This window comes from Nocardioides sp. zg-DK7169 (genome assembly GCF_013155365.1).
Classification (GTDB): domain Bacteria; phylum Actinomycetota; class Actinomycetes; order Propionibacteriales; family Nocardioidaceae; genus Nocardioides.
The window spans coordinates 55,968-112,437 of record NZ_JABJRA010000011.1 but is presented as its reverse complement, the minus strand read 5'-3'; the positions used below and the strand labels follow the sequence as shown (position 1 = coordinate 112,437).

At 74.0% G+C, this 56,470-nt stretch carries 51 protein-coding genes (1 of these 51 running past the window's edge); 31 read left to right on the top strand and 20 right to left on the bottom strand.

Going from position 1 to position 56,470, the window contains the following annotated elements; genetic code table 11:
• Together HOQ23_RS16610 and HOQ23_RS16605 are read left to right on the top strand one after the other, a co-directional pair.
• Positions 1-876: the 3' portion of an acyl-CoA synthetase gene (locus HOQ23_RS16610; RefSeq protein WP_172215847.1), read on the top strand. The gene continues 789 nt to the left of window position 1, outside the view; 876 of the gene's 1,665 nt are visible here — the last part of the coding sequence; the start codon falls outside the window, past its left edge; it ends in the stop codon at positions 874-876.
• 86 nt (positions 877-962) lie between these two features.
• Positions 963-1,493 (top strand): Dps family protein, encoded by a 531-nt coding sequence (locus HOQ23_RS16605; RefSeq protein WP_367650547.1) that lies wholly within the window; start codon positions 963-965, stop codon positions 1,491-1,493.
• Positions 1,494-1,721: 228 nt separating this feature from the next.
• On the opposite strand, the gene HOQ23_RS16600 is transcribed toward HOQ23_RS16605, so the two are convergent.
• Positions 1,722-2,351 (bottom strand): acetoacetate decarboxylase family protein, encoded by a 630-nt coding sequence (locus HOQ23_RS16600; protein ID WP_172215845.1) that lies wholly within the window; start codon positions 2,349-2,351, stop codon positions 1,722-1,724.
• On the bottom strand, positions 2,348-3,811 hold the full coding sequence (locus tag HOQ23_RS16595) for an NAD(P)/FAD-dependent oxidoreductase (protein WP_172215842.1): 1,464 nt from the start codon (positions 3,809-3,811) through the stop codon (positions 2,348-2,350). The genes HOQ23_RS16600 and HOQ23_RS16595 overlap by 4 nt, the downstream gene beginning before the upstream one ends.
• Before the next feature lie 70 nt (positions 3,812-3,881).
• Here HOQ23_RS16595 and HOQ23_RS16590 point away from each other — a divergent pair, with 70 nt between their 5' ends.
• Positions 3,882-4,928: an AraC family transcriptional regulator gene (locus HOQ23_RS16590; protein ID WP_172215840.1), complete on the top strand. Its 1,047-nt coding sequence runs from the start codon at positions 3,882-3,884 to the stop codon at positions 4,926-4,928.
• 6 nt (positions 4,929-4,934) lie between these two features.
• Here the strand turns inward: HOQ23_RS16590 and HOQ23_RS16585 are convergent, their stop codons facing one another.
• Positions 4,935-6,023 carry an NAD(P)-dependent oxidoreductase gene (locus tag HOQ23_RS16585; protein ID WP_172215838.1) on the bottom strand — a complete coding sequence of 363 codons (1,089 nt, stop codon included), beginning with the start codon at positions 6,021-6,023 and terminating at the stop codon, positions 4,935-4,937.
• A 263-nt stretch (positions 6,024-6,286) separates the two neighbouring features.
• On the opposite strand from HOQ23_RS16585, the gene leuS reads away from it, so the two are divergent.
• The 5 genes from leuS to holA all read left to right on the top strand — a co-directional run bounded on the left by leuS (position 6,287) and on the right by holA (position 14,490).
• On the top strand, positions 6,287-8,815 hold the full coding sequence (gene leuS, locus HOQ23_RS16580) for a leucine--tRNA ligase (protein WP_172215836.1): 2,529 nt from the start codon (positions 6,287-6,289) through the stop codon (positions 8,813-8,815).
• Positions 8,816-8,851: 36 nt separating this feature from the next.
• Positions 8,852-9,715 (top strand): DegV family protein, encoded by an 864-nt coding sequence (locus HOQ23_RS16575; RefSeq protein ID WP_172215834.1) that lies wholly within the window; start codon positions 8,852-8,854, stop codon positions 9,713-9,715.
• A gap of 177 nt (positions 9,716-9,892) precedes the next feature.
• Positions 9,893-10,921: a ComEA family DNA-binding protein gene (locus HOQ23_RS16570; RefSeq protein ID WP_172215832.1), complete on the top strand. Its 1,029-nt coding sequence runs from the start codon at positions 9,893-9,895 to the stop codon at positions 10,919-10,921.
• Positions 10,922-10,961: 40 nt separating this feature from the next.
• Complete coding sequence (locus HOQ23_RS16565; RefSeq protein ID WP_367650546.1) at positions 10,962-13,301, top strand: ComEC/Rec2 family competence protein; 2,340 nt, start codon at positions 10,962-10,964, stop codon at positions 13,299-13,301.
• A gap of 250 nt (positions 13,302-13,551) precedes the next feature.
• On the top strand, positions 13,552-14,490 hold the full coding sequence (gene holA / locus HOQ23_RS16560) for a DNA polymerase III subunit delta (protein WP_367650545.1): 939 nt from the start codon (positions 13,552-13,554) through the stop codon (positions 14,488-14,490).
• Positions 14,491-14,595: 105 nt separating this feature from the next.
• Here holA and rpsT read toward each other — a convergent pair whose 3' ends face one another.
• From rpsT to HOQ23_RS16545, 3 genes are all read right to left on the bottom strand, one after another.
• Positions 14,596-14,856: a 30S ribosomal protein S20 gene (gene rpsT, locus HOQ23_RS16555; RefSeq protein ID WP_172215828.1), complete on the bottom strand. Its 261-nt coding sequence runs from the start codon at positions 14,854-14,856 to the stop codon at positions 14,596-14,598.
• Between the two features lie 162 nt (positions 14,857-15,018).
• The gene (locus tag HOQ23_RS16550; RefSeq protein ID WP_172215826.1) at positions 15,019-15,249 is read right to left on the bottom strand and encodes a hypothetical protein; all 231 of its coding nucleotides are present in this window, start codon (positions 15,247-15,249) and stop codon (positions 15,019-15,021) included.
• A gap of 108 nt (positions 15,250-15,357) precedes the next feature.
• Entirely contained in the window at positions 15,358-16,311 is a 954-nt protein-coding gene (locus HOQ23_RS16545; protein WP_367650544.1) for a hypothetical protein, read from the bottom strand.
• 152 nt (positions 16,312-16,463) lie between these two features.
• On the opposite strand from HOQ23_RS16545, the gene lepA reads away from it, so the two are divergent.
• From lepA to HOQ23_RS16500, 9 genes are all read left to right on the top strand, one after another.
• Entirely contained in the window at positions 16,464-18,338 is a 1,875-nt protein-coding gene (gene lepA / locus HOQ23_RS16540) for a translation elongation factor 4 (protein WP_172215822.1), read from the top strand.
• 7 nt (positions 18,339-18,345) lie between these two features.
• Positions 18,346-19,263, top strand: coding sequence for an aminoglycoside phosphotransferase family protein (locus HOQ23_RS16535; protein ID WP_172215820.1), 918 nt, complete (start codon positions 18,346-18,348; stop codon positions 19,261-19,263).
• Between the two features lie 51 nt (positions 19,264-19,314).
• A complete protein-coding gene (locus HOQ23_RS16530; protein ID WP_367650543.1) occupies positions 19,315-19,968 on the top strand; it encodes an MOSC domain-containing protein in 654 nt (217 codons plus the stop codon).
• A gap of 174 nt (positions 19,969-20,142) precedes the next feature.
• Positions 20,143-21,966, top strand: a complete 1,824-nt coding sequence (locus tag HOQ23_RS16525) for a long-chain fatty acid--CoA ligase (RefSeq protein WP_172215817.1) — start codon at positions 20,143-20,145, stop codon at positions 21,964-21,966.
• A gap of 245 nt (positions 21,967-22,211) precedes the next feature.
• Positions 22,212-22,889, top strand: coding sequence for a hypothetical protein (locus tag HOQ23_RS16520; protein ID WP_367650542.1), 678 nt, complete (start codon positions 22,212-22,214; stop codon positions 22,887-22,889).
• The gene (locus HOQ23_RS16515; RefSeq protein WP_172215816.1) at positions 22,889-24,454 is read left to right on the top strand and encodes a DNA polymerase Y family protein; all 1,566 of its coding nucleotides are present in this window, start codon (positions 22,889-22,891) and stop codon (positions 24,452-24,454) included. Before HOQ23_RS16520 ends, HOQ23_RS16515 begins: the two co-directional genes overlap by 1 nt.
• A 27-nt stretch (positions 24,455-24,481) precedes the next feature.
• Entirely contained in the window at positions 24,482-27,934 is a 3,453-nt protein-coding gene (locus HOQ23_RS16510; RefSeq protein WP_172215815.1) for an error-prone DNA polymerase, read from the top strand.
• A 101-nt stretch (positions 27,935-28,035) separates the two neighbouring features.
• On the top strand, positions 28,036-29,274 hold the full coding sequence (gene hemW / locus HOQ23_RS16505; RefSeq protein WP_172215814.1) for a radical SAM family heme chaperone HemW: 1,239 nt from the start codon (positions 28,036-28,038) through the stop codon (positions 29,272-29,274).
• Positions 29,275-29,368: 94 nt separating this feature from the next.
• Entirely contained in the window at positions 29,369-29,767 is a 399-nt protein-coding gene (locus HOQ23_RS16500) for an NINE protein (protein WP_172215813.1), read from the top strand.
• A 16-nt stretch (positions 29,768-29,783) separates the two neighbouring features.
• Here HOQ23_RS16500 and HOQ23_RS16495 read toward each other — a convergent pair whose 3' ends face one another.
• The 4 genes from HOQ23_RS16495 to HOQ23_RS16480 form a co-directional block, all read right to left on the bottom strand.
• Positions 29,784-30,629 carry a DUF3097 domain-containing protein gene (locus HOQ23_RS16495; protein WP_172215812.1) on the bottom strand — a complete coding sequence of 282 codons (846 nt, stop codon included), beginning with the start codon at positions 30,627-30,629 and terminating at the stop codon, positions 29,784-29,786.
• A gap of 73 nt (positions 30,630-30,702) precedes the next feature.
• Positions 30,703-30,990 (bottom strand): hypothetical protein, encoded by a 288-nt coding sequence (locus HOQ23_RS16490; protein WP_172215811.1) that lies wholly within the window; start codon positions 30,988-30,990, stop codon positions 30,703-30,705.
• A gap of 16 nt (positions 30,991-31,006) precedes the next feature.
• Positions 31,007-31,855, bottom strand: a complete 849-nt coding sequence (locus HOQ23_RS16485; RefSeq protein ID WP_172215810.1) for an MBL fold metallo-hydrolase — start codon at positions 31,853-31,855, stop codon at positions 31,007-31,009.
• Positions 31,856-31,879: 24 nt separating this feature from the next.
• On the bottom strand, positions 31,880-32,605 hold the full coding sequence (locus HOQ23_RS16480; protein ID WP_172215808.1) for a hypothetical protein: 726 nt from the start codon (positions 32,603-32,605) through the stop codon (positions 31,880-31,882).
• 170 nt (positions 32,606-32,775) lie between these two features.
• On the opposite strand from HOQ23_RS16480, the gene hrcA reads away from it, so the two are divergent.
• From hrcA to HOQ23_RS16465, 3 genes are all read left to right on the top strand, one after another.
• A complete protein-coding gene (hrcA, locus tag HOQ23_RS16475) occupies positions 32,776-33,798 on the top strand; it encodes a heat-inducible transcriptional repressor HrcA (RefSeq protein WP_172215806.1) in 1,023 nt (340 codons plus the stop codon).
• 87 nt (positions 33,799-33,885) lie between these two features.
• Entirely contained in the window at positions 33,886-35,052 is a 1,167-nt protein-coding gene (gene dnaJ / locus HOQ23_RS16470; protein ID WP_172215804.1) for a molecular chaperone DnaJ, read from the top strand.
• 4 nt (positions 35,053-35,056) lie between these two features.
• Complete coding sequence (locus HOQ23_RS16465) at positions 35,057-35,815, top strand: 16S rRNA (uracil(1498)-N(3))-methyltransferase (RefSeq protein ID WP_172215802.1); 759 nt, start codon at positions 35,057-35,059, stop codon at positions 35,813-35,815.
• 134 nt (positions 35,816-35,949) lie between these two features.
• Here the strand turns inward: HOQ23_RS16465 and HOQ23_RS16460 are convergent, their stop codons facing one another.
• Positions 35,950-37,860 (bottom strand): thioester domain-containing protein, encoded by a 1,911-nt coding sequence (locus HOQ23_RS16460; RefSeq protein ID WP_172215800.1) that lies wholly within the window; start codon positions 37,858-37,860, stop codon positions 35,950-35,952.
• A 92-nt stretch (positions 37,861-37,952) separates the two neighbouring features.
• Complete coding sequence (locus HOQ23_RS16455; protein WP_172215798.1) at positions 37,953-38,888, bottom strand: Gmad2 immunoglobulin-like domain-containing protein; 936 nt, start codon at positions 38,886-38,888, stop codon at positions 37,953-37,955.
• Positions 38,889-39,043: 155 nt separating this feature from the next.
• Here HOQ23_RS16455 and HOQ23_RS16450 point away from each other — a divergent pair, with 155 nt between their 5' ends.
• The gene (locus HOQ23_RS16450; RefSeq protein WP_172215797.1) at positions 39,044-39,391 is read left to right on the top strand and encodes an HIT domain-containing protein; all 348 of its coding nucleotides are present in this window, start codon (positions 39,044-39,046) and stop codon (positions 39,389-39,391) included.
• Between the two features lie 9 nt (positions 39,392-39,400).
• Here the strand turns inward: HOQ23_RS16450 and HOQ23_RS16445 are convergent, their stop codons facing one another.
• Positions 39,401-39,775: a hypothetical protein gene (locus HOQ23_RS16445; protein WP_172215796.1), complete on the bottom strand. Its 375-nt coding sequence runs from the start codon at positions 39,773-39,775 to the stop codon at positions 39,401-39,403.
• 230 nt (positions 39,776-40,005) lie between these two features.
• Here HOQ23_RS16445 and HOQ23_RS16440 point away from each other — a divergent pair, with 230 nt between their 5' ends.
• The 4 genes from HOQ23_RS16440 to HOQ23_RS16425 are packed head-to-tail and all read left to right on the top strand — an operon-like array spanning position 40,006 to position 43,120.
• Entirely contained in the window at positions 40,006-40,965 is a 960-nt protein-coding gene (locus HOQ23_RS16440) for a PhoH family protein (protein ID WP_253945625.1), read from the top strand.
• Positions 40,962-41,411 carry an rRNA maturation RNase YbeY gene (gene ybeY, locus HOQ23_RS16435; protein ID WP_172215794.1) on the top strand — a complete coding sequence of 150 codons (450 nt, stop codon included), beginning with the start codon at positions 40,962-40,964 and terminating at the stop codon, positions 41,409-41,411. Before HOQ23_RS16440 ends, ybeY begins: the two co-directional genes overlap by 4 nt.
• Before the next feature lie 7 nt (positions 41,412-41,418).
• The gene (locus tag HOQ23_RS16430; RefSeq protein ID WP_172215793.1) at positions 41,419-42,783 is read left to right on the top strand and encodes a hemolysin family protein; all 1,365 of its coding nucleotides are present in this window, start codon (positions 41,419-41,421) and stop codon (positions 42,781-42,783) included.
• A complete protein-coding gene (locus HOQ23_RS16425) occupies positions 42,776-43,120 on the top strand; it encodes a cytidine deaminase (protein ID WP_172215792.1) in 345 nt (114 codons plus the stop codon). The genes HOQ23_RS16430 and HOQ23_RS16425 overlap by 8 nt, the downstream gene beginning before the upstream one ends.
• Before the next feature lie 24 nt (positions 43,121-43,144).
• On the opposite strand, the gene HOQ23_RS16420 is transcribed toward HOQ23_RS16425, so the two are convergent.
• Positions 43,145-44,266, bottom strand: coding sequence for a hypothetical protein (locus HOQ23_RS16420; RefSeq protein WP_172215791.1), 1,122 nt, complete (start codon positions 44,264-44,266; stop codon positions 43,145-43,147).
• A gap of 118 nt (positions 44,267-44,384) precedes the next feature.
• On the opposite strand from HOQ23_RS16420, the gene HOQ23_RS16415 reads away from it, so the two are divergent.
• Genes HOQ23_RS16415 through era form a run of 4 tightly spaced genes read left to right on the top strand, consistent with a single transcriptional unit; the run spans position 44,385 to position 48,844 of the window.
• Positions 44,385-45,740: an FAD-binding oxidoreductase gene (locus tag HOQ23_RS16415; protein ID WP_367650541.1), complete on the top strand. Its 1,356-nt coding sequence runs from the start codon at positions 44,385-44,387 to the stop codon at positions 45,738-45,740.
• The gene (locus tag HOQ23_RS16410) at positions 45,737-47,023 is read left to right on the top strand and encodes a cyclopropane-fatty-acyl-phospholipid synthase family protein (protein WP_172215788.1); all 1,287 of its coding nucleotides are present in this window, start codon (positions 45,737-45,739) and stop codon (positions 47,021-47,023) included. Before HOQ23_RS16415 ends, HOQ23_RS16410 begins: the two co-directional genes overlap by 4 nt.
• 25 nt (positions 47,024-47,048) lie before the next feature.
• On the top strand, positions 47,049-47,888 hold the full coding sequence (locus HOQ23_RS16405; protein WP_172215786.1) for a siderophore-interacting protein: 840 nt from the start codon (positions 47,049-47,051) through the stop codon (positions 47,886-47,888).
• Complete coding sequence (era, locus tag HOQ23_RS16400; protein WP_172215784.1) at positions 47,885-48,844, top strand: GTPase Era; 960 nt, start codon at positions 47,885-47,887, stop codon at positions 48,842-48,844. The genes HOQ23_RS16405 and era overlap by 4 nt, the downstream gene beginning before the upstream one ends.
• Positions 48,845-48,851: 7 nt before the next feature.
• On the opposite strand, the gene HOQ23_RS16395 is transcribed toward era, so the two are convergent.
• From HOQ23_RS16395 to HOQ23_RS16380, 4 genes are all read right to left on the bottom strand, one after another.
• On the bottom strand, positions 48,852-49,715 hold the full coding sequence (locus HOQ23_RS16395; RefSeq protein ID WP_367650540.1) for a septum formation family protein: 864 nt from the start codon (positions 49,713-49,715) through the stop codon (positions 48,852-48,854).
• The gene (locus tag HOQ23_RS16390) at positions 49,691-50,515 is read right to left on the bottom strand and encodes a septum formation family protein (protein ID WP_253945613.1); all 825 of its coding nucleotides are present in this window, start codon (positions 50,513-50,515) and stop codon (positions 49,691-49,693) included. The genes HOQ23_RS16395 and HOQ23_RS16390 overlap by 25 nt, the downstream gene beginning before the upstream one ends.
• 108 nt (positions 50,516-50,623) lie before the next feature.
• Positions 50,624-51,325, bottom strand: a complete 702-nt coding sequence (locus HOQ23_RS16385) for a GAF and ANTAR domain-containing protein (RefSeq protein ID WP_172215782.1) — start codon at positions 51,323-51,325, stop codon at positions 50,624-50,626.
• A 10-nt stretch (positions 51,326-51,335) separates the two neighbouring features.
• Entirely contained in the window at positions 51,336-52,199 is an 864-nt protein-coding gene (locus tag HOQ23_RS16380) for a sigma-70 family RNA polymerase sigma factor (RefSeq protein ID WP_172215780.1), read from the bottom strand.
• Positions 52,200-52,581: 382 nt separating this feature from the next.
• Between HOQ23_RS16380 and HOQ23_RS16375 the strand changes: the two genes are divergently transcribed.
• Together HOQ23_RS16375 and HOQ23_RS16370 are read left to right on the top strand one after the other, a co-directional pair.
• Positions 52,582-54,549 carry a SpoIIE family protein phosphatase gene (locus HOQ23_RS16375; protein WP_172215778.1) on the top strand — a complete coding sequence of 656 codons (1,968 nt, stop codon included), beginning with the start codon at positions 52,582-52,584 and terminating at the stop codon, positions 54,547-54,549.
• 106 nt (positions 54,550-54,655) lie between these two features.
• Positions 54,656-55,003: an STAS domain-containing protein gene (locus HOQ23_RS16370; protein ID WP_253945612.1), complete on the top strand. Its 348-nt coding sequence runs from the start codon at positions 54,656-54,658 to the stop codon at positions 55,001-55,003.
• Between the two features lie 40 nt (positions 55,004-55,043).
• Here the strand turns inward: HOQ23_RS16370 and HOQ23_RS16365 are convergent, their stop codons facing one another.
• Both HOQ23_RS16365 and HOQ23_RS16360 read right to left on the bottom strand, forming a co-directional pair.
• Positions 55,044-55,529: a flavodoxin family protein gene (locus tag HOQ23_RS16365; protein ID WP_172215774.1), complete on the bottom strand. Its 486-nt coding sequence runs from the start codon at positions 55,527-55,529 to the stop codon at positions 55,044-55,046.
• Between the two features lie 113 nt (positions 55,530-55,642).
• A complete protein-coding gene (locus HOQ23_RS16360) occupies positions 55,643-56,443 on the bottom strand; it encodes a sigma-70 family RNA polymerase sigma factor (RefSeq protein ID WP_172215772.1) in 801 nt (266 codons plus the stop codon).
• Between the last annotated feature and the right edge of the window lie 27 nt (positions 56,444-56,470).

The following is a 56,470-nucleotide window of genomic DNA, read 5'->3' as shown; positions in this document are numbered from 1 at the left end:
CTGCTCGACGACGTGCGCAGCTTCGACCCCGCCAACGCCCTGGAGCTCGCGGCCCGCGAGCGGGTGGCCTCGATCCCGGTCGTCGGCGACGCGATCGCGCGCCCGCTGGTGGAGCAGATGGAGCGCGAGACCTACGACCTGTCCGGGCTCTTCGTGCTCGGCAACGGGGGCGCGCCGCTGACCCCGACCGTGCGCGAGCGGCTCTTCGCGGTGGCGCCGCACGTGATGGTGCTCGACACCGCCGGCGCCTCCGAGAGCGGCATCCAGATGAGCGCGACCGCGGTCAAGGACAACGACGCGGAGGCGATGGTCTTCACCCCGCAGCCGGACTCCGGGGTGGTCGACGACCTGCTCTCGCGCCGGCTCGGACCGGGGGAGGGCGAGGGCTGGCTGGCGCGCAGCGGCTACGTGCCGCTGGGCTACCTCGGTGACGCCGAGAAGAGCGCGCGCACCTTCCCCGTCATCGACGGCGTGCGCTGGTCGGTGCCCGGCGACCGGGCCCGGGTCCTCGAGGACGGGCGGATCCAGCTGCTCGGACGCGAGAGCGTGACCATCAACTCCGGCGGCGAGAAGGTGTTCGCCGAGGAGGTCGAGCGCGCGATGGCGGCGCACAGCGCGGTGCGCGACGTCGTGGTCGCGGGCCGGCCCTCCGAGCGGTGGGGCAGCGAGGTGGTCGCGATCGTCGAGCTCGTCGAGGGGGTCGAGGTCGACGACGCGGACCTGCTCGCCGAGGCCGAGCGGCACGTCGCGCGCTACAAGCTGCCCAAGGCGGTCGTGCGGGTGGAGCGGGTGCTGCGCTCGCCCTCCGGCAAGGCCGACTACCGCTGGGCGAAGGTGCAGGCGCAGACGGGTACCGGGGTCGCGGAGCCGGCGTGAAGGGTAGCCTCACCTTTCTGGAATGACTCCAGAAAAGGTGCTTGGATAGCGGAATCCGCAGCCGCAGACCAGGAAGGACCTTCGTCGTGTCCGACGTTCTCCACGCCAGTGCCCCCACCCACGTGGCCCGTCCGGCGTTCACCGCCTCCGAGCAGCTCGCCGGTCACCTCCAGCAGATGCTCGTCGACCTCACCGACCTCCACCTCCAGGGCAAGCAGGCCCACTGGAACGTCGTCGGCCTCAACTTCCGCGACCTCCACCTGGCCCTCGACGAGGTCGTCGACGCCGCCCGCGAGTTCTCCGACACCATCGCGGAGCGCATGCGCGCCATCTACGTCACGCCCGACGCCCGTGCGGCGACGGTCGCCGAGCAGACCAGCCTCCCGCCCTTCCCGGCGACCGAGGTCAACACCGCCGAGACCGTCGACCTGATCGGGACCGCGCTGTACGCCGTGGCCGGCACCGCGCGCCGCATCCACGACGAGGTCGACGCCGAGGACCCCACGACCGCCGACATCCTGCACACCGTGCTCGAGCGCCTCGAGCAGCTGGCCTGGATGATCGACGCCGAGAACCGGGTCGCCAACAAGAGCCAGCCGCGCCAGCTCCACCGCTGAGCCACCCCCGGCTCGCCGAGTCGGGGCTTGTGGTGCGGCGAGTCGGGGCTTGTGGTGCGACGTCGTACGCCATTACCGCGCGCCTCGGCAAACCATTGGCCCCGACTCGGGCAACCATTGGCCCCGACTCGGGCAACCACTGGCCCCGACTCGGCAAACCATTGGCCCCGACTCGGGCAACCACTGGCCCCGACTCGGGCAACCACTGGCCCCGACTCGGCGAGGGGGTCAGGCGCCGAAGCGCATCGCGAAGTCCGCGGCCTCGACGGAGGTCACTGCCCGGCCCGCTCGCAGCCACGCGAGCGGGCCGTCGGCGTCGAAGGACCACTGTGCGCGAGCCAGCCGCAGCCGCCCGCCGGCGCGGATCGGGCTGACCAGGGTCTGCGCGTCGCGGGTCTGCACGATGTGCGCGCGCAGCGGGAACGGCAGCCGCAGCGCCGGCCCGCGGCGCCGGACCAGGTGCCCGGTCGCGACCGGGCCGCCGGCGGTACGCGTCGTACCGGTCGCGACGGGGCTGTCCAGGGCCGCGTCGGGGGCGAAGGAGGCCAGCTCCTTGGGCACGCCCCACAAGGCGCGGCCGCCGGCCATCGAGGCCTCGCTGTCCACCCAGATGTCGGTGATCGACAGCGCCACCCGGCGCCCGTGGCGCACCAGCACGCCGGCGAGCAGCTCGCGGTAGGCCATCGCCCCGCGGTCGTCGTAGCGCACCAGCATCGTGGTGGCCAGCGCCCGGCCGCGCACCGTCACCGCGCGCGCCCCGGTGGGCAGCGGCGGGACAGCCGCGGCCGGGACCCGCCACAGCGTGATCAGGCCGGTGCCGGTCAGGTCCCAGGGCTCGGGCGGGTAGCTGCTGCTCACGACACGTCCTCCAGGTCGTCCCAGTCCACGCGGGCCAGGCGGGCGCGGTACTCCGCCACCAGGCCCGGCCAGTTGGTGGTGATGCGCTGGCCGTCGACGTACCAGCTCTCGCAGCCGGCGAACGCCGAGCGGCCCAGCCGCTCCTGCATCTCGCGGTCGTAGGCGTCGTACGCCGGGGGCCGCACCTCCACGAGGCGCGCGCGGCCGGCGAGGATGCCGCCCGCAACCTGCGCGACGTACCCGGCCTGGGCCTCGAGCATGTTGATGATCGAGCTGCCGCCGAGGTTGGTGTTCGGCCCGTAGATGCAGAACAGGTTGGGGAAGCCCGGCACGGTGAGTCCGAGGTGGGCGCGGGCGCCGTCGTCCCACGCCGCGTGCAGGTCCAGCCCGCCGCGGCCGGTGACCTTGATCCCGCCGAGGAAGTCGGTGGCCCGGAAGCCGGTGCCCCAGATGACCACGTCGGCCTCGTGCAGGGTGCCGTCGCCGGCGCGCACGCCGTCGGCCTCGAGGGCGACGACGGCCTCGGTGACCACGTCGACGTGGGGGCGCGCCAGGGCGCGGTACCAGTCGTTGGAGAAGAGCAGCCGCTTGCAGCCCAGCGCGTAGTCGGGCACCAGCCTGGCGCGCAGCGCGGCGTCGGGGACCTGGCGGCGCAGGTGCCCGCGCCAGGCCAGGCGCAGCGCGCCGAGCAGCGGACGGCTGATCACCGAGTCGCCGCCGAGCGCGGCGTTGAACCGCTCGGTGAGCCAGAACCACGCCCGCCGCTCCGCGCGCATCAGCCACGGCGCGCGGCGCAGCAGCCGGTGGTGGCGCGGCTGGTAGGCCTGGTCCGGCTTCGGCACGACGTAGGGCGCCGAGCGCTGGAAGACCGTCATCGATCCGACCCGGTCCACGATGCCCGGCACGAACTGGATCGCGCTCGCGCCGGTGCCGATCACGGCGACCCGCTTGCCGGTGAGGTCGACGTCGTGGTCCCACTGCGCGGAGTGGAAGACCGGGCCCTCGAAGCGGCCCGGGACCCGGGGGAACGCGGGCTGGGAGAGCTGCCCGGTGGCCGCGACCAGGATCTCGGCCTCCAGCGTCGTGCTCGCGCCGTCGCGGGTGGTGGTCTCCACCCGCCAGGTGCCGGTGGCCTCCTCGAAGGTCGCGCCGACCACCTCGACCCCGGTGCGGACGAGGTCCAGCAGGCCCTCCTCGGCCGCGACCCGGCGGATGTAGTCGTGGATCTCGGGCTGGGTCGGGTAGCGCCGGCCCCAGTCGGGGTTGAGCGCCCACGACCAGGAGTAGAGCACCGAGGGCACGTCGCAGGCCGCGCCCGGGTAGTGGTTGTCGCGCCACACGCCGCCGATGTCGTCGGCCCGCTCGAGCACGACGACGTCGGTCAGGCCGGCGCGGCGCAGGGCGCGGGCGGCCGCGAGGCCGCCGAAGCCGGCGCCGATGATCACTGCACGGGGTGCCATGTCCGGAAACCTAGGACGGAGCGTCGCCAAGGGGGAGACGGCAGGGGCGAGTCGATGCATAATTCCGGACATGTCCGCCGGCGCCGTCGACCCCGTCGGTCCTGCCGACCCCGCTGCCGCTGCGGACCCCGCTGGGCCCGCAGCTCCCGCGGACCTGCTCGGCGGGCCGGCCGCGCGCGACTGGGAGTTCCCGCGCGCGGTGGCCGGCGTCGCCCTGCTCGTGCGGTACGCCGCGGCGCGCGGCGTACCGGCGCGCAGCGTGCTGGCCGGCAGCGGGCTCGGGGTCGGCGACCTCGAGGTGGCCGACCGCGAGGTGACCGCCGCGCAGGAGCTGGCGGTGGTGCGCAACCTCCAGCGCCACTGCGGCACCTCCGCGGGCGCGGCCGTGGGCGCGACGTACCGCGCGGAGACGTTCGGGATCTTCGGCTACGCGCTGCTGGCCAGCCGCACGGTGCTCGACGCGATGGCCGTGGCGCTGCGCTTCATCGACCTCAGCTTCACCTTCGCGCTGCCGCGCGCCGCGCTGGCGGGCGAGCGGGTGGTGGTGCACGTCGACGGCGAGGCGCTGCCCGACGACGTGCGGGCCTTCCTCGTCGCCCGTGACGCGGCGGCGATCCGGGCGGTGCTCGACGAGCTGGTGCCCGGCGGCGTCGGCGCCACGATGCGGGTGGGGCCGGAGCGCGCCCGCCTGGAGTTCCCCGTCGCCGAGCTGGACCGGCCGCTGCCCGCCGGTGACCAGCGCTCCCGGGCGCTGGCCGAGCGGCTCTGCGCCGAGACCGTCACCCGGCGCCGCGAGCGCACCGGCCTGGCCCAGGAGGTGCGGGTGCTGATCACCCAGCACCTCGCGGTCGGGGCGCCGATGACCGACGTCGCCGCCGCCCTGGGCCGCACCGAGCGGACCCTGCGGCGTCACCTGGCCGAGTGCGACACCTCCTACCAGGAGCTGCTCGACGAGGTCCGCGCCTCGCTCGCCTGCTCGCTGCTCGGCGGGCGCTCGACGATCTCGGTCGCCGAGGTCGCGCGCCGGGTGGGCTACGCCGAGGCGTCCAGCTTCATCCTGGCCTTCCGGCGCTGGACCGGGCAGACCCCGGCCGCCTACGCGCGCGCCGCCCGCTGAGGGCGCTCAGCGCTCGGCCGTGCCGTCCGCCGGCACCCGTCCCTCGAGGGCGGCCTCGCCCCAGTGCGCCGCGATGACGCCCCACGGGTCGGCGTGGCGCCGCGCGTCGCGGTGGTACGGCGAGCGCCGGGCCAGCACCGCCCGGGCCACCGGGCGCGCCGCGGGCGCGACGTACCGGCGCGGGCCGAAGGTGGCCCGGGTGTCGGCGAGCGTGCGTGCCCAGTCGTGGCGCTGGAAGCCGAGCAGCCGCTGCGCCTCGTCGGTGTCCATCCAGCTCACGCAGAACCAGGCCGCGTCGTCGGCGGGGTCGCCGGGGAGTCCGGCGGGCAGGATGCCGCGCAGCCCGAGCGCGGCGGTCATGTCGCCCGACATCTGGACCTGGGTGAGCCGGGTGGAGGCGTCGCCGCCGATCAGCAGCACCCTCCCGGCGCAGTCGGCGCGCACCGCGGCGGCGAAGGCGAGCGCGACGTCGCGGACGTCGACCGCGTGGACCGGGCCGTCCTGGGGGAGCGCGGCCTCGAGCAGCACCATCTCCAGGTCCAGGCCGGCGAGCATCTCGCTGGAGACCACGGCGCCCAGGCGCAGCACCGTCCACTCCGCGTCGGAGGCGGCCAGCATCGCCTCCACCTCCGCCTTGTGCGCGCCGTACATCTCGGCGGGGCGCAGCGGGGTCGTCGCGTCGACGAGGCCGGGCCGGGTGTGCGGGTTGGTGGCGCCGAAGGCGGCCATGCTGGAGGCGAACACCAGGCGCGGGCGCTGCGGCGCACGCTCCACGGCGTCGAGGAGCAGGCGCGAGGCCTCGACGTTGACCCGGCGCGCCAGCGCGGGGAGGCGGTACGCCGTGGGCGGGATGACCGCGGCCAGGTGCACGACCGCGTCCGCCCCGCCGCCGGCGGCGAGGAGCGCCGGCGCGGTGGCCGGGTCGGTGAGGTCGCCCCAGTGCACGACGAGGCGCTGGTGGCGCAGTCGCGCCGCCCACCGCCTGCTCGGCCTCGACGCCAGGTCGGCGGCGTGCACCTCGTGGCCGTCGGCCAGCAGCTGGCGCACCACCGTGCGGCCGACGTTCCCGAACGCCCCGGTCACCACGATCCTCATGGGCGGCGACCCTAGCGCAAACTAGAACCTGTTCTCATTCCGTCCATGGTTGCTCGGGCGGGGTCCGCGCGCGTCTCCGGTGCCGCGCCTCTCGGGGCGGAGCGTTACCATGGCCCCATGTGCAGGACCCTGCTCCTTAGCTAGCCGCGTCGGAGGAACCACGACCCGACGCGGCCGCCCCTCGTGCCCGAGGGGCTTTTTTGTGCCCGGGGCGGTGCCCCGGCCAGGCAGCAGGCGATCCCACCGGCCGACGAGAGAACGAGATGAGCGAGCAGACCTCCACCCACACGCCCAGCGCGGGTCAGACCTCCGACCAGGAGCCCGTGACCTACGACGTCGTCGCGGTCCAGGACAAGTGGCGCCCGGTGTGGGAGGAGCTCGACCAGTTCCGCGCCGGCTCCGCGGCCGAGGGCGCGGAGAAGCGCTACGCGCTGACGATGTTCCCCTACCCCTCCGGCGACCTGCACATGGGTCACGCCGAGGTGATGGCGCTGCACGACGTCGTGGCGCGCTACTGGTGGCAGCAGGGCTTCGACGTGCTGAACCCGATCGGCTGGGACTCCTTCGGCCTGCCGGCCGAGAACGCCGCGATCAAGAACGACGAGCACCCGGCGGTCTACACCTACGCCAACATCGAGACCCAGGCGGAGTCGTTCCGCCGCTACGCGATCTCCTTCGACTGGTCGCACCGGCTGCACACCTCCGACCCGGAGTACTACCGCTGGACCCAGTGGCTGTTCCTGAAGTTCCGCGAGCGGGGCCTGGCCTACCGCAAGAACAGCCCCGTGAACTGGTGCCCCCACGACCAGACCGTGCTGGCCAACGAGCAGGTCGTGCAGGGCATGTGCGAGCGCTGCGGCGCCGAGGTCACCAAGCGCGAGCTGAACCAGTGGTACTTCAAGGTCACCGACTACGCCCAGCGCCTGCTCGACGACATGGAGCAGCTGAAGGGCACCTGGCCGGACCGGGTGCTGGCGATGCAGCGCAACTGGATCGGCCGCTCCGAGGGCGCGCACGTCGACTTCGACATCGAGCTGGCCGACGGCTCGACGCGCACCGTCACGGTGTTCACCACCCGCCCTGACACGCTGTACGGCGCGACCTTCATGGTCGTCGCGGCCGACGCGAAGCTGGCCGCGGAGATCGTCGCGCCCGAGCGGGCCGACGCGCTGGCGGCGTACCTCGCCGAGGTCCGCAAGGCCACCGACATCGACCGGCTGGCCACCGACCGGCCCAAGACCGGCCTGGACCTGGGCGTCACCGCGGTCAACCCGGTCAACGGCGAGCGGATCCCGGTGTGGGCCTCCGACTACGTGCTGGCCGACTACGGCACCGGCGCGATCATGGCCGTGCCCGCGCACGACCAGCGCGACCTGGACTTCGCCAAGACCTTCGACCTGCCGGTACGCCGCGTCGTCGACGTCGCGGGCGCCGAGGGCAACCCCGAGGAGACCTTCGTCGCGACCGTCGGCGACGGCACCTACGTCAACTCCGGCCCGCTGGACGGGCTGAGCGACAAGGCCGCCGGCATCAGCCGGATCATCGAGCAGCTCGAGGCCGACGGGCGCGGCAGCGGCACGGTCAACTTCCGCCTGCGCGACTGGCTGCTGAGCCGCCAGCGCTTCTGGGGCGCCCCGATCCCGATCGTGCACTGCGAGTCGTGCGGTGAGGTCCCGGTGCCGGAGGACCAGCTGCCGGTGCGCCTGCCCGACAACCTCAAGGGCGCCGACCTCAAGCCCAAGGGCACCTCGCCGCTGGCCGCGGCCGAGGACTGGGTCAACGTCGAGTGCCCCTCGTGCGGCGGTCCCGCGAAGCGCGACAGCGACACGATGGACACCTTCGTCGACTCCTCCTGGTACTACCTGCGCTACCTGGACCCGCACTACGAGGACGGCCCGTTCGACCCCGCCAAGGCGCGCGAGTGGATGCCGGTCGCGCAGTACGTCGGCGGCGTCGAGCACGCGATCCTGCACCTGCTCTACAGCCGCTTCTTCACCAAGGTCCTGCACGACATGGGCATGGTCGACTTCGTCGAGCCGTTCAGCGCGCTGCTCAACCAGGGCCAGGTCATCAACGGCGGCAAGGCGATGAGCAAGTCGCTGGGCAACGGCGTCAACCTGGGCGAGATGATCGACACCTACGGTGTCGACGCGGTTCGCCTGACCATGGTGTTCGCCGGCCCGCCGGAGGACGACATCGACTGGGCCGACCTGTCCCCGGGCGGCTCGGTGAAGTTCCTCCAGCGCGCCTGGCGCCTGTCCGGCGACGTCACCTCGCCGGTCGGCACGCCGGCCGAGGGCGGCGACGTCGCCCTGCGCCGCGCCGTGCACAAGACGGTCGCCGAGGCGGCGCAGCTGATCGAGAGCCACCGGTTCAACGTCATGGTGGCGCGCACGATGGAGCTGGTGAACCTCACCCGCAAGGCCATCGACTCCGGCTGCGGCCCGGCCGACCCGGCGGTGCGCGAGGCGACCGAGGCGGTGGCGATCCTGCTGTCGCTGGTCGCGCCGTACACCGCGGAGGAGATGTGGGAGCGCCTGGGCCACCAGCCCAGCGTCGCCCGCGCCGGCTGGCCGGTCGTGGACCCCGCGCTGCTGGTCGAGGACACCGTCACGGCGGTCGTGCAGATCCAGGGCAAGGTCAAGGCCCGCCTCGAGGTCGCCCCGGACATCTCCGAGGCCGACCTGGAGCAGCTGGCGATGGCCGACCCCGGCGTGGTCCGCGCGATCGACGGCCGGGCGGTGCGCAAGGTCGTCGTGCGCGCGCCCAAGCTGGTCAACATCGTCGTCTGAGGCCGCGCAGCGTCCTTCTCGTCTACTCTCACCGCCATGCCGGTCCGTCTCGTCACCGACTCGACCGCGATGCTCGAGCCCGCCCTCGCGGCGGCGCACGGCATCGCGGTCGTGCCGCTGCAGGTGGTCATCGGGCCGAAGGTGTTCGACGAGGGCACCGAGGACGCCTGCCCGGAGGTGGTCGCGCAGGCGCTGCGGGACTTCACCCCGGTCAGCACCTCGCGTCCCGCGCCGGCCGTGTTCGCCGACACCTACCGGCGCCTCGCTGAGGCTGGTGCGACCGAGGTGGTGTCGGTGCACCTCTCGGCGGAGATGAGCGGGACCTTCGAGTCCGTGCAACTGGCGGCGCGCGACGCCGGTCTCCGGGTGGTCTGCGTCGACACCCGCCAGGTCGGGCCCGCGGTGGGGTACGCCGTGCGCGCTGCCGCCGAGGTGATCGAGGCCGGTGGCTCGGCCGACGAGGCCGCCCAGGCGGCCCGTGACGTCGCGGCCGGCGCCCGCTCGCTGTTCTACGTCGACACCCTGGAGTATCTGCGCCGCGGCGGGCGGATCGGGGCCGCGGCCGCGCTGCTCGGCAGCGCGCTGGCGGTGAAGCCCCTGCTGGGCTTCGACGACGGCCGCGTCGTGCCGCTGGAACGGGTGCGGACCTCCACCCGCGCGCTGAACCGGCTCGAGGAGCTCGCCGTCGCGGCCGCGGGGGAGCAGCAGGTCGACGTCACCGTCGCCCACCTCGCCAACCCCGACCGCGCCGCCGCACTCACCGAACGGCTGACCGCCCGGCTCGCCGACGGCCTCTCCGGCCGCGAGGTCGCCTGCGGCGAGCTCGGCGCCGTCCTCGGCGCCCACGTCGGCCCCGGCATGATCGCCGTCTGCGTCGCCCCCCGCCCCACCCCCGCCTGACCCGTCGCCGAGTCGGCGCTTGTGGTGCGCCGAGTCGGGGCTTGTGGTGCGGCGAGTCGGCGTAGGTGGCGCTGCCCGGGCCGCTGAGCGTCCACAGGGGGACCGCCGATGATCGCCCGTCCACAGGCGTCGGGGGTGTCCCGGCGGGGACGGGCCCTGCGCTCCTAGCGTCGCCACATGCGCAGCCGTCGTACCCATCCCGAGCACGAGGCCGCCGTCGCCCGCCGGCTGGCGGTGCTCGGCGCCGAGCTGGCCGGAGCCCGGGCCGCCTCCGACCCCGACGTCCGCGACGACGTCGAGACCGACGAGGAGTGGTGGCGCGAGCACACCCACATCGGGCCGCCGGCCGCCGAGCGGGCGACGTGGGGGGAGCTGCGGAGTGCCGCGGACACGGTGCCCGACCTCGGCTCAGAGCCGGTCGGGGCCGACCCCGCCCCCTGGGGGCCGTCCGCAGCGCCCGTGCCGGTCCCGGGGCGGCACGCGTCCCGACGCCGGGGTGCGGGCATCGCCGCCCTCGTCCCGGACCCGCTGCGCGGCCGGGCCGGGCTGGGCGCCGGTGCCGTGGCGGTCGTCGCCGTGCTCGTCGCGGTCGGGCTCGCCGTGACCGCCTGGTGGGTGGTGCGCTCGGACAGCAGCGAGTCCGTCGGGCGACTGGCCGCCGCGGACGCCTCACCGATCGACGGGTCCGGCGGTGGCCCGGGCACGGCCGTCCCGTCTGGTGCCGAGGTGGGCGGTGCCGTCGGCGCGGCCTCGCCGTCCGGGCAGTCGGGGACGGTCACGGTGGACGTCGCGGGACGCGTACGCCGTCCCGGCATCGCCGTGCTGCCGGCGGGCTCCCGGGTGGTCGACGCCCTGGAGGCGGTGGGCGGCGCTCGCCCCGGCGTCGACCTGGTCGACCTCAACCTGGCACGCGTCCTGGTGGACGGTGAGCAGGTGCTGGTCGGCGTCGAGGCGCCGTCGGGGGTGGCGGCGTCGTCGGTCGGCGGCCCGACCGCACCCGGGACGGCCTCCGTGGCCCTGGTGAACATCAACCTCGCAAGCCAGGCCGAGCTCGAGACGCTGCCCGGCGTCGGGCCGGTGACCGCAGGGGCGATCATCGGGTGGCGCGAGGAGAACGGCGGGTTCAGCGCGGTCGAGGAGCTGCTGGAGGTCGACGGCATCGGCGAGGTGACCCTCTCCGAGCTCGCCCCGCTGGTCACGGTCTGAGCGAGTGGGCGCCGGGGGCCCGGGACACCTGGCAGAGGGGGTGGAGCAGTCCGCGCCTGCATGGGCCGCCCTGCGCGACCTGCCGGACCTGAGGATGCCGCTGCTCGGGCTGGGGGCGTGGGCCGGCGGCCTCGCCGCGCACCTGCTGGACGGCGCGGTCCTCGGCCTGGTCGTCGCCGCCGTCCTGCTCGGGCTCGCCGCCCTGGCGGCGGGCGTACGCCGTGGCCGGTGGTCCCGGGGCACACTGCGTACCGGCGCCGCGCTGGTCCTGGTGGCGGGCGCCGTGGTGGTGGCCGTCCTGGTGCGTCAGCAGCAGGTGACCGAGGGACCGGTGGGGCGGCTGGCCTCCGAGCGCGCGGTCGTGTCCGCGGTGGGCGTGGTGGCCTCCGACCCCCGCCCGGTCGCCGGTCGCTTCGGCGACGTCGTCCTCGTGCGGGTGACGGTCGTGGAGGTGGAGGGCCGCGGGCGCGCCCACCGGCTGCGCGCGCCGGTGCTGGTGATCGGGGACGAGCGGTGGCTGGACCTGCGGCTGGGCGCGCGGGTGCGGTTCACGGGGCGGCTCTCCCCGCCCGACCAGCCGGACCTCGCCGGCGTGCTCAGCCCGTCGGGCACGCCGGTCGCCCTCGACGACCCGGACCTGTGGTGGCGCGGGGCGGCGGCGGTCCGTGCGTCGCTGCGGGCGTCGGTGGAGCACCGGCCCGCGGACCAGCGGGTGCTGGTGCCGGCGATGGTGAACGGCGACGACGCGGGGATGGACCCCGGGCTGGCCGACGACTTCCGCGCCACCGGGCTGACCCACCTGCTCGCGGTCTCGGGCACCAACCTGACCCTGGTGGTCGGGTTCCTGCTGGTGCTCGCCCGGTGGTCGGGAGTGCGCGGCCGGTGGCTGCTGGTCGTCGGGGCGGCCGGGATCGTCGGCTTCGTGCTGCTCGCCCGCACCGAGCCGAGCGTGCTGCGGGCCGCGGTGATGGGCACGGTCGCGCTCGTCGGGATGGGGGCCAACGGCCTGCGCCGCGGCATGCGCGCGCTCGGCGCCGCCGTGGTCGCGCTCCTGCTCGTGCAGCCGTCGCTCGCGGTGACGGCCGGGTTCGCCCTCTCGGTGCTGGCCACCGCCGGGATCCTGGTGCTGGCACCCGGGTGGCGCGATGCGATGGCGCGGTGGCTGCCGCGCTGGCTGGCGGAGGCGGTGGCCGTCCCCGCCGCCGCCCAGCTCGCCTGCACGCCGGTGGTGGCCGGGATCTCCGGGGAGGTCAGCCTGGTCGCGGTGCTCGCCAACCTCGTCGTCACCCCGGTGGTCGGGCCGGCGACGGTCCTCGGTCTCGCCGGTGGCCTGCTCGGCCTGGTCTGGGCGCCGGCCGGCGCGGCGCTCGGGACGCTCGCGTCGTGGTGCGTCGCGTGGATCATCCTGGTCGCGCGCCGTGGCGCCGCGCTGCCGACCGCAGCGGTCGACTGGGAGGTCGAGGCGGTCTCGTTGCTGCTGCTCACCCTGCTCTGCGTCGCGTTCGCGCTGGCGGGCCCTTGGGTGCTGCGCCGCCCGATCGCCGGCCTGGCCTGCTGCGTGCTCGCCGTGGCCGTGGTCGTGGTGCGGGTGCCGACACCGGGGTGGCCGGGCGGGGACTGGGTGCTGGCCGCCTGCGACGTGGGCCAGGGCGACGGGCTCGTGGTGCGTGCCGGTGACCACGCGGGCATCGTCGTCGACGCCGGGCCCGAACCGGAGGCGATTGACCGCTGCCTGGACGACCTCGGGGTGCGCGAAGTCCCGCTGGTGGTGCTCACCCACTTCCACGCCGACCACGTCGACGGGCTCGCGGGCGTGCTCGAGGGGCGCAGCGTCGGCGCCGTGGAGACGGCCGCGCTGCTCGACCCTCCCGGCACGGTGGACGAGGTGGTGGCGACGGCCGCGGCGTCCGGCATACCGGTCCGTACGGCGGCGCCGGGTGTCCGCACCGTCGGTGAGGCCCGCGTCGAGGTGCTGCGCCCCGACGACCCCGCGCCGTACGAGGGCCCCGGCGACGGTACGACGGCCAACGACGCCAGCGTCGTGCTGCTCGTGGAGGTCGCGGGCGTGAGCGCGCTGCTGACCGGTGACCTCGAGCCACCGGGCCAGGCGGCGCTGGCGCGGCAGGTCGCGGGGCTGCGCGTCGACGTGCTCAAGCTGCCCCACCACGGCAGCCGCCACCAGGACCCGGACTTCCTCACCTCCCTCGGCGCCCGGGTGGTGCTGGTCTCGGTGGGGGAGGACAACGACTACGGGCACCCCGCCCCGGACGCGCTGGCGCCGCTGGAGGCGAGCGGCGCCCGGGTGCTGCGCACCGACCTCGGCGGCGACCTGCTCGTCCTGGCCCGCGACGACGAGCTCGCGGTACGCACCCGCGACTGAGCAGGGGGCCTCCGCACACCACACGCGCCGACTCGGCACACCACGCGCGCCGACTCGGCACACCACGCGCGCCGACTCGGCACACCACGCGCGCCGACTCGGCACACCACGCGCGCCGACTCGGCACACCACGCGCGCCGACTCGGCACACCACACGCGCCGACTCGGGGACGTCGGCGGGCTGTGGGAGGCTAGCCCCACCATGGCGAGAGGTCCTCAGGCAGCAGACGTCCTTGGTCGGGTCACCCTGGTGACCGGCAAGGAGGAGTTCTTCGGCGACCGGACGGTGCGCGCGGTGCGCGACGCGGTCCGCGCCCACGACCCGGAGGCGGAGATGGCCGAGTCACCGGCCTCCGACCTGAGCCTGGCGACGCTGGGCGAGCTCGCCGCGCCGTCGCTGTTCTCCTCGATCCGCTGCGTGGTCGTCCACAACCTCGAGAACCTCCCCGAGGAGTCGGTGGCCGGCCTGCTGGCCTACGCCGCCGCGCCCTCGGAGGACGTCGCGCTGGTGCTGGTCCACGGCGGCGGGCCCAAGGGGTCCGGCGTGCTGACCAAGCTCCGCAAGCTCCCGACCGTCACCGAGGTGAAGTCGGCCGAGCTCAAGGCCTCCGAGTACCCCGGCTTCGTGGTCTCCGAGGTCCGCAGCCACGGCGCCACCATCGACGGGGAGGCCGCCGCGGCGCTCGTCCAGGCCGTCGGCCAGGACCTGCGCTCGCTCTCGGCCGCGGCCCACCAGCTCACCTCGGACTTCGCCGGGGAGCCGCTCGACGTCGAGAGGATCGGTCGCTACTTCGGCGGCCGCGCCGAGGCGAAGTCCTTCGCCGTCGCCGACGCCGCGTTCGGCGGCCGTCGTCAGCTCGCGCTGGAGGAGCTGCGCTGGTCCCTGGACGGCGGCACGGCGCCGGTCCTGGTGACCTCCGCGTTCGCGGGCAGCGCGCGCGGCCTGGCCAAGCTCAAGGGCGCGCGCCGCGGGCTGCGCGACGCCGACCTGGCCCGTGAGGTCGGGGTGCCGCCGTGGAAGCTGCGCACCCTGCGCGAGCAGGCGCGCGGCTGGAGCGACGCGGCCATCGGCGAGGCGATCCGGGCGGTGGCCCGTGCCGACGCCGACGTCAAGGGCGCGGCCAGCGACGCGTCGTACACCCTCGAGCGCCTGGTGCTCACGGTGACCGGGCTGCGCGACGGGCGCTGACCGCGCGGGCGCCCCCTCACGAGGACGCCTCCCGTCACACGATGCGTGGCGCACAACGCAAGAAGGCGCCGCCCCGAGGGGACGACGCCTGGTTGCGAGGAGGCCTCAGAGAGCGGCGGCCTTCTTGGCGATCGCGGACTTGCGGTTCGCGGCCTGGTTCTGGTGGATGACGCCCTTGGAGACGGCCTTGTCGAGCTTGCGCGACGCCTCACGGCCAGCCGTGATGGCAGCGTCCTTGTCGCCGGTCTCGGCGAGCTCGCGGAACTTGCGGACCGCAGACTTCAGGCCGGTCTTGACCGCCTTGTTGCGCTCGTGGCGCTTCTCGTTCTGCTTGTTCCGCTTGATCTGGGACTTGATGTTCGCCACTACTGCGCCTTCGTCGTAGGTGTGGGTGGAGCCGAGCGTTGGTGCTGAACGGCCGTTCGTGCTGTGTACGTGGTGCGGTCGGCGCAGGGCAGCAGCCAGACACGCGACAAGCGAGATTAACAGTGGGGCTCGCGGCGACCCAAATCAGGCAGGTCAGCGGCCTCAGGGAAGCGGCAGGTCGACCTGCTCGCAGCGCGAGCAGGTGCGCCGGATCGGGGTCTGGCTGTTGGTGCGCGGCACCCGCCAGCCGTGCCCGCGCAGCCGGCAGGTGAGGGGCAGCACGCCGGCGGGCGTGGGCGCGCCGCTGCCGATCAGGCCGAGGCGGCTGGCGGCGAGGGCCAGGGCGCCGAGGGCCCCCACGGCGACGAGGGAGCGGGTGATCGGCTTGCGCACGGGCGGTTCCTCCTGGTGTCGGGGCGCGCCGGAGTGGCGGCACGGAAAATATATCCTCTATCTCGGAATCGAAACCCGGCTCCGGTGGCCCGGGGCCCGCGGGCCTCGCTAGCGCCAGCTGCGCCGCTCGCCCAGCCAGTCCCACACGACCTCGCCCTGCCAGCGCTGGGCGGCCCGCATGTGCGGCGACGTCGGGGGACCGGGGAGCGCGGACTGGGCCAGGAAGTAGCCGGCGACCAGCGCGAGCAGCACGTCGACGTGCTCGGCCGGCACGTCGCGGGTCAGGGTCCGGGTGGCGAGCACGGCCTCGACGTCGAGGCCGTCGCCGCGCGGCCCGATCAGGGTCAGCACGCTGTCCAGCCAGGCGGCGCCCACGACCGGCCAGTTCCAGTCGCACAGCAGTGCCCGGCCGCCCGCGGTGATCAGCACGTTGTCGTCGCGGATGTCGGTGTGCACGACCGTGTCGCCGGCGCAGACCTCGGCGTACCGCCCGGCCAGCGCCGCTGCCTCCTCCAGGTGCGCCACGAGGCCCGGGACGTCGGCGGGCGCGGTGCGCAGCGTCTCCCAGTGCGCGAGGAACGGCGCGAACTCCTCGGCGAAGGTGCCCAGGGCCAGGCCCGCCGGGGCGGGGGACAGCACCGCGGCGCACTGCTCGAGGGTGTCGAGGGTCGCCTCGAGGTCGCTCGCGCGCCAGGGACGGTACGGCGCCCGGGCGGCGACGTGCTCGATGCCGAGCACCACCCAGTCGTCGGCGTCGTGCACCCACCGCAGCCGCGGAGCCGGCGTGGCCGCGGGCAGGGCGGCGAGCTTGCGTGCCTCCTCGCGGTAGGACAGGGCGAACGCGCGCTGCGCCCTCACCGACGCGGCCTTGACGAAGTGACGGCTGCCGTCGGCGCAGGTCAGCACCGAGGCGAACCCCGGCGTGAACCCGGCGCCCTGCGACTCGGTCGCGACCACGGGGGACCCGCACCGGCGCGCGACCTCCGCGCGCAGCATCGGCGGAAGGTACTCCCACTCCAGGCGCCGTGCGGTGCGGCCGTGCGGGATCGTCGTCGGGATCACCGCCACATCCTGCGCCATCACCGACCCGTCTCCCCGCGCGACGTCCGCGCGGGGAGACGCCGGCGACCGGGCGGTGGGCGAGTGATTCGTGGCCCGTCCTCCCGGAGTGGAAGAATGGCTGTTCGTCCCCTGTCACTGAACGAGAGTCGCCCGTGCCTGCCACTCAGCCCGCGCCGCAGCCCGGCAAGACCGACCCGTCGATCATCCGCAACTTCTGCATCATCGCGCACATCGACCACGGCAAGTCCACGCTGGCCGACCGCATGCTCCAGCTCACCGGCGTCGTCGACGAGCGGGCCGCCCGTGCGCAGTACCTCGACCGCATGGACATCGAGCGCGAGCGCGGCATCACGATCAAGAGCCAGGCCGTGCGGATGCCGTGGACCGCGCCGGAGGGCAACGAGCAGGGCGCCGAGCCGGGCACCTACGTGCTCAACATGATCGACACCCCCGGGCACGTCGACTTCACCTACGAGGTGTCGCGCTCGCTGGAGGCCTGCGAGGCCGCGGTCCTGCTGGTCGACGCCGCCCAGGGCATCGAGGCGCAGACGCTGGCCAACCTCTACCTGGCGATGAACGCGGACCTGCACATCATCCCGGTCCTCAACAAGATCGACCTGCCCAGCGCCAACCCCGACAAGTACGCCGCGGAGCTCGCCGGCCTGGTCGGCTGCGAGCCCGAGGACGTGCTGCGGGTCAGCGCCAAGAGCGGCATCGGCGTCGAGGAGCTGCTCAACGAGATCGTCAAGCAGACCCCCGCGCCCGTCGGCGACCCCGACGCGCCGGCGCGCGCGCTGATCTTCGACTCCGTCTACGACACCTACCGCGGCGTGATCACCTACGTCCGCGTCTTCGACGGCAAGCTCAACCACCGCGACAAGATCAAGATGATGTCGACCGGCGCGACCCACGAGATGCTCGAGGTCGGCGTGATCAGCCCCGAGCAGGTCAAGACCAGCGAGATCGGCGTCGGCGAGGTGGGCTACCTGATCACCGGCGTGAAGGACGTGCGCCAGTCGCGCGTCGGTGACACGGTCACCACCCAGCACGGCTCGGCCACCGAGTCGCTCGGCGGCTACCAGCACCCGAACCCGATGGTCTACTCCGGGCTCTACCCGATCGACGGCGACCAGTACCCCGACATGCGCGAGGCGCTGGAGAAGCTCCAGCTCAACGACGCGGCGCTCACCTTCGAGCCGGAGACCTCCGGCGCGCTCGGCTTCGGCTTCCGCTGCGGCTTCCTGGGCCTGCTGCACATGGAGATCACCCGCGACCGCCTGGAGCGGGAGTTCGGCCTCGACCTGATCTCCACCGCGCCCAACGTGGTCTACGAGGTGCTCATGGAGGACGGTAGCGAGGTCACCGTCACCAACCCCAGCGAGTACCCCGAGGGCAAGATCGCCGAGGTCCGCGAGCCGGTCGTGAAGGCGACCGTGCTGAGCCCCGCGGACTACATCGGCACGATCATGGAGCTGTGCCAGCAGAAGCGGGGCACCCTGCAGGGCATGGACTACCTGTCCGAGGACCGCGTCGAGATGCGCTACATCCTGCCGATGGGCGAGATCGTCTTCGACTTCTTCGACCAGCTGAAGTCGCGCACCAAGGGCTACGCCTCCCTCGACTACGAGCGCACCGGCGAGCAGGCCGCCGACCTGGTCAAGGTCGACATCCTGCTCCAGGGCGAGCCGGTCGACGCCTTCTCCGCGATCGTGCACCGCGACGCGGCGTACGGCTACGGCGTGATGATGGCCGGCAAGCTCAAGGACCTGATCCCGCGCCAGCAGTTCGAGGTGCCGATCCAGGCCGCGATCGGTGCCCGCGTGATCGCCCGCGAGAACATCCGCGCGATCCGCAAGGACGTGCTCGCCAAGTGCTACGGCGGCGACATCACCCGCAAGCGCAAGCTGCTGGAGAAGCAGAAGGAGGGCAAGAAGCGGATGAAGATGGTCGGCCGCGTCGAGGTCCCCCAGGAGGCCTTCGCCGCCGCGCTCTCCAACACCCCCGCGGCGGACAAGAGCAAGAAGTGACCCTGCGGTGAGGCTGCCCGCGGGGCTGCTGGCGTACGCCGCCCGCGGTCCCGCGTGGGCGGACTGGCTCGACGCCCTGCCCGCCCTGCTGCGCGAGCTGCACGAGGAGTGGCAGCTCACCGGTGACGGCGAGGCGACCCACGGCCACACCGCCGTGGTCCTCCCGGTCCGCACCGCCGGCGGGCGCCCCGCGGCGCTCAAGGTCGGCTTCCCGCACGAGGAGGCCGAGCAGGAGCACCTGGCGCTGCAGCACTGGCACGGTCGCGGTGCCGTGGAGCTGCTGCGCGCGGACCCGCACCGCTCGGCGCTGCTGCTGGAGCGGCTGCACCGCGAGGACCTCACCGAGCGGTGGGACCTGGAGAGCTGCGAGGTGGTTGCCGGGCTCTACGCGCGTCTCCACGTGTCGGCTCCGGGCAGCATCCGCCGCCTCGCGCCGTACGTCGTGCGCTGGGCCGACGAGCTCGCGGCGCTGCCGCGGGACGCGCCGCTGCCGCGGCGGCTGGTCGAGCAGGCCGTGAGCAGCGCCCGCGACCTGGCGGCGCAGGAGGTGCCCGGGGGCGAGCGGCTGCTGCACACCGACCTCCACGACGCCAACGTGCTGGCCGGCTACCGCGAGGAGTGGCTGGCCATCGACCCCAAGCCGCTGGTCGGCGACCCTCACTACGAGCCGGCGCCGCTGCTGTGGAACCGCTGGGAGGAGCTGCGCTCGGGTCCCGGTGGCGTGCGCGACGGGCTGCGGCGGCGCTTCCACACCGTTGTCGACACTGCCGGTCTCGACGAGCACCGGGCACGCGACTGGGTGGTCGTGCGGATGCTCGTCAACGCGCTGTGGCGCCTGCAGGACCCTCCGGGTGCTGCTCGCACGGTCACCACCGACGACTGGCTCACCCGCTGTGTCACGGTCGCCAAGGCCGTGCAGGACTAGCGCCGAGCGCGAAGACCAGCGCGCCGAGGCTGCGGGGGAGAGGATGGGCACGTGGAGAACGCACGCGTGATGTCGGTGAACCTCGGGCAGCCCGAGGGCGGTGAGTGGACCGGGCGGGTCGGGCGGACGGCGATCCGCAAGTGCGGGACCGACCGGCCGGTCCGGGTGCTGCGCAGCGGCCTGGCCGGGGACAGTGTCTGCGACACCAAGTACCACGGGAGCCCCGACAACGCGGTCTACGCCTTCGCGCGCGAGGACCTCGACCGGTGGGGCCGCGAGCTCGGCGCCCCGCTGCCCGACGGGCAGTTCGGCGAGAACCTCACCACCCACGGCATCGACGTCAACGCCGCCCTGATCGGCGAGCGGTGGCGGGTCGGGACCGCGCTGCTCGAGGTCGCCAAGGTGCGGACGCCGTGCAAGGTCTTCGCCGGCTTCATGGAGCAGACCGGTCACGACTCGACGGGCTGGATCAAGCGCTTCGCCCGCGACGGGCGCCCGGGGCCCTACCTGCGGGTGCTGGAGGAGGGCGTGGTCCAGACGGGGGACCCGATCGTGGTCGAGCACCGCCCCGAGCACGAGGTGAGCGTGGCGATGGTCTTCCGTGCGCTGACCACCGAGCGCGAGCTCACCGCCCAGGTGCTGGGCGCGGAGGCGCTCTCGGACACCGTGCGCACGGTCCTCGAGGCCCGCGCGCCGCGGGCGTGAGCTCGCCGCACTAGCACCTGACGCGGCGGACGTGTCCGGATCTATCGATCCGGTTTTTGTGATTCGGGTTACCCGCGGGTTACGAAGTGACGTAGGTTACGGGAACCCATCGCCGCGCGGGAGGGCCAACGGCCGATGTGTCGGGTGCCCTCCCTGTCCACTGCCAGGAGTGACATGCCCGCGAACCACGACCCCACCTTCGTCGATCATCTTGCGCCGAACATCGCCGTCCAGTTCCTCGACCGGGTCGCGAAGTCGCCCGACGTCGAGGCCTTCCGCTACCCCCGTCCCGACGAGACCTGGGAGTCGGTGACCTGGCGCCAGACCGGCGAGCAGGTCCGCGAGCTCGCCGCCGGGCTGCTGTCCCTCGGGCTGGAGTCGGAGCAGCGGGTCGGCATCGCCTCCGGCACCCGCTTCGAGTGGATCCTGGCGGACCTCGCGGTGATGTGTGCCGGCGGTGCGACGACGACCGTCTACCCCAGCACCAACGCCGACGACGTCGCCTACATCCTCAGCGACTCCGAGAGCCGCATCGTCTTCGCCGAGGACGCCGAGCAGCTCGCGAAGCTCCAGGCGCACCGCGCCGACATCCCCACCGTCTCCAAGGTCGTGCTCTTCGACGGCCAGGGCGACGGCGACTGGGTGATCACCCTGGCCGAGCTGGCCGAGCTCGGCCGCCGCCACCTCGCCGAGCACCCGACCGCGGTCGAGGACGTCGCCAAGTCGATCGCCCCCGACCAGCTCGCGATGCTGATGTACACCTCGGGCACCACCGGCCGCTCCAAGGGCGTGCGGCTGCTGCACCGCTCGTGGGTCTACCAGGGCGCGGCCATCGAGGCCCAGGACATCCTGCACGAGGACGACCTGCAGTTCCTGTGGCTGCCGATGGCGCACGCGTTCGGCAAGGTCCTGCTCGCCGCCCAGCTGGCCTGCGGCTACGCCACCGCCATCGACGGGCGCATCGACCGCATCGTCGACAACCTCGCGGTCGTCAAGCCGACCTTCATGGGCGCCGCCCCGCGCATCTTCGAGAAGGCGCACGGCAAGATCGTCACCATGCAGGCCGCCGAGGGCGGGCTGAAGGAGAAGATCTTCCTCAAGGCCTTCGTCGTCGGCAACCAGGTCGACCGGCTCAAGCGCGCCGGCAAGCCCGTGCCGTTCGCCCTCGGCGTGCAGCACAAGCTGTTCGACCGGCTCGTGTTCAGCAAGGTCCGCGACCGCTTCGGCGGTCGGGTCCGCTTCTTCATCTCCGGCTCCGCGGCCCTCAACCCCGAGATCGCGGAGTGGTTCCACGCAGCCGGCATCCTCATCCTCGAGGGCTACGGCATGACCGAGAACGCCGCCGGTGCGGCCGTCAACCACCCCAGTGGCTACAAGATCGGCACCGTCGGGCCCGCACTGCCGGGCTCGGAGATCCGCATCGGCGAGAACGACGAGGTCCAGCTGCGCGGCCCCCACGTGATGGCGGGCTACCACAACCTCCCCGAGGAGAGCGCCAAGGCGTTCACCGAGGACGGCTGGCTGCGCACCGGCGACAAGGGCAGCCTCGACGAGGAGGGCTACCTGACCATCACGGGCCGGATCAAGGACCTCTTCAAGACCTCGGGCGGCAAGTACATCGCGCCGTCCGCGATCGAGTCGAAGTTCAAGGCACTGTGCCCCTACGTCAGCCAGTTCATGGTCTTCGGCGACGAGCGCAACTACGTGGTCGCGCTGATCACCCTCGACCCGGACGCGATGGCGGCCTGGGCGCAGGAGAACGGCATGGCCGGGGCCTCCTACACCGACATCGTCCGCTCCGACGCGGTCCGCACGATGATCGGCGGGTACGTCGAGGAGCTCAACAACCGCCTCAACCGCTGGGAGACCATCAAGAAGTGGGACATCCTGGACCACGACCTCACCATCGAGTCCGGTGAGCTCACGCCGTCGCTGAAGGTCAAGCGCAACGTGGTCGCGCAGAACAACGCCGATCGGATCGCCTCCTTCTACGGCTGATCCCGGCCCGCTCCCTCCGGTTCTGCTCGTCGGCACGACCACGGCCCGCCCGGTCCTCCGGGCGGGCCGTGGTGCGTCCCGGGACGGTGGTGGCGAGGGATCGACGAGCCCGACCGACGGGGGCGGGGGCGCGGGTCGACGGTGTCGGTGCCGCGACCTATGGTGGAAGGAGCGGTCGGACCTGCGCCACGGCCGCCCGCAGATCCCGGGTTGATTTCATCGAACATGTGTTCGATGATGGGGGCGTGGTCATCTCCGTCTCCTCCCCGGCCGCCGCGGCCGATGAGATCCGCCGGCTGCGCGAGCGCATGCAGCGGATGAGCGACGGCGTGCCGCGACGGGCCCTGGACTCCCACCCGGCCCTCGCCGGGGTGCTCCAGCTGCGCGCCGGCGGGACCTACGAGGTCGACAGCACGGTCCTGGCGCTCGCACTGATGGCCGGCCCCTCGGCCGCCGGCGCCTGGAGCGCGGTCCTGGGGATGCCCGACCTCGGCGTCGAGGCGGCCGCCGAGCTCGGCGTGGTGCTCGAGCGCACGGTGCTGGTCCCCGACGCCGGCTCGCTGTGGCTGGAGGCCACGGCCGCCCTGGTCGACGTGGTGCAGGTCGTCGTGGTGCGCCCGCCCGGTCGGGTCTCCGAGCGCGACGCCGCCACCTTGTCGGCGCGGCTGCGCACCCGCGGCTCGGTGCTGGTGGCGTGCGGCCCCTGGCCGCGCAGCGAGGCACGGCTCTCCCTGGAGCAGTCGCGCTGGGCGGGCGTCGACGCCGGCACCGGCCACCTGCGCTCGCGCAAGATGGTGGTCGCGGTGCAGCGCGGCGCCGCTCCCGCGCGCCGGGCGCCGCTGTGGTTCCCGGCGCCCGACGGCGTCGTACGACGTGGCGAGCCGGTGCTCGCTCCCGCGGCTGCGGTGCGCGAGGCCGGCTGATGAGCGCGACGACGACCCGCCCGCGCACCCGCGTGCTGGTCCTGTGGTGCCCCGACTGGCCGGTGGTCGCCGCGCTGGCCGAGGAGGGCAGGCCCGCCCACCTGCCGGCCGCGGTCCTGGTCGCCAACACCGTGCAGTCCTGCAACGACGCCGCCCGCGGCTTCGGCGTACGCCGTGGCATGCGCCGGCGCGACGCGCAGTCGCGCTGCCCCGAGCTGCTGGTGCTGGGCGCGAACCCCGACCGCGACGCGCGCTCCTTCGAGGACGTCCTGGCCGCGTTGGAGGAGCTCCAGCCGGGGGTGGCGCCGCTGCGCCCGGGGCTGGTCGCGCTGCGCTCGCCGGGCCGCTACTACGGCGGCGAGGCCGAGGCGGCGGCGGTCTTCGCCGAGCGGCTGGTGGCGCTCGGGGTGTGGGACTGCCGCGCGGGCGTCGCCGACGAGCTCTTCACCGCCGAGCAGGCCGCCCGCCGGGCCCGGCCCCAGGAGAGCACCGTGGTGCCGGTGGGGGAGTCCGCGGCGTTCCTGGGCGAGCTGCCGGTCGAGGTGCTCGAGGACCCCGACGCGGTCGGCCTGCTGCGCCGTCTCGGCCTGCGCACCCTCGGCGCGCTCGCGGGGCTGCCGCCGGCCGACGTGCGCGCCCGGTTCGGGGCCCGCACCGCCTGGGTGCAGCAGGTCGTCCTCGGCGAGGACCACACCCTGCTCGCCGGGCGCACCCCACCGCCCGACCTGACCCGCGAGATCACCTTCGAGCCGCCGCTGGACTCCGCCGAGACCGTCTGCTTCAGCGCCCGGCGCACCGCCGAGGAGCTGGTCGCCTCCCTGGCCGCGCGCAACCTGGCCTGCACCGAGGTGCGGGTGGAGGTCGAGTGCGAGGGGAGGGTGGTGTCCTCGCGCAGCTGGCTGCACCCGCGCTGGTTCGGCGCCTCCGACCTCGTCGACCGGCTGCACTGGCAGCTGCAGGGCGGGTTCCGCGGCGGCTCGGTGCCGGCCCCGGTCGAGCTGGTCCGGCTGCTGCCCGAGACCGTCGTGCCGGAGTCGGTCCACGCCGACGGGCTGTGGGGCGGCACCGACGAGCGCGTCGAGCGCGGCATCGCGCGGGTGCAGGGCATGCTCGGCCACGAGGCGGTGGTCGCGCCGGTGCTCCAGGGCGGCCGCTCGCCGGCAGAGCGCCAGCGACTGGTCCCGTGGGGGGAGCGGCCCAGCGACCTGCGCCCGCGGGAGCTGCCCTGGCCCGGCAGCATCCCGCCGCCCGCCCCGGCCCGGGTGCTCCAGACCCCGTGGCCGGCCGAGGTGCTGGGCACGGACGGCGCCGTCGTGGTCGTCGACGAGCGGGGCGCGACCAGCGGCGCCCCGGCCCGGTTCCGCCCCGGGCCCGCAGACGGGTGGCAGCAGGTCGCCGCCTGGACCGGGCCGTGGCCGGTGGAGGAGCTGTGGTGGGAGACGCCCCCGGGGGTGGCGCCGCGCCGCATCGCCCGCTTCCAGCTCGTGGGCGTCGACGGCCGGGCCTGGCTGCTCACCTACGACAGCACCGGGGACACCTGGTGCACCGAGGCGGCGTACGACTGATGGGCCGAATCTGATGGGCCGGATCTGATGGGCTGGAACAACCCGCAGATGCCGTGGGGCGAGCTCGAGCGCCGGCTCTCCGGGCGGGTCCGCGCCGGGCAGGACGACGCACCGGTGTCGCGGCGCCGCCAGCGCGCGAGCACCGGCGACGTGCCGCGCCCCGACGTCGTCGCCACGCCGTACGCCGAGCTGCACTGCCACAGCAGCTACAGCTTCCTCGACGGCGCCAGCACCCCGGACCAGCTGGTGCGCGAGGCGCTGCGCCTGGGTCTGCACGGTCTGGCGATCACCGACCACGACGGGTTCTACGGCGCGCCGCTGTTCGCCGAGGCCGCCCAGCTGCACGCGCGCGGCGACGGCCGGGACCTGCGCACCGTCCACGGCGCCGAGCTGTCCCTCGGGCTGACCCGGCCCCAGCTGGGTGTGGCCGACCCGGAGGGCACCCACCTGCTGGTGCTCGCCCGCGGGGTGGAGGGCTACCACCGGCTGGCCTCCGCGATCACCGAGGCCCAGCTGCGCGGCGACGAGAAGGGGCGGCCCGACTACGACCTCGAGGAGCTCGCCGAGCGCGGACGGGGCCATTGGCTGGTGCTGACCGGCTGCCGCAAGGGCGCCGTCCGCCAGGCGCTCGCGGGGCCCACCCCCGACCCGCGCGCGGCGGCCGCCGCGCTGGACCGCCTCGTCGACCTCTTCGGTCGCGAGCACGTCGTGGTCGAGCTGAGCGACCACGGGCTGCCGCTCGACAGCGCCCACGACGACCTGCTGGCGGCCATCGCCCGGGACCGGGGGCTGCCGTGCGTGGCCACCAACAACGTCCACCACGCCCGCCCCGAGGGGCACCGGCTGGCCGGGGCGATGGCCGCCATCCGGGCCCGGCGCAGCCTCGCCGAGCTCGCCGGCTGGCTGCCGCCCTCGGGTGGCGCGTGCCTGCGCTCGGGGGAGGAGATGGCGCGCCGCTACGCGCGCCACCCCGGGGTCGTGCAGCGCTCGGTGCAGCTCGCCGACGAGCTCGCCTTCGACCTGCAGAAGGCCAGCCCGCGCCTGCCCAAGCGCAACATCCCCGCGGGCCACACCCCGATCAGCTGGCTGCGCGCGCTCACCGAGCGCGGCTTCGCCGAGCGCTACGCCGGGACCCCGCTGGAGCACGACGCCCGGCTCAAGGTCGACCACGAGCTGGAGGTGATCGAGCGCAAGGACTTCGCCGGCTACTTCGTCATCGTCCACGACATCGTCGAGTTCGCCCGCTCCCAGGGGATCCTGTGCCAGGGCCGGGGCTCGGCGGCGGCCTCCGCGGTCTGCTTCGCGCTCGGGATCACCGCCATCGACCCGGTCTACTACCGCCTGCCGTTCGAGCGCTTCATCTCCGAGCACCGCGACGAGGAGCCCGACATCGACGTCGACTTCGACTCCGACCGGCGCGAGGAGGTGATCCAGTGGGTCTACGACAGCTACGGGCGCCGCAACGCCGCGCAGGTCGCCAACGTCATCGGCTACCGGCCCAAGATGGCGGTGCGCGACGCCGCCAAGGCGCTCGGGCACTCGCCGGGCCAGCAGGACGCCTGGTCCAAGCAGATCACCAGCTGGAGCCGCATCGAGGTGCCGCCGCGCGACGGGGACGGCGAGCGGGACGCGGACGGGCGCGGCGAGCACGAGATCCCCGCGGCGGTCGTCTCCCTCGCCGAGCAGCTGCTGGGCGCGCCGCGCCACCTCGGCATCCACTCCGGCGGGATGGTGCTCACCGAGCGCCCGATCGGTGAGGTGTGTCCGATCGAGCGCGCCCGGATGGACCGGCGCACCGTGCTGCAGTGGGACAAGGACTCCTGCGAATACATGGGCCTGGTCAAGTTCGACCTGCTCGGGCTCGGGATGCTCAGCGCCCTGGACCACATGATGCGCATCGTCGGCGACCACCTGGGGGAGCGCTGGGAGCTGGCGACGGTGCCCAAGGAGGAGCCGGCGGTCTACGACATGCTCTGCCGCGGCGACTCCGTCGGCGTGTTCCAGGTGGAGAGCCGCGCGCAGATCGGCACCCTCCCGCGGCTGCGGCCCCGGGAGTTCTACGACCTGGCGATCGAGATCGCGCTGATCCGGCCGGGCCCGATCCAGGGCGGCGCGGTGCACCCCTACATCCGCCGCGCCACCGGCCGCGAGCCGGTCGACTACCCGCACGCCTCGCTGGTGCCGGTGCTGGAGCGCACCAAGGGGGTGCCGCTGTTCCAGGAGCAGCTGATGGACATGGCCCGCACCCTCGGCGACTGCACCCCCGACGAGGCCGACCTGCTGCGCCGCGCGATGGGCTCCAAGCGCGGGGTGGAGCGGATCGAGTCGATCAAGGACAAGCTGTTCGCCGGGATGGCGGCCAAGGGGATCACCGGCGAGGACGCCGAGGCGATCTACGTCAAGATCCTCTCCTTCGCCAACTTCGGCTTCGCCGAGAGCCACGCGCTGTCCTTCGCCAAGCTCGTCTACGCCAGCTCGTGGTTCAAGCTGCACTACCCGGCAGCGTTCCTGGCGGCGCTGCTGCGGGCCCAGCCGATGGGCTTCTACTCCCCGCAGTCGCTGACCGGCGACGCCCGTCGCCACGGGGTGGAGGTGCTGCGCCCGGACCTGGTGCGCTCCGCGGCGCGCGCCGACCTCGAGCTGCGCCCCGGCGCCGTGCCCGGGCCGGTCGGGCCGGACGCCTGCCTGCGCGACCAGGGCCGCACCGAGTGGGTCCCGGGGACCCCCGACCCGACCCCCGCGCACCGCCGCGACACGGCGTACGCCGTGCGGCTGGGGCTGGACTCCGTGCGCGGGATCGGCGTGGACGTCGCCGAGCGGATCGTGGCGGCGCGCGCCGAGCGGCCCTTCACCGACCAGGCCGACCTCTCGCGCCGGGCGCGGCTCGACACCCGCCAGCTCGAGGCGCTGGCCACGGCCGGGGTCTTCGACGACAGCGGGCTGAACCGGCGCCAGGCGCTGTGGAACGCCGGGTGGACCGAGTCGCCCGACCAGCTCGAGGGGCTGCGCGTCGCAGCGCCAGCGCCGATGCTGCCCGAGATGGACGCGGTCGAGACCACGGTGGCCGACCTGTGGGCCACCGGGATCACCCCCGAGGGGCACCCGTTCACCCACCTGCGCGAGCACCTGCGCCGCTCCGGCCTGCTCTCGGTGGCCGACCTGCGCACCGCCGAGGCGGGACGCCGGGTCACCGTCGCCGGGCTCGTCGTCCACCGCCAGCGCCCGGGAACCGCGGGCGGCACGACCTTCCTCAACCTCGAGGACGAGACCGGCATGCTCAACGTCATCTGCAGCACGGGGCTGTGGCGACGCCACCGCAGGACCGCGATGTCGGCCGCGGGCATGGTGATCCGGGGCATGCTCGAGCGCTCCGACGGGGTCACCAACCTCGTCGCGGACCGGCTCAGCCCGCTGGAGGAGCTCTACCCCCAGGCCGGCGCCGCCCTGCGCGCCCGCCACCGCTCCCGCGACTTCCAATGAGCCGCGGGCACGACGGTCGAGTGGGGCGGTCGTGAGGAGGGCCCAGCTCGACCGAGCGTCCTCAACGTGCCCGTCCGAGCCGACGGTGGGACAATCGGGGCATGCCTTCCGCGCTCCCCGACGGGGACCCCGTCCCCCTGGACGGTTCCCTCCCGGAGTCCGCGCTCGCCGGCGTGGGGGAGCGTCCGTTCGGCTTCTACGTGCACGTCCCGTTCTGCACGGTGCGCTGCGGCTACTGCGACTTCAACACCTACACCGCCGCCGAGCTGGGCCCGGCCGGGACCGCCCCCGGCGCGTCCCGGGCGACGTACGCCCAGGCGGCCGTCGCGGAGGTACGCCGCGCCCGCGGCGTGCTCGGCGAGCGCACGGTGCCGGTGCAGACGGTCTTCCTCGGCGGGGGCACCCCGACCCTGCTGAGCCCCGCGGACCTGGGCAGCATCCTGGGCGCCATCGACGAGGAGTTCGGCCTGGTCCTCGGCGCCGAGGTCACCACCGAGGCCAACCCCGACTCGGTCACGCTGCGCGACCTCGACGAGCTGCGCGCCGCCGGCTTCACCCGGATCTCCTTCGGCATGCAGTCGGCCGTCCCGGAGGTCCTCGCGGTCCTGGACCGCACCCACGACCCGCGCCGGGTGCCCGCCGCGGTCGAGTGGGCCCGTGCCGCCGGCTTCGAGCAGGTCAGCCTCGACCTCATCTACGGCACGCCGGGGGAGTCGCTCGCCGACTGGGAGACCTCCTTGGACGCCGCCCTGGCCTGCGGGCCCGACCACGTCTCGGCGTACTCCCTCATCGTGGAGGACGGCACCGCGCTCGCCCGGCGGGTGCGCCGCGGCGAGCTGGCGATGCCCGAGGAGGACGACCTGGCCGACAAGTACGTCCTGGCCGACGAGCGGCTCACCGCCGCCGGGCTCGGCTGGTACGAGGTGTCGAACTGGGCGCGCGGGGTGCCGGGGGACGACGCCGCGCGTTGCCGGCACAACGAGCTCTACTGGACCGGTGCGGACTGGTGGGGCGTCGGGCCGGGCGCGCACTCCCACGTCGGCGGGGTGCGCTGGTGGAACGTCAAGCACCCCGCGGCGTACGCCGACCGGCTGGCCGCGGACCGCAGCCCCGCCCAGGCGCGCGAGGTGCTCGCCCCCGAGGACCGGCGCGTGGAGCGGGTGCTGCTCGAGCTGCGCCTGCGCGAGGGCCTCGACCCGCAGGTGCTCGAGGACGCCGGTCGGGCGGCCGTCCCGGACCTCCAGGCCCGCGGCCTGCTCGAGACCGGCACCGACCGGCTGGTGCTGACCCGTCGGGGCCGGCTGCTGGCCGACGCGGTGGTCCGCGACCTGCTGCCCTGAACCCCCTGGACCACGGTGCCGGGGTCCCTGAGGTTCCCCTGATCTCGGGCCGTCGTGGCGTCCTCGCGCCCGTCGCGGCCCTAGGCTGCTCGCCATGACCCAGGGACCCGAGTACCCCCAGCCCGAGGACGGCGGCCAGCAGCCGTACGGCCAGCAGCCGCCGTACGGCCAGGACCCGTACGGCCAGCAGCCCTACGGCCAGCAGCCGGGCTACGGCTTCACGCCGTACGCCGCGCCGGGCGCGCCGTACGGCGTGCACCCGACGACCGGCATCCCCTACTCGGACAAGTCCAAGCTCGTCGCCGGCCTGCTCCAGCTGCTGCTGCCGCTCGGCATCGGCCGGCTCTACGCCGGGCACACCGGCGTGGGCATCGCCCAGCTGGTGGTCACCATCCTGACCTGCGGCGTCGGGGCGATCTGGCCCTTCATCGACGGCATCGTCATCCTGGCCACCGACAGCAAGGACGGCAACGGCTACATGCTGCGCAGCTGAACCCGGCTCGGGGAGCTCACTCGGCGGTCACGAAGTCGATGAGCTCCTCGACCCGGCCCAGCAGGGCGGGCTCGAGGTCGTTGTAGGACGAGACCTTGCCCAGGATGTGCTGCCAGGCGCGCGCGATGTCGGCCTGGTTGCGGTGCGGCCAGCCGAGGTGCTGGCACACGCCCTTCTTCCACTCGATCGAGCGCGGGATCGTCGGCCACTCGGCCAGCCCGAGCCGGTCGGGCTTGACCGCCTGCCACACGTCGATGAACGGGTGGCCGACGATCAGGACGTGCTTGCCGACCGCGGAGCGGGCGATGCCCTGGGCGATGCGGGACTCCTTGGAGCCGGGGACCAGGTGGTCGACCAGGACCCCGACCCGCCGCTGCGGGCCGGGCTTGAAGTCCAGGAGGTGGTCGGCGAGGTCGTCGACGCCGCCGAGGAACTCGACCACCACGCCCTCGATGCGCAGGTCGTCGCCCCAGACCTTCTCCACGAGCTCGGCGTCGTGGCGGCCCTCGACGAAGATGCGGCTGGCGCGCGCCACGCGGGCCTTGGCGTCGTGGACGGCCACCGAGCCGGACGCGGTGCGCGTCGGCTTGGCGGGGGCGGTGCGGCGCACCGGCGCGGTGAGGATCACCGGCTTGCCCTCGAGCAGGAAGCCCGCGCCGAGGGGGAAGGTGCGCCGCTTGTGGCGCCGGTCCTCCAGGGTCACGGTGTGCAGGTCGCGGTCCACCGCGACGATCTCGCCCACCCAGTCGGTGGTGACCTCCTCGACGACCAGGCCCGGGTCGGCGGAGGTCTCGACGGCGCGCCCCCGCTTGGGTGCACGCCAGTCGCCGGAGAGGACGTCGGAGCCGTAACGATCGGTCACCCGGACCACGCTAGGTCGGCCCACCGACAGTCCGGGCGAGACGCGCCGCACGCCCGCCCGGGTGTGACCTGCGCTACTCCGGGGTGCTCTCGCCGCCCGTGGGCTCCGACACCCCCGCGGCCGGCCGGTCGGCGCCGTCCTCGTCACCCCCGGCGTCCCCGGTGCTCTCGGTGGCGCGCTTGCCCTCCTCGAGCAGGCCCTCCACCCTCTCCCCGGGCTCGAGGGGCTCGGCCAGCGGGTTGTCCTCGGCCGGGCGCAGGTCCTCGGGCAGCTCCTCGTCGGAGATGCCGGTCGAGGGGGCGCCGGAGGCCTCGTCGCGGGCGGGGGCGGGACCGTCGGGCTCGTCGGAGTGCTCGCTCATGTCCGGGAGTACCCGCTCAGACCAGCGGCAAGCGGCGCTGCGCGCGCGGGAGGTGCTCGTAGCCGCGTCGTACGGCGTCGGCGAGGTGCTCGCGCGGCCAGGGCCACTCGCCCTCGGCCAGCGCCTGCTCGAGGGGCACACCGCGACCGGCGAGGTCGCGGATCGTCTCCGCCACGACGGCGAGCAGCCCGCGCTGCTCCTCGACGAAGGCGCGGTCGACGGTGGCGCCGTGCCCCGGCACGACCACGCTGTCGGAGGTGGTCAGCGAGAGGACGATCTCCAGGGCAAGCGGCCACTCCATCGGGTGGCTGTCGGGCCCGAAGGAGGGGGGCGCGGACTCCTCGACCAGGTCCCCGGCGAGCAGGACGTCGGCGTCGGGCACCCGCACCACCAGGTCGCCGGCGGTGTGGCCGCGACCGGGGTGGACCAGCTCGACGACGCGGTCGCCGAGGTCGAGGACGCGTACGGAGGAGAAGGTGTGGTCGGCGGGCACGACCTCGGTGGCCAGCACCTCCTCGAGGTGCGGGTCGGAGGGGTCCTCGGCGTAGGCCTGCTTCGCGCGGGCCCCCGCCGCGGGCGTGGCGGCCGCGGCGACCTCGTGGGCGTGGATGGGGACCTCGCCGTAGGCGGACCGGAAGGCGGCGTTGCCGAAGGTGTGGTCGAAGTGCTCGTGGGTGTTGACCACCGCGACGACCGGCCCGCGGCCGAGGCGTCGTACGTCGGCGAGCACCGCCCGGGCGGCGGCGTCGGAGCCGTGAGTGTCGACCGCCAGCAACCCGTCGGCGCCGCCGACGAGGCACACGTTGAGGTCGAACCACTCCTGGCGCGCGACCCAGACCCGGTCGGCGACCTCCCTGAAGCTCACCCGGGTGAGCCTACGTCCTCCCGCTCAGCACGGGCCCGCGTCGAGCTCGTGGCGCAGCATCGCGTGGAGCTCGGCGCTGCCGCGGGCGGGGCGGGGGAAGCGCAGGGTGGACAGGTGCGCGCCCTGGCGGTCGACCCAGCCGACGGCGACGCCCTCGCGGGTGAGCTCGGAGAGGCCGACGCCGAGGACCTCCTCGAGCGGGGTGGCCGTGGCGGCGGCGACGGTACGCCGGAGCTCGGCCTGGTGGTCCTCGGCGAGGTGGCGGGCCACGCGCTGGAGGTAGCCGGCGTTGAGCTCGTGGTCGGGGGAGCGGAACGAGGCGAGCGCCACGTCGACGGCCGGTCCGCCGGCGTGGGCGAGCAGCACGGCCTCGGGAGCCAGGACGACGGTCTCGCGCGACTCCGCGCAGCAGCCGCAGCTCCCGCTGGCGCGCACCGCGAGGCGGCCCGAGACCAGCAGCCGGGTGGCCCGCTCGGCGGAGCCGGGGGCGCCCAGCCCGCTGGACACCGTGATCGTGGCCCGGGCGCCGCGGGCGGCGGCCCCGGCCAGCGCGGAGCCCGCGGGGCAGTGGAAGGTGGGCGTGCCGTGGCGGTCGTCCACGCCGAGGCCGGCGACGGTCGAGTCGCCGACGGACCCGGAGCGGCCCTCGATCGCCAGGGTCACGGCCGCGGGGCAGGCGAGCACGCTGCGGGCGCGGGCGGCGTCGTGCTCGGGATCGGTCAGCGGACGGGTGGTGGGGTCTGCGGTCACGGCTCCTCCTGGGTGAGTAAGGCCAGCCTAACCTTGCTTGCCGAGGCACGCGAGCGTGGATTCCACCGAGTGAGCGAACTGCCTAGTACGATTGGCACTCCGGGTTGTGGAGTGCCAGCGTGAGGCGCCCGCGACCGGACCCGAGTGATGACAGATCAGGGAGGCGAGACATGCAGGAGGACCGCAGGCTCGCCGTGCTCCGCGCGATCGTCGAGGACTACGTCGCGACAGAGGAGCCGGTGGGCTCCAAGGCCCTGGTCGAGCGGCACGGGCTGGGCGTCTCGCCCGCCACGGTGCGCAACGACATGGCGGCCCTCGAGGACGAGGGCCTGATCACCCAGCCGCACACCAGTGCCGGCCGGGTCCCCACCGACAAGGGCTACCGGCTCTTCGTCGACCGGCTCACCACGGTGCGGCCGATGAGCAGCGCCGAGCGGCGCGCGATCTCCTCGTTCCTCGACGGGGCGGTCGACCTCGACGACGTCGTGCAGCGCTCCGTGCGCCTGCTCTCCCAGCTGACCCGTCAGGTCGCCGTCGTGCAGTACCCCACGCTGACGCGCTCCACGGTGCGCCACATCGAGCTGGTCTCGCTGACGCCGACCCGGCTGCTCGCGGTGCTCATCCTCAGCAGCGGGCGCGTCGAGCAGCGCATCGTCGAGCTCGACTCCGCCATCGAGGACCAGGCGCTCGCCGACCTGCGCCTGCTGGTCAACCGCGCCGCCACCGGTGAGGCGATCGCGAAGGCGGCCGCCGCGCTCGCCGACATCGTCCCCGAGGGCACCGCTCCCGGCGCCCGGCACACCTCCGCCGTCGTCGACGTGCTGGTCGAGTCGATGGTCGACCACCGCTCCGCGGAGCGGATCGCGGTCGGCGGCGCGGCCAACCTGGCGCGCTACGGCGACTCCTTCGACTCCGCGGTCCGTCCGCTCCTGGAGGCCCTGGAGGAGCACGTCGTCCTCCTCAAGCTCCTTGGCGAGGCGACCTCCGGCGGTGCCCTCACCGTCCGCATCGGCGCGGAGGGCCCCTACGAGCAGTTCTCCTCGACGAGCGTCGTGGCGACCGGCTACGGCCCGCGCGACGGCGCGGTGGCCACCCTCGGCATCGTCGGGCCGACCCGCATGGACTACCCCGGCACGATGTCGGCGGTGCGTGCCGTCGCCCGCTACGTGTCCCGCATCCTCGAGGAGGGCTGAACGGCCCAGCGCCGGACCGCCCCCCGCCCTTCCCGGGCTGCCCCCCGGCAGTCCTCTTCCCGCACCGCCCAGCAGAGAGAGCAGACGTTGAGCCAGGACCTGTACGAGCTTCTCGGTGTCGCCCGCGACGCGGACGCCGACACCATCAAGAAGGCCTACCGGAGGCTCGCACGCAAGCTGCACCCCGACGTCAACCCCGACCCGGAGACGCAGGAGCAGTTCAAGGTCGTCAGCCACGCCTACGAGGTGCTGTCGGACCCGCAGAAGCGCGCGGCGTACGACCGTGGCGGCGACCCGTTCTCGGGCGGCGCGGGCGGCTTCGGCCAGGGCCCCGGGTTCTCCTTCACCGACATCATGGACGCCTTCTTCGGCGGCCAGCCGGGCGCCGGCGGCGGTCGCGGTCCGCGCTCGCGCGTGCAGCGCGGCCAGGACGCCCTGATCCGCCTCGAGGTCGACCTGGCCGAGGCCGCCTTCGGCGTCACCCGCGAGCTCAAGGTCGACACGGCCGTGCTGTGCGAGACCTGCCACGGCGACGGCGCCGCTCCCGGCAGCGCGCCGGTCACCTGCGAGACCTGCCACGGCCAGGGCGAGGTCGCCCACGTGCAGCGCTCGTTCCTCGGCGAGATCCGCACCCTGCGCCCGTGCGCGGCGTGCCGAGGCCTCGGCTCGATCATCCCCGACCCGTGCCGCGAGTGCTCCGGTGAGGGCCGGGTGCGCTCGCGTCGCACCTTGACGGTCAAGATCCCCGCCGGCGTCGACGACGGCGTGCGCGTGCAGCTGGCCGAGCAGGGCGAGGTCGGCCCCGGCGGCGGCCCCGCCGGCGACCTGTACGTCGAGATCCGCGTCGCCCCGCACGAGACCTTCGTGCGCCAGGGCAACGACCTGCACTGCACGGTCACCGTCCCGATGAGTGCCGCGGCCCTGGGCACCACGCTCACGCTGCCCACCCTCGAGGCCGACCTCGACGAGGAGGACCGCGAGGGCAAGGAGACCGAGTTCGAGCTCGAGATCCGGCCCGGCACCCAGTCGGGCAGCCAGCAGGTGCTGCGCGGGCGCGGCGTGCCCGGGCTGCGCGGTGGGCGCGGTGACCTGGTGGTCTCGGTGGCCGTCGAGACGCCGACCCGTCTGGACTCCCGCCAGGAGGAGCTGCTGCGCGAGCTCGCCGCCCTGCGTGGCGAGGAGAACCCGGGCGGACAGGTCCGTCCCGGCTCCAAGTCGGTCTTCGGCCGGCTGCGCGACGCGTTCAACCACTGAGTCGATGTCGCTCCCGGTCCACCTCGTCGACTCCGCCGACTCCGGCGACGCGCTGGCTGATGCCGGACCCGGCACCTCGGTGACCCTGGAGGGCGACGAGGCCCACCACGCGGTCGCCGTACGCCGGATGCGGGTGGGGGAGCGGCTGGTGCTCACCGACGGGGCGGGCACCTCGGTCACCGCCGAGGTCGCCGCCACCGGCAAGCGGCTGCTGACGGCGACGGTGCACGAGGTGCGCCGGGTCCCCGAGCCCGCGCCCGCGATCGTGGTCGTGCAGGCGCTGCCCAAGGGCGACCGCGGCGAGCTCGCCGTCGAGATGCTCACCGAGGTCGGCGTGGCGCGGGTGGTCCCGTGGGCCGCGTCGCGCTCGGTCGCGGTCTGGAAGGGCGAGCGCGCCACCAAGTCCCTGGCCCGCTGGCGGGCCACGGCCCGGGAGGCCGCCAAGCAGGCGCGGCGCAGCTGGTTCCCGGTCGTCGACGAGCTCGCCTCGACCGCGGACGTGGTCGCCCTGCTCGCCGACGCCCCGCTGGCGGTCGTGCTGCACGAGGAGGCGTCGGTGCCGCTCGCCTCCCTCGACCTGCCCGCGGAGGGCCCGCTCGTGATCGTGGTCGGCCCCGAGGGCGGGCTGACCGACGAGGAGGTCGCCGCGTTCGTCGCGGCCGGGGCCGCCTCGGTGCGCCTGGGCGCCGAGGTGCTGCGCACCTCCACCGCAGGCGTCGCCGCGACGGCCGCGCTGTTGTCGCGCACCCCCCGCTGGTCCTGAGTCCGGCGGCCCCGTCGCCCGCACCGGTCACGACCGGCTCGAGAGGACACGCCGTCACCCGCGCCCGCAGGTGCGGGCGCGGGTGACGGCGCTGGAGCGGGCGCGTCGCGCTCAGGGGCGCGACGCGTCCGGGGTCAGGACCCCCGGGTGCGGAGGCCGGCGAGGCGGCGCAGCGCCAGCAGTCCTGCCCCGCTGAGCAGCAGGGCGAGGCCGACGCGCAGCGCGACCAGGCCGCCCTGCCCGCCGGTGTGCGGCAGCTCGCCGGAGGCCGCCTCGGCCTCCTCGACCTGCGCCTGGTCCTGGTCCTCGACCTGTGCGGGGTCCTCGTCGCCGCCCTGGTCCTGGCCAGGGTCCGGGGTCGGCTCCGGGTCCGGGACGACCTCGTCCTCGGTCTCGCGGTAGGTGTTGGTGACCGTGACCGCCGCGGTCTCCCCGTCGGCGATCGTGGTGGTGCCCGGTGTGATGCGCACCGGTGCGGCGACGACGGTGTCGGTGGCCCCGTCGGCGGTCTCGGTGACCGTGCAGACGGTGCCGGCGGGGATGCCGGTGACGACCTCCTGCGGGTAGGAGCCCGCGGAGGTACCGGCCGGGATCGTGTACTCCCGGTCGAAGGCGCCCTCGGGGGAGGCGCCCACGGGGTCGTCGCAGTCGACGGCGATCACGACGTCGCCCTGCGCGCCGGCGGCGGGTCCGGTGATCCGCTTGGTGACCTGCAGCTGCCCGAGCGCGCGCTCGTAGTCGTTGCTGGCCTCGACCGCAGCGGTCTCGCCCGCCACGATCGTGACGGTGTCGGGGGTCAGGGAGCTGGCGGTGAGGTTGACGAGGGCGTTGTCGCCGTTCTCGGTCTCGGTGATCGTGCACTGCGCCCCGGCGGGCAGGCCGGTGAACGACAGGGTCTCGCTGCCCGCGCCGGTCCCGGCCGGGATCGTCGCCGTGCGCACGACCGGGTCACCGCCCTCGTCAGTGGTGCAGGTGACCTCGACGACCACGCGGTCCTGGAGCCCGGCCCCGGTGCCGCTGATGGTCTTGGTGACCTCGATCCCGCCCTCGGCGTACGGCGTGATGCGCACGCTCGCCACCGCCTCGAGGGTCTTCTCCTGGGCGAGGATCAGCTTCTGCGCGTCGGCCCAGCCGGGGTTGCTGCCGTCGTAGAGGTAGACGGTGCTCTCGGGGACCCTCACCTGGCGTTGCAGCGCGAATCCCTGGGGCGTGTCCGAGCTGACCGTGCGGACCCACAGCCGGGCTCCGGCCTGCACGGTGTCGCCGGCGACCAGCGGCTGGGTGCCGGCCGCGTCGCTGAACACCTCGACGCCGTCGACCCGCAGCGTCGCGGGTCCGTCGGCGGTGACGGTGAAGGGCCCGACCAGCTCCCCGCTCACGGGCGCCCGGGCCGAGTCAGGGGAGATCGAGAGGGCCGGCTCCGCGGGCTCGGTCGCCGGACCGTTGGCGAGTGCGTCGGCGACGATGGCCGACGTCAGCGCGTGCAGCTCGGGCTCGGCGGCGGGGTCGAGCACCATCCGGTCGCTGAAGAACCAGATCGCGGCCTGCGTGGCGGCCGCCTTGAGGTCGTCGGAGACGCCCGCCGGACGCGGCTCGGTGGGGAAGTAGTTCTCCAGGATGTAGCCGAGGTAGCCGAGGTTCGGCACGTTGGCCTCGCTCCAGTCACCGCGTACGTAGTTGATCCCGCTCCCAGTGCCGGTGAACATGTCGATGCAGTACGTGAGGGCGGTCTCGCCGTGGGCGTCCTTGGCCGCGATCAGCCCCAGGTAGGAGTCCTGGTGGGGCGTGGACCCCTCCGGGGTCGTCTCCGGGTAGCCGGTGAGCGGGTCGAAGCCGGCCGGCGCGACGAAGGCATCGACGTTGCGACGCCCGGGCTGGCCCGTGATGGAGTCCGTCTGGAGCTCGGTGAAGATCGAGCCGCCGCCGCGCGCCTGCCCGCCGGTTGCCGCTGTGGCCCCGGCGGGCGAGGTTACGAGGAATGTGGTGGCGCCCAGCAGGAGCGTGGTGAGCACGACCGCCAGTCGCCGGAGAAGGGTTGGATGCATGAGTCACCTCCGGAAAATGGACGGCGACTCATTTATCACGCGGCACCACCGGCGTGTCGCCTTGCCCTCCTCGGGTCAGACTGCTATGCGACCTAGCCCACGTTGATGGTCTTGGTGTCCTCGGTCGGCCCGTTGCCCTCGGCGCCCCCGGACGGGTCGTCGGTGCGCGCGACGAAGGTGTACTTGCCCGGCTCGAGCCCGGAGAGGTCGACCTCGACGCGCCAGGGGTAGAGCCTGTCCATCCAGCCGTCCGCGGTCGCGAAGCCGTCGAGCACGACCTCGTCGCCGCGGCGCACCTCCCACGGCACGGTGGCCTCGAAGGAGCTGGCCAGGCCCTCGGCGGTGACGGTGCCGGAGACGCTCGCGCCCTCGCTGGGCGTGGTGACGTTGACCAGCGCGAGGGTGCTCAGCTGGTCGGCGTTGCGGACCCCGCCGGCGGTGTCGACCCCGAGCAGGGTGGTGGGCGAGCCATCGAGCACGACCTCCAGCGGCGAGCGCTGCTGCTGCACGCCCTGGAGGGTGTGCACCAGCTGCTGCACGGCGAGGGCCGCGTCCTTCTTCGACATCCCCGCCGGCGCCTGCTGCCATGCGTCGTCGGCGAGCGTGGCGACGAACTTCCCGTCGGTGTGCTCCACGCTCGCGAAGGTCCCGGCGGGGAACAGGGTCCGGTAGTCGGGGTCGCGCGGCGAGCCGCTGGTGACCAGCTCGGCGGCGGCTGCCAGCGGATCGGCACCGGACACCCGGTGGAACTCGCGGAACAGCCGCAGGCCCTGCGGGGTCTCGCCGACGAAGTACGCCGGGACGGTGGCCTCGCCCGCATCGTCGGTCGGGCTGGTGCTCGGCTCCGCGGGCTCCGGCGAGCCGGTGGTGTCCGGGGAGCCCGGTGAGGGTGAGTCGCTGGCGGCGCTGTCGGTCGGCGCGGGGTCCTGCGCCGCGGGCTGGTCCTCTCCGCACCCGGCGAGCACGGCGAGGGCCACGGCCGTGGTGGCGGTGAAGGAGAGCGTGCGGGTCCAGCGGGTCGCGTTCATGGGGTCATCCTCTCTGGTCCGCCCGGTCGGGCGGAGCCTCCCCGGCCCTGCCGCGTGTCGGCCCCGACGGCACGCGGGAGAGCCGACGGGGATGGGACGCGCGCCGGGACCGTCCGGTTGACAGGCCCGCGGTGGGTGACGGCAGGATCGGGGTCGTGAGCACCCAGGACTGCCTCTTCTGCCGGATCGTGGCCGGTGAGATCCCCGCCGACGTGGTCCACGAGACCGAGCACACCCTCGCCTTCCGCGACATCCACCCGCAGGCGCCGACGCACGTCCTGGTCGTGCCCCGCGAGCACCACGCCGACGCCGCCGCCCTCGCCGCCGCGCGGCCGGAGCTGGTCGCCGAGCTGGTGTCCGCCGCCGCCCGGGTGGCCGCGTCGGCGGGTCACCCCGACGACTACCGGCTGGTCTTCAACACCGGCGCGGGCGCCGGCCAGACGGTCTTCCACACCCACCTGCACGTGCTGGGCGGGCGCTCCCTGGACTGGCCGCCGGGCTGAGCCGCCCCGCTAGCCGCCGAGCTCGCGCAGCAGCCGCACCACGTGGAGCACCACCGGCGTGCCGAAGACGGCGAGCATCACCCAGGCGGTGACCCGGTGCAGGCGCTTGGAGGGGTCGAGACGGCCCGCGAAGTCCAGCAGCGCGCCGTCGGGCACCCGGTGGTCCAGGCCCATGCGGCGCGCGTCCTCGGGCAGGTGCTGGCCGGCGAACCACGCCGGCGGGGTGTCGTCGTCGTGCTCGTCGAGGTAGGCAAGGTCCTCGCCGTCCTCGGGACGGAGGTCCTGGCGCGGGTCGGGCTGCTGCTCGTGATGGCGGTCCGGGCGCGGCTCGGGGCGGTCCGGCTCGTCGGGCCGGGCCGAGGGCCCGTCCTCACGCCCCGCCATCCCTCCACGGTACGCCGGGGGACCCGGCGCCGGCAGTGCGACAACCCGGTCGATGTTGTCGGGGCGCTCCCGTAGCATGGAGGGTGCTCCAGCACCGTGAAGAAAGGCCGCCCCACCGGGCATCCATGACTGACTCCCCTCACCGCTCCCGCGCGGGCGCCCCGACCGACGCCGACGCCTCGAGCCGGCCCACGACGCGGCACACCGTGCTCGTGCCCAGCAGCATCGACATGGTCACCCTGCTCGGCCCCGGCGACGAGCACCTCGGGATCATCGAGGGCGGTTTCGACGCGGAGTTCCACGTCCGCGGCAACCGCATCACGATGCGCGGGGAGCCCGGCGAGGTCGCGCTGGCCGAGCGGCTCCTCGACGAGCTCGTGACGATCCTGCGCACCGGCCAGGGGGTGTCCTCGGAGACCGTCGAGCGGGTGATCACCATGCTCCGCGCCGAGACCACCGAGCGCCCGGCCGACGTGCTGAGCCTCAACATCCTGTCCAACCGCGGCCGCTCGATCCGGCCCAAGACGCTGAACCAGAAGCGCTACGTCGACTCCATCGACAAGCACACGGTCACCTTCGGCATCGGTCCCGCCGGCACCGGCAAGACCTACCTGGCGATGGCGAAGGCCGTCCAGGCGCTCCAGGGCAAGGCCGTCAACCGGATCATCCTGACCCGCCCCGCGGTCGAGGCCGGCGAGCGGCTCGGGTTCCTGCCCGGCACCCTGAGCGAGAAGATCGACCCCTACCTGCGCCCGCTCTACGACGCGCTGCACGACATGATCGACCCCGACACCATCCCCAAGCTGCTGGCGGCCGGGACGATCGAGGTGGCCCCGCTGGCCTACATGCGCGGGCGCACCCTCAACGACTCCTTCATCATCCTCGACGAGGCGCAGAACACCTCCCCGGAGCAGATGAAGATGTTCCTCACCCGCCTCGGGTTCGGTTCCAAGATCGTGGTGACCGGTGACGTCACCCAGGTCGACCTCCCCTCGGGCACCAAGTCCGGCCTGCGGGTGATCCAGGACATCCTCGACGGCGTCGAGGACATCTCCTTCAACCGCCTCACCAGCCACGACGTCGTCCGCCACCGCCTGGTCGGCAAGATCGTCGCGGCGTACGACGAGTTCGACGCGCGCGGCCCGGCCGCGCCCCACACCCACGCACCACACCAGAAGGGTCGTTCGTGAGCATCGAGGTCCTCGACGAGTCCGGGCACGGGCTCGACGTGCAGCACCTGGCCCAGCTCAGCCGCTTCGTGATGGACCGCATGCGCGTCCACCCGATGGCGGAGCTGTGCATCAAGGCCGTCGACGAGGCCACCATCGCCGAGCTCAACGAGACCTGGATGGAGAAGGAGGGCCCGACCGACGTGCTCGCCTTCCCGATGGACGAGCTGCGCCCGGGCCTGGTGGACGAGGAGCCCGAGGAGGGCGTCCTCGGCGACCTGGTGCTGTGCCCCGACATCGCGGTCAAGCAGGGCGAGGCGGCCGGCCACGGCACGCTGGCCGAGATCGAGCTGCTGACCGTCCACGGGATCCTGCACCTGCTCGGCTACGACCACTACGAGCCCGAGGAGCACAAGGAGATGTTCGGTCTCCAAGACGAGCTCCTCGCGGCCTGGCGGGCCCGGTGACCCGGCGGTGACCTCCGGCGATATCTGGCTGCTGGTGACGGCAGCCGCACTCGTGGTCCTCGCGGGCCTCTTCTCGGCCGCCGAGGCGGCCATCGCGGGGTTCTCCCACGCCCGGGCCGAGGAGCTCGAGGACGAGCGCCGACCCGGCGCCCGCAGCCTGCGCGCGCTCCTCGACGACCCCGCCCCCGCGCTCAACACCGCGCTGTTCCTGCGCCTGCTCTGCGAGATCGCCGCCACCGTGCTGGTCGCGCTGCAGGTCGAGGAGGTGCTCGACGCGGCGTTCTGGGTCAGCACCCTCACCGCGATCGCGATCATGCTCGTCGTGTCGTTCGTGGTGATCGGCGTCGCCCCGCGCACCCTGGGCCGCCAGCACCCCGACAGCGTGGCGCTGTTCTCCTCCGGCCCGCTCAGCCTGGTCACCCGGGTGCTCGGCCCGCTGCCCAAGCTGCTGATCCTGATCGGCAACGCGCTGACGCCCGGCAAGGGCTTCAGCGAGGGCCCGTTCTCGACCGAGACCGAGCTGCGCGAGCTGGTCGACCTCGCCGAGGCGTCGGCGCTGATCGAGTCCGGCGAGCGCCGGATGATCCACTCCGTCTTCGAGCTCGGCGACACCACCGCGCGCGAGGTGATGGTCCCGCGCAACGACGTGGTCTACCTCGAGCGCCACAAGAACCTGCGCCAGGCGCTCTCGCTGTTCCTGCGCAGCGGCTTCTCCCGCGTCCCGGTCGTCGACGACAACCTCGACGACGTGGTCGGCTTCGCCTACCTCAAGGACGTCGTGCGCCGCGACTTCGAGGCCCCCGACGTGGAGCTGACCCAGCGCATCGAGTCCGTGATGCGCCCGGCGCACTTCGTGCCGGAGTCCAAGCCGGTCGACGCCCTGCTCTCGGAGATGCAGGCCAGCCGTCAGCACGTCGCGATCGTCGTCGACGAGTACGGCGGCACCGCCGGCCTGGTCACCATCGAGGACATCCTCGAGGAGATCGTCGGCGAGATCACCGACGAGTACGACGAGGAGGAGATCGAGGTCGAGCACCTCGAGGACGGCTCGTTCCGCGTCTCCTCGCGCTACCCGGTCGACGACCTCGACGAGCTGGTCGGCTTCGACGTCGAGGAGGAGGACGTCGACTCCGTCGGCGGGCTGATGGCCAAGCACCTCGGCCTCGTCCCGATCGCCGGGTCCCAGGTCGAGGCGCACGGGCTGCGTTTCCAGGCCGAGGACACCGCCGGGCGCCGCAACAAGATCGGCACGGTCCGCATCAGCGTCGTCGCGCCGCGCGAGGACACCGCAGAGGGCCGCGGCGACCGGCACGACCACCGCGCCGACCGCAAGGACACCCACACCGACAAGCAGGAGGCGACGCGTGACTGAGCTGGCGACCGAGGACAAGAAGCTCCTCACCCTGGCCCGGGCGACCCGTGCCCGCACCGGTGCCGCGGAGGGCGCGGCGGTTCGCGACAGCGACGGTCGCACCTACGCCGCGGCCACGGTCGACCTGCCCTCGCTGCAGGTGTCCGCCGTCGGCGTGTGCGTGGCGATGGCGGTCGCGTCCGGCTCGCGCGGCCTCGAGGCCGCCGTCGTCCTCGGCGACGCCGAGCAGGTGGCGGCGTCCGACCTGGCCGCGCTCACCGACTTCGCCGGCGTCGGCCTCACGGTGCACCGCGCCGACCCGCGCGGGCGCGTGCTGGAGAGCACCCAGACGGTCTGACCCCAGCCGCCGGCGCGGCCGTGGTCACCAGTGCGACGGGATCCGGTCGGCCAGCTCGTCGGGGGTCAGCGAGGCGAGCGCGCGGCGTACCGACGTCGCGATGGACGCGGCCACGAAGCCGTCCTGGCGCGAGCCCGCGTTGTTCTCGCGGATCGCGGTGGCCAGCTGCTGCACGGCCTCGTCGGCGACGACCAGCTGCTCCTCCTCGGCCGTGGGGCCGTCGAGGGAGCGCAGCAGGTCGGCCATCGCCTGGAGCGTCGTCCCGGCGGGGGCGAGCAGCGAGCTGCCCGCCTCCGGCTCGATGCGCAGCAGGTGCGCCCGGTGCACGATGAGCGAGCTGACGTCCTCGACGAGCAGCGAGAGCTGGTGCAGAGCGCGGGCCTGCTCGTGCTGGCGGTCGGTGACCTCGCGCCAGCGGGCCGCGCGCCAGTTGGCCCGGCGCGCGTCGTTCAGCTCCGCCAGCACCCCCTCGAGCTCGTGGATGCGGGGGAGCAGGTCGTGGTGGCGGCGCCGCCACTCCTCGCGACCGAGCACCTCCTCGCTCAGCAGCCCGTCGGCGAGGGCCTCGAGCTGGTCGGCGAGCAGGCCGCGCAGGCGGGCCTCGGTGCTGCTGGTGCGCAGCACCGGCAGCGGCGGGAAGACGAGGTTCACCGCGATGCCCACGAGGGCGCCGAACGCGGTGAGGCCGAGGTACGCCGCGGGGTAGTGGATCGGGTCGCCGCCGCCGACCAGCAGGACGAACAGGCCGGAGACCGGTACCCAGCTGCCGAGGTCGCGCAGGAACGTCCAGCCGCCGAGGACGGTGCCGACCCCCACGACCACGGCGAGCGCGACGGGGGAGGGCAGGTCGAGGAGCCGCACCCCGAAGGCGAGCCCGGCGCCGATGAGGACGGCGACCACCGCGCGGGTCGCGTCGCGCGCGGAGCTGGCGACGGTCTCGTTGACCGCGACGACCGCGCCCAGCGGGGCGTACCACGGGTACTCGGCGAGCGAGCCGCCCACCTCGCGGACCGCGAGCCAGGCCAGCGCAGCGGCGAGCGCCGTCTTCACGGCCAGCACCGCACGCGGCCGCTCGGCGAGCCAGCGGCGCCACGGCGAGACGCTGCTGAGCGCAGGGGCGGGTGGAACGGGGAACGCAGGCCTCATCGGCGACCGGTCTCCGGCGGGAGCGGCCCTCATGCACGGTGTGGGAGGACGCACCTGCCGGGGCGCGCCGCGAAGGGTGTCGACGTCGCGCTCCCCGGGCGCTAGCGTGCGGGGAATGGTGCGTGCACGCACATGGGAGCAGCACGAGCAGGCGGTCCGACGCCTGCGGAGCTCCTACGCCGCCGTGCCGGAGGGACAGCCGGTCCGGCTGGCGAAACGGACCTCCAACCTCTTCCGTCCCCGCGCGGCCGTCCAGGCGCCCGGCCTGGACGTGTCGGGCCTGGACGGCGTCCTCGAGGTCGACCCGCAGACGCGCACCGCGCAGGTGCAGGGGATGTGCACCTACGAGGACCTCGTGGACGCCACGCTCCCGTACGGCCTGGCGCCGCTGGTCGTGCCGCAGCTGCGCACGATCACCGTCGGGGGCGCGGTCAGTGGCCTGGGCATCGAGTCCACCAGCTTCCGCAACGGCCTGCCGCACGAGTCGGTGCTGGAGATGGCCGTCTTCACCGGCGCCGGGGTCGTGGTCACGACCCAACCCGGGGACGAGCTCTTCGACGCCTTCCCGAACAGCTACGGCTCCCTCGGCTACGCCACGAGGCTGCGCATCGCGCTGGAGCCGGTCGGCCCCTTCGTCGAGCTGCGGCACGTGCGCTTCGAGGAGCCGGCGGCGCTGGCCAAGGCGGTCGAGGCGATCATCGAGACCCGCGAGCACGACGGCGTCCGCGTCGACGGCCTCGACGGGGTCGCCTTCAGCCCCACCGAGCTCTACCTCAGCATCGCGACCTGGCGCGAGGAGCCGGGGGAGACCAGCGACTACACCGGCTCGCAGATCTACTACCGCAGCATCCGCGAGCGCCGCACCGACCTGCTGAGCATCCACGACTACCTGTGGCGCTGGGACACCGACTGGTTCTGGTGCTCGGGCGCCTTCGGCGTGCAGCACCCGCTCGTGCGCCGGTTGTGGCCGCGGCGCTGGCGCCGCTCGGAGGTCTACCACCGTCTGCTCGGCCTGGACCGGCGCTTCGACGTCGTCGACCGCCTCGACCGGCGCGCCGGCCGGCCGCTGCGCGAGCGCGTGGTCCAGGACGTCGAGGTGCCGCTGGACCGGCTGGGGGACTTCCTGGGCTGGTTCGACGAGGAGGTCGGCATGCGCCCGGTCTGGCTGTGCCCGCTGGTCGCCCACAGCGCGTGGCCCACCTACCCGCTGGTGCCCGGCCTGCCCTACGTCAACGTCGGCTTCTGGGGCACGGTGCCCGTCGGCCCGGAGGCAGGGGAGGCGCCGCTGAACCGGGCGATCGAGGCGCGCGTCCACGAGCTCGGCGGCCACAAGTCGCTGTACTCCGAGGCCTTCTACGACCGCGAGACCTTCGACCGCCTCTACGCCGGCCCCCACCTGGCGGCGGTCAAGGAGCGCCACGATCCCGACCACCGGCTCACGGACCTCTACGACAAGGCGGTGCAGAAGAGATGACCCTTCTCTCCCGACCGACGATCTCCATCGGCGACGCTCTCAGCACGCTCGTGCGCGGCGACCTGCCGGTGCGCTTCGAGGCGTACGACGGCAGCGCCGCCGGCCCCGCCGACGCCGACATCCGCCTCGAGCTGCGCTCCGAGCGCGGGTTGCGCTACCTGCTGACGGCGCCGCGCGACCTGGGGATGGCGCGCGCCTACGTCGCGGGCGACCTGGCGCTGCACGGAGTGCACCCGGGCGACCCCTACGCGGCGCTCGCGCTGCTGCAGGGCAGCCTCAGGCTGCGCCCGCCGGCGCCGACCGAGGTGGTCCACCTGCTGCGCGGGCTCGGGGTGGCACCCCTGGTGCCGCCGGCGCCCCCGCCGCAGGAGCACCTGCCGCGCTGGCGCCGCACCGTGGAGGGCCTGCGCCACTCGATGGGGCGCGACGCCGAGGCGATCCAGCACCACTACGACGTCTCCAACGTGTTCTACCGCCACGTGCTGGGGCCCTCGATGACCTACACCTGCGCGGTCTACCCCGACGAGACCGCGAGCCTGGAGCAGGCGCAGGAGACCAAGTACGACCTCGTCGCGCGCAAGCTCGACCTGCGGCCCGGGCAGCGTCTGCTCGACATCGGCTGCGGGTGGGGCGGGATGGTGCTGCACGCGGCGCGCGAGCACGGCGTCCGCGCGCTCGGGGTGACCCTGTCCCAGGCACAGGCCGAGTGGGCCGGCGAACGGATCCGCGAGGAGGGTCTCGAGGACCTCGCCGAGGTGCGCCACCTGGACTACCGGCTGGTGGAGGAGGACGGCTTCGACGCGGTGTCCTCGATCGGGCTGACCGAGCACATCGGGGTGCGCAACTACCCGGCGTACTTCGGCTGGATCCGCGACCGGCTGCGTCCCGGCGGCCGGCTGCTCAACCACTGCATCACCCGCGCCGACAACACCGGCCGGGCCACCGCGGGCCCGTTCATCGACCGCTACGTCTTCCCCGACGGCGAGCTCGCCGGCTCCGGCACGATCGTCACCGCAGTCGAGGACGCCCGCCTGGAGGTCCAGCACCACGAGAACTTCCGCGTCCACTACGCCCGCACCCTCGCCGCCTGGTGCGCGAACCTGGTCGAGCACTGGGAGGAGTGCGTCGCGGAGGTCGGTGAGGGCACCGCGCGGGTGTGGGGTCTCTACATGGCCGGGAGCCGCCTGGCCTTCGAACGCAACGAGATCCAGCTGCACCACGTGCTCGCCACCCGCACCGACGAGCACGGGGTCAGCGGCTACCCGCTCCGACACACGTTCTGAGCGCCCCCACCGGTAACCTCGGGGGGTGAGCACCCGAGCACAGCAGCACACCGTGGAGGTCCTGCGCCGCGAGCAGCTCTCGGAGCACCTCGTGCGCCTCGTCCTCGGCGGCCCCGGCCTCGCCGGCTTCGTCTCCACCGGCATCCCCGACGAGTGGGTCGGCCTGGTGATCCCCCAGCAGTTCCAGAGCCGCTACTACACCGTGCGCTCCTTCGACGGCACCGAGCTGGTCCTCGACGTGGTCGTCCACGACGTCGGGCTGGTCACCGAGTGGGCCCGGCGCACCGGACCCGGCGAGGTCGTCGGGGAGCAGGTCACCGTGACCGAGGCCAAGGGCTCCTTCGCGATGCCGCCCGGCGCGCGCTGGCTGCTGCTGGTCGGCGACCTGACCGCGATGCCCGCGATGGCCCGCATCGCCGAGAGCGTCGAGGTCCCCACCCGGATCTGGGCCGAGGTGCCCGCCGGCGCCTCGGACGAGCTCGCCGGCTACCTCCCGGCCGGCCCGGAGGTGACCTGGCTGGAGCAGCCCGGCGACGGGCAGAGCGCGCTGGCCGAGGTCGTCGAGGGCATCGAGTGGCCCGAGGGCGAAGGCTACTTCTGGATGGCGGGGGAGTCCGCGCAGATGCGCGCGATCCGCAAGCACCTGATGCGCGAGCGCCGCCTGCCCAGCACGGCGTACGACGTCATGGGCTACTGGCGCGGCGTCGCCCGCCGCCAGCCGCGGGCCGTCGACCCGGGGCCCGTGTGGCGCGCCGGCAAGGCGGCCGGCAAGAACGACGAGCAGATCTGGGCCGACTACGACGCCCAGCAGGACGCGGCCGAGGGGGAGTCCCCCTCGTCCGCCCAGCAGGAGGCCACACCATGACCGACCACTCGACCGACCCTGCGACCGACCCTGCGTCCGGGCAGGTGCACCGCAGCGGGTTCGCGTCGTTCGTGGGCCGCCCCAACGCCGGCAAGTCCACGCTGACCAACGCGCTGGTCGGGGCCAAGGTCGTGATCACCAGCTCCAAGCCCCAGACCACGCGCACCGTCGTGCGCGGCATCGTGCACCGCCCCCACGCCCAGCTGGTGCTGGTCGACACCCCGGGCCTGCACCGGCCGCGCACGCTGCTGGGCGAGCGCCTCAACGACCTGGTGAAGACCACGCTGGCCGAGGTCGACGTGGTGGCCGCCTGCTTCCCGGCCAACGAGAAGATCGGTCCCGGCGACCGGTTCATCGTCAACGAGATGGCGAAGGTGCGCCGCACCAAGAAGGTCGCGATCGCCACCAAGACCGACCTGGCCACCCCCGAGCAGATCGGCCAGCACCTGCTGGACATCAACGAGCTCGGGCGCCAGGTCGGGGTGGAGTGGGCCGAGGTCGTCCCGGTCTCGGCCAGCGCCGGCGACCAGGTGGACCTGTTGGCCGACCTGCTGGTCCAGCTGCTGCCCGAGGGCCCGCAGCTCTATCCGGACGGCGACCTCAGCGACGCCCCGGAGGAGATCCTCGTCGCCGAGCTGATCCGCGAGGCCGCCCTCGAGGACGTCCGCGACGAGATGCCCCACTCGATCGCCGTGGTGGTCGAGGAGATGCGGCTGCGCGAGGACCGGCCGGCGGACCGGCCGCTGCTCGACATCCACGCGAACGTCTACGTCGAGCGCGACTCCCAGAAGGGGATCATGATCGGCCACAAGGGCGCCCGGCTGCGCAAGGTCGGCACCGACTCGCGCCGCCAGATCGAGGCGCTCCTCGGCACGCCGGTCTACCTCGACCTGCACGTCAAGATCGCCAAGGACTGGCAGCGCGACCCGCGCCAGCTGCGCAAGCTCGGCTTCTGAGGAGGCCTCAGGCCGGTGCCCAGCACCGGCCGTAGGTCTGTCCGGCCCGCCACTGCTCGAGGGTCGGCCACTCATAGCCCCAGCTGAAGCTCAGCGGGTCCGCGGCGACGTCGCGGCCGGCGTCCTCGCAGGGCGCCTGGCCGGCGGCGCGCACCGCCTCGGTGCCCGGGTAGGGGCCCCCGGGGAGGCCGACCACCGAGATCGCGCGCCAGGTGTGCTCCTGCGAGCACTGCACCCGGCGGAACGACGCGGCGTCGGGGGCGGCGGTGCCGCACATGGCGTAGCGGTTGCGGTCGCCCTCGCGTCCCAGCACGCCGCGCAGGCCGCGCCCGAGCGGGGTCAGCCGCTTGCCCGCCGTGACCGCGATGACGTCGCAGCGGTACCAACGCGCGCCCGCGTCGGACTGCTCGACGGTCGGGGTGAACCAGACCGGCCGGAGCATGCTCAGGCGCAGGTCGTCGAGCGTGCCGCCGAGGAACCCGCGCAGGGCGCGCGGGCAGGTCTGCGCGACCTGGGCCTGCACGCGCGCAGAGTCGACGGCCACGAGGTGGCCGCGGACCACGTCGTCGAGCGCGCCAGCGGCGTAGGTCACCGAGGTGTGCGGCTTCGCGCACGGGACCGAGCCCTCCGGGGCCACCGGGGCGACGGCCTCGGCGTAGGTCAGCCGGTGGCAGGTCCCGACCTTCGGTGCGGGCACCTCGCGGGCGGTCGGGACGGCCTCGGGGGTGGCGGTCTCGGTCGGGGCCGCGTCGGGATCCTCCGAGCTGCCGGTGCACGCACCGAGCACGACGGCGAGGAGCAGCGCGAGCGCGGCGGTGAGCACGAGAGCGGCGGCGCGCCCGGGCCTCAGCGCTCCGTGCGCGCCCAGCACACCGACCTCCGGTTGCCGGCCTCCCACTCCGCCTCGTGGAACCAGGTGTAGGCGTAGTCGTAGCTGACGGGGTACTCCAGCCAGGCGCCCACCCAGCGCGAGCAGTAGTCGCGGGTGGTGACCTCCACCATCCGCTCGCCCGGGTAGGGGTCCTCCGGCTCGCCGACCTTGATCGCGCTGACCGCGCGCCAGTCGTGCTCCTGCGAGCACGGGATGCGCGGGGCGTCCTCGATGGTCGGGCCCTCGACGCAGGCCATCCAGCGGTCCGCGGGCCGGCCGGCGAGCAGGCCCTCGGTCCTCTCGGGGAGGGTGAGGAACTCCTTGGCCTGGTCGCCGCCGCCGACGACGTCGCAGCGGTACCAGCGCGCACCCTCGTCCCACGCCTGCTCGGAGGGGCGGAACCAGGCCCAGCTGAGCATGCTGCGCATGACCAGGCTCTCGTCGGCGCCCATGAACTCCATGAACGCCGTGGAGCAGGTGCGATAGGCGAACGCGCCGAGCTCCTCGTCGTCACGGTCGGCGTCGGCCAGGCGCTCGGGCAGCACGCCGGCGGCGAAGGTCTGCGCGGTGTGGACCTCCTCCTCGCAGTCGACGGTGCGGGTCGCGTTGCTCGGCTCGGCGACGTCCTCGGGGGTGAGGACGCGGCAGGCGCCGATGGCCGGGATCTCGACGCCGTCGACCTGCGCCGGGTCGGGATCCTTGCCTTGGGCCTCCTCGTCGCTGCATCCCGTGACGAGCACGGCGAGCAGCGCCGCGAGCCCGAGGGCACGGCCGGACAGGTGTCGCGCACGGCGGGGCAACAGGGATCCTCCGGATCGGATCGGCGTCGGTGCGGCCTGGCTTCGTCCAGGACGGGTCGCACGCCCGATCCTAACGTCTCGTGACGGGCCCGCCGCTTCGCCGGGGCCTCACCCCGGGGGCGGCGTCCGCGAGGGGAGCTCGCGGGTCTCCATCACCCGCTCGGCGACCTCGCGGAGCACGGTGTTGGTCTCGTTGGAGTAGCGGTGCAGCACCGCGAACGCCGCCTCGTAGGTGAGGCCGTAGCGCGCCGCCAGCACGCCCTGGGCGATGCCGATCGCGTGGCGCGAGCCCAGCGCGGTCTGCAGGTCGCTGATCAGGGCGGAGGTGCGCAGCGCCTCGGTCGCGTGGGTGGTGAAGATCAGCGCGACGTCGACGGCGTCCTGATCGAAGGCGTCGGGACGCGCGGCGTACAGGTTGAGCGCGCCGAGGGTGGCGGTGCCGTTGTGCAGCCGCAGGCTGAGCACCGAGCGGACCTCGAGGTCCACGGCGTACGGCGCCCACTGCGGCCACCGCTCGTCGGTGCCGAGGTCGGCCGCGACCCGGCACGGCTGGTCGTCGGCGGCGTCCAGGCAGGGGCCCTGGCCCAGGGCGTACTGCTCCTTGTCGAGGAGCTCGACGATCTCGTCGGTCGAGGCGACGGTCGTGGCCCGCCCCCGCTTGGTGCGCAGCGTGATCCCGGCGTAGTCCGAGCCCGGCACCACCTCGACGGCGCGGTCGACCACGCGCTGGAAGGTGAGCTCGCCCGGGGCGTGCAGCAGGTCCACGGCCAGCTCGGCGAAGTACGCCGCCGAGGGGGTCTCGTCCCTCATGGGCATCGGCTCACGTGGGCGCGACCTCGCCCTCGACCTGGTCGCGCAGGCGGCGCAGGATCCGGGAGAGCAGACGGGAGACCTGCATCTGGGTGACCCCCAGCTCGGTGCCGATCTGCTCCTGGGTGCGGTCCTCGAAGAAGCGCAGGTAGAGGATCCGGCGGTCGCGCTCGGACAGCTGGCGCACGACCGGCGCGAGCACCACCCGGGCCTCGCTGGCCCGCTGGGCCCGGTCCTCGTCGGCGATCAGCTCGCCGAGAGTGGTGGCGCCGTCGGCGCTGACCGGGTTGTCCAGGGAGGTGGGCTGGAAGCAGCCGAACGCCTCCAGCACCTCGCGGTACTCAGTGGAGCCCAGGGCGAGGCGCGACATCACCTCCTCGTCTCGGGGCTCGCGGCCGAGCTCGTGGCCCAGGTCGTCGAGGCAGCGGTTGACGCGCCACTGCAGCTCCTGGATGCGACGCGGCGGGCGGACCGTCCAGCCCTGGTCGCGGAAGTAGCGCTGCACCTCCCCGCGGATCGTCGGCACGGCGTAGGTGAGCAGGTCGTTGCGCAGCGCGGGGTCGAAGCGCCGCACCGCCTTGGTGAGGCCCTCGTAGGCCACCTGGACGAGGTCGTCCTGGGCGATCCCACGGTTGCGGTAGCGCGCGGCCACCGCCTCCGCGACCCCGCGGTTGACCAGCACGACCTCCTCGAGCAGCGCGTCGCGCGTCGCCTCGTCGGTGGTCGCCGACGCCCGGTCGAGGAGCTCGCGGGTCAGCTCCGAGCGCTGCTGCCGGGTCTTGCCCCGGTCGCCGTCGCGGGCCGGCGCCGGGATCGCCGCAGGGGCAGGGACGGTCGTGGCCTGGGGGGTGGTCTCGGCGTGCTGAGGTGACATGGGGCGGTCCATCCGTCGTGCGGTGGTGCCCCGCCGGCTTCTTCAGCGGGGTATGGCCCGTGCTCGCAGGCCACGCTACCCGTGAGCCGTGATCGTGCAAGGGCCTGAGCGCAGCCGGCTCGACCGCGTGGCCTCCGCCCGGGACGGGTGAGAGGCCGGGGTCGTCCGCGGCGCAGGTTATCGACGGGTGCCCACGGGTACCGCCCTGCGCGGGACACCTGTCGCGTCCACCGCGGGACGCGACGTCACCGACACGACGTCCAAGGGGGATCATGCTGGCAGCGACGTGGACGAGAGAACCGGAGGGGCGGGCCGGTCGAACGCCGCCTGCCGCCCGCCGCCGGAGAGCGTTGGTCCTCGCGTGCCAGTCGCAGGTCCACCCATGAGCCACCCCGGAGAGGTCAGCAACGTGTCACACGACGAGCCGTCCGAAGCAGCACTCGCGGCGTTCGAGCACGCGCCCGGACTGCTGGCGGTCGCGGAGGGCCCCGACCTGGTGCTCACGGCGATGAACGCGGACTCCCGGGCGGTCTTCGGCGACCTGCGCGGACGGCCGGTCGCCGAGGCGTTCCCCGGGCCTGCGGGCGCCCCTCTGGTCGCCCGGGCCCAGGAGGTCGCCACGAGCGGGGTGCCGTTCGTCGAGGAGGAGTGGCGGGTGCCCGCGCGCAGCGCGACCGCCGCCGACGCCTACTACCGCTGTGTGCTCACCCCGTGGCGCGACGACGACGGCGAGGTCCGCGGCGTGATCGCCCAGGCCAGCGACTCCACCGCGGCGGCGCACCGACGGGCGGCGGCCGCGGCGGTGGCCCGGACGCGAGAGGCCCAGGCCCGCGCCGACGCCGACACCGAGGTGCTGGTGACGCTCCAGGACGCCCTGCTGCCCGACGGGCTGCCGATCGTCCCGGGCCTGTCCCTGGCGGCGCGCTACCTGCTCGCCCAGGACGGGACCTGCGCCGGAGGCGACTGGTTCGACGTGCTGGCCCTGGCGGACGGTCGCACGGTGATGGTGGTCGGCGACGTCGTCGGCCACGGCGTGCGTGCCTCGGTCGTGATGGGGGAGCTGCGCAGCCTCTTCGAGGAGCGGGTGCGCGAGGACGGGGACGTGGTGGCCGCGCTCGAGATGCTCGAGCGGCGTGCGCGCCGGGTGCCCGCGGCCCGCTCGACCACCGTCTGCGTGGCCGTGGTGAGCGCGGACCGACGCACCTTGCACTACTGCACGGCCGGCCACCCGCCGCCGCTGGTCGCCAGTGCCACCGGCGACACGACGTACCTTCCGGGCTCGGGCGCGGCGCCGCTCGGCGCCGGCGGCACGTTCGCGCTGGAGCAGCGCGCGCTCGCCGACGGCGACCTGGTGCTGCTCTACAGCGACGGCCTGGTCGAGCGCCCCGGTCGCTCCGCGAGCCAGAACACCCTCGACCTCGCCCACCTGGTCGGACGGGTCGTCGACGAGGCCGGCCCCGCCTGCGGTGCGGCGTCCTCGAAGGAGAGCCTGGCCGAGGTCGTGGCCCGCCGTACGGTCGAGGACCTCACCCGGGCCGGCGGCATGGAGGACGACGTGACCCTCGTGGCCGCACAGGTCGTCGCGGCGCCGAAGCCCCTCGAGCTGGTGCTGCCGGCCTTCCCCGACACCCTGCGCGCTGTGCGCCACAGCCTCTCCGAGTGGCTCGACACGGTCCACGTCGGTCGCCTCGACGAGCTCGCGCTCCAGCACGCGGTGGGCGAGCTGGTCAGCAACGCGGTCGAGCACGCCTACCTGCCGGACGTGCCCCGCACCGAGGCGGTCGTCGTCGTCCACGGCGCGCTCCTGCCGGGCGGCCTGATCGAGCTGAGCGTCAGCGACCGTGGCCAGTGGCGCGCCCCGGGTGCCGACCGCGGCCGTGGCCGCGGCCTGGCGATGGCGCGCGGCTTCGCCGACGAGCTCGACGTGAGCCACGACGAGCACGGGACGACGGTGCGGCTGCGCTACTGGCCCACCACCGAGGCCGGCCTGCTGACCTCCTCCGCCGCGCCCGGTCGCGCCGGGGGCCACGAGCCGATGGTCCTCGAGGCGACCGAGGGCGGCGTCACGCTGCGGGGAGCGGTCGACCAGCGAGCCGCCGACGAGTTCCGCCGCCGGCTCGCGCACGCCACCCGCGGTGGCACCCGCGAGGTGTGGATCGACCTCTCGGAGGTCACCCTGCTCGCGAGCGCCGGGGTCCAGACGCTCTTCGAGGTGATCGCGCCGGCGGACGACCGCGACCCGAGTCGGGTCCGCCTGGTGGCGCCGATGGGCTCGCCGGCCCAGCACGTCCTCGACCTGGTGCGCCTGCCGTACGTCACGTCGACCCCCGAGGAGCACCCGAGCAGCTGAGACGTCGCTGAGAATCCGGCCCACCTGCGCCTTTGGGGGCTCTTTCGCCCGTAGGGGTGAGGCCCCCGAATGACTTTTCGGGTCTGCACCCCCTAGGGTCAAGGGCATGGAAGAGAGGCCCTTCTCGGCAACCATCAGTTCCGGCGTGCTCACGGTCAGTGGCTCGGTGGACGAATATGCCGTGATCGCGCTGCGCAACGCAGTACGTGAGCACACCGAGGACTACACGATCCCCCTGCACATCGACCTGAGCGACGCGGACTACCTGCCGAGCGTCGCGGTCAGCGTGCTGGTCACCGCACTGCGCACCGCGGAGCAGAACGGCACCACCCTGACGCTGGTGGCCGAGCCCGGCACGATCGCCCAGCGAGTGCTGCTCGTCTGCGCGCTGCCCTACGTCACCTCGCTGGACGGCGACGACTCCGCGCCCTCCGGGCCCTCCGTCGTCGCCTGACGCTCGCCGGACAGGTCCCCCGCCGCCCGCTCGCTCGGCCTCAGGTCGTGGCGAGCAGGGCGGCGATCGTGCCTCCGAGGTCGTACGCCGCGGCGAGGTGCTCCTCGGTGACGTCGCCCAGGACCTCCAGCACCGGCGCTGAGCGCGTCCAGGGCAGAGCCCCCGCGATGGCCTCCACGGAGCGCACCGCCCCGGTGGTGTCGTAGCGCCCGTGCACCCACAGCCCGTAGGGACGCCGTCCGCCGCCGCGGGCCGCTGAGCCGTCCTCGCTGAGCGCGCCGCCGGCCTGGTGGAAGGTCGAGTCGAAGAAGTGCTTGAGCGCCCCGGACATGTAGCCGAAGTTGGCGGGGGTGCCGAGCAGGTAGCCGTCGGCCTCGAGAACGTCCTCCGCGCTGGCCGCCAACGCGTCGCGCACGATCACCTCCACCCCCTCGATCGCCTCGTCGCGAGTGCCCGCGACGACGGCGTCGGCGAGACGCTGCACGGTCGGGGTGGGGGCGTGCTGGACGACGAGCAGGCGCGGCATGGGCCCGAGGCTAGCGTCCCCGTCGTACTGTCCCGGAACGCCAGCAGCGCCGGCCCGAGGGGCCGGCGCTGCTGCTGGTGTCCTGGTGTTGCTGGTGGGGGAGTGGCTGGACCTCAGCGTCCGTCGACGAGCTCGTCGACGGCGAGGTCCTCGCGCAGGCCGTCGAGGATCCGGCTCAGCAGGCGGGAGACCTGCATCTGGGTGACGCCGAGCTCCTCGCCGATCTGGGCCTGGGTGCAGTCCTCGGCGAAGCGCAGGTGCAGGATCCGGCGGTCGCGCTCGGAGAGACGGCGCACGACCGGCTGGAGCATCACCCGCGCCTCGAGGGCCTCGCGCTCGCTCTCGTCGTCGCTGCTGAGCAGGTCGCCGACGGTCATGTCGCCGTCCTCGTGCAGCGTGTAGTCGAGGGACGCGGGCTGGAAGCAGCCCTGGGTCTCCAGCGCCTCACGGACGTCGGTGACCGGGATGTCCAGCGCGTCGGCGATGTCCTGGGCGGTGGCGGGACGCCCGTCCTCCATGCCCGATCGGTGCAGGGCGACCACCTTGGAGTGGATCTCCTGGATGCGGCGCGGCGGCCGCACGGTCCATCCGTGGTCGCGGAAGTAGCGCTTCAGCTCGCCGCTCATCGTGGGCACGGCGTAGGACAGGAAGTCGCGGTCCTGGGACACGTCGAACTTCGACGCGGCACGCACCAGGGCGCAGCAGGCGACCTGCTCGAGGTCCTCCAGCGGGACTCCGCGGTTGCGGAAGCGCCGCGCCACGGCGTGCGCGACCTGGATGTTCAGAACGACGACCTCGTTCAGCAGTTCTTCACGCTCGCCGGTGTCGGCCTCCGCGGCCTGGGCGAGGAGGGTGGCGGTTCGTTCGCGCCGGACGTGGTCCGGCGCCTGTCGGTGCATCGCTCCGGTACTCATGAGAGGTACCTATCCCCGCCGAACCGT

What these genes read in the sequence shown, in the direction of transcription:
- HOQ23_RS16595 (WP_172215842.1), bottom strand. Translation starts at nt 3,811, where the DNA reads ATGGCACCCCGTGCAGTGATCATCGGCGCCGGCTTCGGCGGCCTCGCG.
- HOQ23_RS16590 (WP_172215840.1), top strand. Translation starts at nt 3,882, where the DNA reads ATGTCCGCCGGCGCCGTCGACCCCGTCGGTCCTGCCGACCCCGCTGCC.
- HOQ23_RS16585 (WP_172215838.1), bottom strand. Translation starts at nt 6,023, where the DNA reads ATGAGGATCGTGGTGACCGGGGCGTTCGGGAACGTCGGCCGCACGGTG.
- leuS (WP_172215836.1), top strand. Translation starts at nt 6,287, where the DNA reads ATGAGCGAGCAGACCTCCACCCACACGCCCAGCGCGGGTCAGACCTCC.
- HOQ23_RS16575 (WP_172215834.1), top strand. Translation starts at nt 8,852, where the DNA reads ATGCCGGTCCGTCTCGTCACCGACTCGACCGCGATGCTCGAGCCCGCC.
- HOQ23_RS16570 (WP_172215832.1), top strand. Translation starts at nt 9,893, where the DNA reads ATGCGCAGCCGTCGTACCCATCCCGAGCACGAGGCCGCCGTCGCCCGC.
- HOQ23_RS16525 (WP_172215817.1), top strand. Translation starts at nt 20,143, where the DNA reads ATGCCCGCGAACCACGACCCCACCTTCGTCGATCATCTTGCGCCGAAC.
- HOQ23_RS16515 (WP_172215816.1), top strand. Translation starts at nt 22,889, where the DNA reads ATGAGCGCGACGACGACCCGCCCGCGCACCCGCGTGCTGGTCCTGTGG.
- HOQ23_RS16510 (WP_172215815.1), top strand. Translation starts at nt 24,482, where the DNA reads ATGGGCTGGAACAACCCGCAGATGCCGTGGGGCGAGCTCGAGCGCCGG.
- hemW (WP_172215814.1), top strand. Translation starts at nt 28,036, where the DNA reads ATGCCTTCCGCGCTCCCCGACGGGGACCCCGTCCCCCTGGACGGTTCC.
- HOQ23_RS16500 (WP_172215813.1), top strand. Translation starts at nt 29,369, where the DNA reads ATGACCCAGGGACCCGAGTACCCCCAGCCCGAGGACGGCGGCCAGCAG.
- HOQ23_RS16490 (WP_172215811.1), bottom strand. Translation starts at nt 30,990, where the DNA reads ATGAGCGAGCACTCCGACGAGCCCGACGGTCCCGCCCCCGCCCGCGAC.
- hrcA (WP_172215806.1), top strand. Translation starts at nt 32,776, where the DNA reads ATGCAGGAGGACCGCAGGCTCGCCGTGCTCCGCGCGATCGTCGAGGAC.
- HOQ23_RS16465 (WP_172215802.1), top strand. Translation starts at nt 35,057, where the DNA reads ATGTCGCTCCCGGTCCACCTCGTCGACTCCGCCGACTCCGGCGACGCG.
- HOQ23_RS16460 (WP_172215800.1), bottom strand. Translation starts at nt 37,860, where the DNA reads ATGCATCCAACCCTTCTCCGGCGACTGGCGGTCGTGCTCACCACGCTC.
- HOQ23_RS16455 (WP_172215798.1), bottom strand. Translation starts at nt 38,888, where the DNA reads ATGAACGCGACCCGCTGGACCCGCACGCTCTCCTTCACCGCCACCACG.
- HOQ23_RS16445 (WP_172215796.1), bottom strand. Translation starts at nt 39,775, where the DNA reads ATGGCGGGGCGTGAGGACGGGCCCTCGGCCCGGCCCGACGAGCCGGAC.
- HOQ23_RS16440 (WP_253945625.1), top strand. Translation starts at nt 40,006, where the DNA reads ATGGTCACCCTGCTCGGCCCCGGCGACGAGCACCTCGGGATCATCGAG.
- HOQ23_RS16420 (WP_172215791.1), bottom strand. Translation starts at nt 44,266, where the DNA reads ATGAGGCCTGCGTTCCCCGTTCCACCCGCCCCTGCGCTCAGCAGCGTC.
- HOQ23_RS16410 (WP_172215788.1), top strand. Translation starts at nt 45,737, where the DNA reads ATGACCCTTCTCTCCCGACCGACGATCTCCATCGGCGACGCTCTCAGC.
- era (WP_172215784.1), top strand. Translation starts at nt 47,885, where the DNA reads ATGACCGACCACTCGACCGACCCTGCGACCGACCCTGCGTCCGGGCAG.
- HOQ23_RS16385 (WP_172215782.1), bottom strand. Translation starts at nt 51,325, where the DNA reads ATGAGGGACGAGACCCCCTCGGCGGCGTACTTCGCCGAGCTGGCCGTG.
- HOQ23_RS16380 (WP_172215780.1), bottom strand. Translation starts at nt 52,199, where the DNA reads ATGTCACCTCAGCACGCCGAGACCACCCCCCAGGCCACGACCGTCCCT.
- HOQ23_RS16375 (WP_172215778.1), top strand. Translation starts at nt 52,582, where the DNA reads ATGAGCCACCCCGGAGAGGTCAGCAACGTGTCACACGACGAGCCGTCC.
- HOQ23_RS16370 (WP_253945612.1), top strand. Translation starts at nt 54,656, where the DNA reads ATGGAAGAGAGGCCCTTCTCGGCAACCATCAGTTCCGGCGTGCTCACG.
- HOQ23_RS16365 (WP_172215774.1), bottom strand. Translation starts at nt 55,529, where the DNA reads ATGCCGCGCCTGCTCGTCGTCCAGCACGCCCCCACCCCGACCGTGCAG.
- HOQ23_RS16360 (WP_172215772.1), bottom strand. Translation starts at nt 56,443, where the DNA reads ATGAGTACCGGAGCGATGCACCGACAGGCGCCGGACCACGTCCGGCGC.